Source organism: Actinomyces capricornis (assembly GCF_019974135.1).
Taxonomy (GTDB): Bacteria; Actinomycetota; Actinomycetes; order Actinomycetales; family Actinomycetaceae; genus Actinomyces; species Actinomyces capricornis.
Genome location: NZ_AP025017.1, coordinates 576,469 through 633,436, shown reverse-complemented (window position 1 = coordinate 633,436; position 56,968 = coordinate 576,469). Strand labels below are relative to the sequence as shown.

Below are 56,968 nucleotides of genomic sequence, written 5' to 3'. Positions count from 1 at the left end.
GACGCGGGCCATTCTCGGTTTCTCAGGCTGCTCGGCTGCGGCTCCATCGCTCTTGCCCGACCTCGTTGGGGGCTCGGTTGATGCGCTGGCAGAACCAGGGGGCGGGAGGGTCAGGGGGCGGGAGGGCCAGGTGCTCGGGGAGGGGGTGGGCCTCACGTTGGGCGTCACTTCGCGACTTGGACGACACCTGTGAGTGTCGTCCAAGTCGCTAAGCGATGCGCCTGTCGCGAAGCGACGCCCAATCGCACCCAGCCCATCACCGCCTTGGCCCACCGCGGGTGCCCCGGTCGGCCGGCCCGGGGTACTGCACTGCTGCCAGCCCAGTGGGCCCGGCCGATCTGGCCCTGCGCCCCACCGCGCTCGCCCCGTCTCCCTCGAATGGGGCCCTGAGCGCCCGGACGATCAGCGCCCCCTGCTCAGCCCGTGGCGCGTGGGCCAGCGCTGGCCCACGCGCCCCCGGGCGATCCCCGACGCCGGCAGCAGGCAGAGCGCGAAGGCGGCGGCCAGCACCCCCATGGAGGCGGCGTAGGCGGCGGAGGCCCCCATGAGCCCGCTGCGGGGCACCAGCAGGCGGCACAGGGCCCAGGAGGCGGCGGCGGCCAGCGCATAGCCCAGGAGGACCAGGCGCTGGCGACGCATCGTGGTCAGCGCGTAGTAGAGGATGACGGCCGCCGCATTGAGGGCGCCCCCGGCCACCAGCACCATGAGCTCGGCGCGCAGGGGGCGGACGTCCTGGCCGAGGACCGCCTCCAGGATCCACGGCCCCAGCGGCCAGGCGACCGCGGCCACCACCAGGAAGGCCACGCCCGTGGTGGCCAGACCCCGGTGGATCCGGCCGGTGAAGGCCGCGAGCTCCCCCCGGGCCCAGTGCACCGCCATCGGCGTGAGCAGGGGCCGGAAGACCAGCAGGGAGAGCAGGTTGATGGTCACCGCGGGCATGTAGATGATCGCGAAGCAGCCCTGCGCGCGCAGATCCAGGTGGGCGGCGATCGCGTAGCGCGGCGCATTGACCAGGTACATCGCCAGGAAGGAGGCGACGAACAGCGGCAGGCACTGCACGAGCACCCCGACGATGGCCCGCGCCCGCCACTGGGGCTGGCACGCGAAAAGCCCGCGTGCCGGCGGGAGGAAGGCCAGCAGCATCACCGCCGCCGACACCGGCAGCGCCACGAGGGCGGAGGCGGCCAGGTCCCGGGTAAGCGCGAGGGCCAGGCAGAAGACGCCCACGGTCACCGCCGTGCGCACCGTGGCGGCCCGCCCTCCCAAGTCCAGGCGCCCGGCCCGCTGGAACTCGGCGAGGAAGACGTCCTCCAGGGCATCGAAGACCCGCAGGCAGGCCACCATGATGACCAGCAGGGCGGTGGAGGCGGTGGGCGAGACCCACAGGGCGTTGGCGATGATCCCCAGCACCATGAGCGCCACCGTCACCAGGCGGGTAGCCAGGTAGGTGCCGAAGCTGAAGCGGTGCCCCACATCGGTGACGTGGTAGGCCCGCACCTCGTACATGCCCAGGGTCTGGAACAGCTGGCCGATCCCGATGGCCAGGGAGTACAGCCCCAGGGCCTCGATTCCGGCCGCCCGGTTGACCACCGCGAGCATGACCACCAGGGCGAGGGAGCCCGACACGGAGGCTGCCGCGTTCCACGCGTAGTCGCGCTTGAGCTGCGCTGCCTCCGGTGCCCGGGGTCTGTCGCTGCGCACGGCTGCCGCCTGGGAGGGCCCGGTCAGTGGGTGAGGACCCGGGCTCCCGCTCCGGTACGGCTGCGCGGGGGCCCCGGGCGCAGGTCGCGCCAGTCGGGGGTCGCCGCGAGCACCGTGCCCACGAGGATGACCACGCAGCACACCACCTGCAGGACAGTGGGCACCGTCCCCTGGAGGAGCAGGGCGAAGACCACGGCCCAGGCCGAGTAGGAGATGTTGAGGGCCATGCCCCGCGAGGCGCCGATCTGGCCGATGGCCTTGAAGTAGAACAGGTAGGACACCGCGCCGGCCAGGGAGGCGAGGAAGACCATGCCCATCGAGGGCGACAGGGCGGCCTGCGCCGAGAACCCCACGATCCCGGCCACGGGCGCGACGATGAGGATGTAGGCGAGCCCCGACGTCGTCTGGCGGATGTGCAGGGCCGTCTCGTTGTCCACCTTGTCGTCGCGCATCCCCCAGGCGAGGATGACCGCCTCCCCTCCCCAGCCCAGGACGCAGGCCAGGGCCGCGACGACCCCGATGATGGGGGAGGGGCCGGTCTGCGTCGTCGAGGATGACCAGGCGATGAGGACGATGGCGGCCAGGGCCACCATGAGCGCCACAATCTGGCGGGGCCGCATCCGCTCCTTGAGCAGGAGGAAGGCCAGAAGCGTGCCCACGGCGGGGTAGAAGGTGGAGATGATGGCGGTGTAGCCGGGGCCGATGTTGTTGATGGCGATGAGGTAGCCGCTCATCCCCACCGGCCCGCCCATGATGGCGCCGGCCATGACGGCCTTGCCGCTGCGGGTCCTGAGGGCCTCCAGGGTGTGCCCCAGCCGCCCGCGCATCCGCATGTAGACCAGGAGGATGATGGCGGAGACGGCGTCGTGCAGCAGGGCGCTGGCCAGGGAGGCCTGGCCGGCCCCCAGGAAGGGGGACATCGCCAGGGCGATGCCCAGGACCACAGTATCCAGCCCCCACAGGCAGCCCGAGACGATACCGAACCTCATGATCCGCTCCTCGTGCTCAGTCGGTGGCTGTCCAGGGGGGAGGGCAGCTCGGTGGTGCCGGAGTCGTAGGACGCCAGGAGGGCGTCGACGTAGTTGGCCGCGTGGCGGTAGTAGATGAGGAGCCACTCCCCGGCGTCGTCGCCCTCGGCGGCCTTGACCAGGGCCCACACGTACCAGCACCACCCGGCGAAGACGACGTAGGACCAGAAGTGGCGGCGCTCGACGTCGGTGGGCGTGCGGCCGAAGTAGAAGCCGAGCGCCTCATCGGCGCGCTCCTCGGACAGCTCGGCGCACACCACCATGGTGCCGAAGTCGTTGGCGACGTCGGACATGCCGGCGTACTCCCAGTCGATGAGGTGGATGCCGTCGCGGGGGTCGACCAGGAAGTTCAGGGGGAAGAAGTCGTTGTGGCTGGGGACCAGGGGGAAGCCGTCGGCGTCGGCATGGGTCTTGAGCCGCATGATCTTCTCGCGCAGCTCGGGATAGCCGGGGACGTCGATGGGGCCGTGCTCCTGGAGCAGCCCCTCGTAGCGGGCGGCCTCCTGGATGAAGTCGAAGCTGCGCGACAGGGTCCTCCCGCTCTGGTGGAGGCTGCGCGCCATGGTCATGGCCTGGGAGAGCTCGTGGGTGCTGGAGGCGTCGAGGTTGTGGGCGCCGGGGATGAAGCGGGAGATCTTCCACCCCTTGAGCGGGTCTCCGACGAGGAAGGTGCCGTCCAGGCCCAGATCGCGGGCCAGGTGCAGGGCCTCGATCTCGGCCTGGCGATCCACGATCTTGTCCGTGCCGATGCCCGGGTGGCGGTAGACGTACTCCCGGCCCGCGACCGAGAAGTGGCAGGACAGGTTGGTGATGCCCTGCTTGAGCGGGTAGAAGTCCTGGATCTCGGACTTGGCGCACCCCAGGGAGGCCGCGATGTTGTCGAAGACCTCGGAGTCGAGGTTCTCCATGAACATGGGGTCGAAGCCGCGGATCTCGTCCACCGAGTCGAACTCGTTGATGACCCCCGCCGGGTAGTGGCGGATGACCATGTCGAGTTCCTTGACGTGCTCGATGTAGATCGACTCCCACAGCTTGGGCAGCGTCTCGGGCAGGTGGTAGACCCGCTCCAGGATGCGGCGGAAGGCGGCGGAGAAGGCGCGGTCGAAGTAGACGTGGCCCAGCATCGTCCAGGCATCGGCGCCGCCGACCTGGGCGCCGGTGATGCGCCCGCCGGGGCCGGTGGTCAGGCACCACTCCTGGGTGGGGCCCTCGACGTACTGAGCCGAGTAGTAGGCCTTGTAGACGTGGGAGTCGAAGGGGTTGACGGTGAAGTAGTCGTCCGAGGAGCACACGTAGGTGTTGCCCAGCTCCTCGCGCACCAGCCACAGGGAGCCGTTGTTGTTGCGGGTGACGTAGTCGTCGTTGACGACGATGCGCACCCCCAGCTGCTCGGCCAGGTGGAAGAAGTACTCCTTCTTGTAGCCCACCACCAGGGTGATGTCGGTGATCCCGGCCTCCTGGAGCTGGCGGATCTGGCGCTCGACGAGCACCTCCCCGCGCACGCGCAGCGTGCCCTTGGGGCGCTCGTAGGAGATCGGCGCGAATCGGCGCGAGAGCCCGGCGGCCATGATGACGGCGTTGTCCACCCGGTAGGGCTCCAGGGCCCGCCGGCCGGCGTCGGTGATGGCGCGCTCGGCGATGTGGCCCAGCGCCTCGCACTCGCGCACCGCGGTGTTGACGCTGCCCAGGGACATGCCGGTGGACTCGTGGATCTGGCGCTGAGTCAGGGCGGCCCCGGCGCGCAGGAGGGCGTAGAGGACGTCGAACTGGGGCTGGGTGAGCGTGCCCGCTGGGCTGGTCACGAAAGGCACCATCCGTTCATCATGGAAGGGGTTGTGGGTGCGTTCGAGAATAGTACCCAGGGGGCGGAACCTGAACGTATGGGGGTGTGGCGTCGAGCACCTAGTCCGTGGTGGTGGGTGGGGGGCCTGGTTGCGGGGGGCCCGCGGACTCGGGGCCCGCAGCGGTGCGATGGCTCTCGGCGCAGTGGATGCGGCCTGTGGAGGCGGCTGGGCCTGCGGGACCGGTGGGGGTGGTGTGTGACAGTGGCTCGGTCAGGCCCGCCTCGGTGACGATGAGGTTGAGGATGGCGATGTTCTCCGCCAGGACCCGGGTCTCGTCCTCCAACCGGCTGATCTCCAGGGACAGGTGGAGGGCCACGCCCAGGAGCAGGAAGATCGCCAGGACGAAGAGCAGGTTGGAGGGCACCTCGAAGCCCAGGAGCTGGGACAGGGATTTGAGCAGGCCTGGCACGGTGGCCAGGAGCACGATGGCCAGGCCGACGACGATCCACAGCGCGGCGTACTTCTCCCGCAGCCTCCGGCTGCGCAGCAGGGCCAGGATGAAGAAGACCGTCAGGGCCGCCACCAGGACGTAGAAGAGCTGGAGCATGGTCAGGCCTCCTGGGCCGCGGCACTGGGCGCCGTGGTGGGGCGCCGGGTGCGGTCGATGGGGCGGCGGGTCAGGGAGATGAACAGGGCGAACATGCTGCGGCCCAGGTAGATGGCGGACTTCCACGGGTTGTTCGACGGTGTGCCGGCCTGGCGCGGGCGCATGGAGACCCCCACCTGGCTGACGGTCAGGCCCGAGCGCAGGGCGATGACCAGGGAGTCGATCGTGTCGCCCAGGTATTCGGCGGGGTAGTGCAGGCAGTACTGGTCGATGGCGGTGGCGTCGGCGGCCCTGAATCCACTGGTGACGTCGGTGAGCCGGGTCCTGGCCACGCGCCCCACGATCGCGGCGAGCATGACCATGGCCCAGCGGCGCGGGCCGCGGGCCCTGTAGGTCCCGGCCTCGGCGAAGCGCGCCCCGATGGAGATGTTGGAGCGCTCCAGGCCCTCCAGGACGGCCTCGATGTCGCGCGGGTCGTGCTGGCCGTCGGCGTCGACCTGGATGGCGCGCTCGTAGCCGAAGCGGTGGGCGAACTTGTAGCCCGCGCGCATGGCGCCCCCCACGCCGAGGTTGTAGGGCAGGTCCAGGACGTGGGCCCCGGCCCGCCGGGCGACCTGGGAGGTGCGGTCCTGCGAGCCGTCGTTGACCACGAGGAGGTCGTAGTCGGGGACGGCCCGACGCAGCTCGCGAATGGTCTCGCCGATGGCCGCCTCCTCGTTCCAGGCGGGCATGATGACGAGCGTTCGAGGGACACGTGTGGGCATGGGGCTCCTGACGGCCGGGGCGCAGACAGTGCCCATGCTACGGCGGGCCGGCGAGTGTGCGCCGACCCGCGCCGACCCGCGCCGACTCGTGGCGGGACGGGGCGGCTGGGAGCCACCGGCGGGCGCGGCCCGAGCGCTTGAGCAGGTACCATCGTGGCGCCGCTGCCGCCAGGGCACTGGCCGGTGCGGCGGGCACGGACGTCGTGAAGGGAAGGGCCGCAATGGGTTCGCTCTCCTTGGAGGAGATCAAGAAGGTCGAGCTGGACTGCCTGCGCGAGTTGGACCGCCTGTGCGCGGAGCACGGCCTGACCTACGTCCTGGCCTACGGCACCCTCATCGGGGCCCTGCGCCACGAGGGCTTCATCCCCTGGGATGACGACATCGACGTGCATATGCCCCGGGCCGACTACGAGCGGCTCTACCGCCTCTACCAGGACGGCGCCCTGGACCCCCGCTTCACCATAGCCTCCTACCGGGACCGCTCCTCGATCTACCCCTTCTTCAAGCTGGTGGACACCCGCACCCGCGCTGAGGAGACCTTCATCGACGAGCGCAATGCCCTGGGCCTGTGGGTGGACATCTTCCCCCTGGAGCGCGTCGACCTCACCGACCCCCGCCTGCAGCGGATCAAGAAGCGGGCCTCCCGCCTCGTGTGGTGGCGCCACCTGGCCGCCACCGACCCCCGCTACGCCACCTCCACCGCCGCCCGCCTGGTCAAGCGCCTCATCCACCCCTTCACCCGGCGCATCGACCCCTACGATGTCGCCCGCAAGGCCGACGCCCTGGCCCGCTCGGCCGGTGCCGGTGCGGGGGCGCGCCAGGAGGACCTGCGCTACGTGCTGCTCACCGACGACTCCATGGACCGCAACATCCTGGCCCCCGACGACCTCCTGCCCGCCCGTCGGGCCACCTTCGAGGGGCAGTCCTTCGCGGTGCCTGCCCGGGCCGAGGAGGTCCTCACCTCCTACTACGGCGACTGGAGGCGCGTGCCGCCTCCCGAGGAGCGCCCGCCCTCCCACCTGCGGTCGGTCACCTGGGTCCACCCGGAGCACGACGGCGAGGCCCACCATGACTGAGCACGTGAGCCATCCCTCCGCTGCGCCCACCGGCGGGCCGGGCGCCCGGGCCCAGGAGCAGGACCGTACGCCCCCCACCGTCTGCGTCTTCACCCCCACCTACGAGCGCGCCTACATCCTGCCTGTGCTCTACCAGAGCCTGGTGGCTCAGACCTCCCAGGACTTCGTGTGGATGATCGTCGACGACGGCTCCACCGACTCCACCGAGGAGCTCGTGCGCTCCTGGATCGAGGAGGGCCGCATCGCCATCGACTACGTGCGCACCGAGAACGGCGGCAAGCCCCGGGCCATCAACGTGGGGGTGGAGCGAACCACCAGCCCGCTGTTCTTCGTCGTCGACTCCGATGACTGGCTGGTGCCCACCGCCATCGAGCATGTGCTCTCCGTGTGGAGGACGATCGAGGGCCAGGACCGCTATGCCGGCATCGTGGCCCTGCGCGGCACCGATGAGGCCACCCCCATGGAGACCTGGATGCCCGAGGGCGCCACGGACGTCAAGTACTGGGACCTGTTCGAGACCATGGGATTCCGGGGGGACACCTCCCTCATCCACCGCACCGAGGTGCTGCGGGACCACCCCTACGACGTCGCCCCCGGTGAGATCTTCATCGCCGAGACCTCCGTGTACTACCGCCTCGATGAGCACTACGACATGCTCGCCGACAACACCATCCTCACCATCTGCCACTACCTGCCCGACGGGCTGACCCACAACTTCGCGGCCAACGCCAAGCGCAACCCCATCGGCTACTGGAAGCACAAGCGCTACTGCGCCCAGCGATCCACCACCCTCAAGGGCGTGGCCCGCGAGACACTCCTCTACCTCGTGGGATGCCGCCTGGCGGGCCAGCGCGGAGCGGTCTCCATGGCCCCGAACAAGGCCATGGCCATCGCCTGCTACCTGCCGGCCCTGGTGGCCCGCCACACCATCTTCAGATAGGGGAGACCGACCGTGTCAGCCACCCCCGGGACGCCCGGGACAGCCGAGGAGCCGACGATGCCCCAGCCCCTGGCATCGGACCCGCGTGAGCCGGGGAGGGCCGATGAGGGGGAGCGGGCCGGCGGGCTGTCCCTGCGCACCAACATGCTGTGGAACACCGGCGGGTCCATCACCCGACTGGTGTGCAACTACCTGGTGACCATCGCCGTCGTGCGCCTGTCGCGCGGCTTCGACGCCAACGGCGTGCTCACCCTGGCCACCACTGTCTCCAGCCTGGCGATCCCCTTCGCCGAGTTCCGCCTGCGCACCCTCCAGGTCACCGACGTCACCGGTGAGCGCAGCTCCCGGGAGTATGTGGGGCTGCGGGTGCTGACCTCCCTCATCGCCTTCGCCCTGGGGGTGGCCTACTCCCTGGCGACCAACGGCTGGGCCTCCCTGGGCGTCATCACCCTCTACCTCGTCTACTCCATCATCACCACCTTCATCGAGGGCTTCCACGCCATCGACCAGCGCCACCGGCGCATGGACTACATCGGCCTGTCCTACATCCTCCAGGGCGTGACCACCCTGGCGGTCTTCTGCATCGGGCTGTGGCTGACCAACTCCCTGGAGGTGGCCGTCGGGCTCATGGCGGTGGCGGTGGCCGGCGTGGCCATCCTCTACGACGTTCCCCGCACCATCCGCTTCGAGCCCCTGCGCCCCATCATCGCCCGGCGCCCGGCGCTGGCGGTCCTGGCCTCCCTGCTGCCGCTGGTCCTGGCCCAGGTCGCCAGCTCGGCAGTGCTGGCCATCCCGCGACAACAGCTGGCCCACGACATGGGGGAGGGCGCCCTGGGCATCTACTCCTCCATCGCCGCCCCGGCGGTCATCGTCCAGATGGGCGCGGTCTACGTCTACAGCCCCCTCATGGGCGAGTTCGCCAAGGCCTTCCAGAGCGACAAGCGGGCGGGGCTGCGCCTGCTGGGCAAGACGGTCCTGGCCCTCATCGCGGTCACCGCCCTCATCTCGATCGCCCTGCTCTTCCTGGGCCGCCCCATCCTGTGGCTCATGTTCGGCGACAAGGTCCTGCCCTACATTGGCCTGCTCCAGCCCACGATCCTGTGCACCCTCATGACCGCCTTCGCATGGTTCTTCAACGACCTGCTCCTGGCGCTGCGGGACTTCAAGGCCAGCTTCCTGGGCAACGCGGCCGCCGTCGCCGTCACGCTCGTCTTCTCCAGCATCATGGTGGCCGCCTTCGGCATGAACGGCGTCAGCTGGGTGGGTGTGGCCGCCTACGGGACCGCCGTCGCCGTCCTGGCCGCCTTCTTCACCCGCGACTACCGACGCCTGAGGGCCTGAGGGGCGTCGTCGGCCTGTCGGCAGGCGCGGGCGGGCTCAGGTTCGACGTCGTTTCGCGACGTGTGCGTCACTTCGCGACTCAGGCGACACCTGCAGGGTACGTCCACGTCGCGATGTGACGCCCCCGTCGCCGAGCGGCGCCCCACCGGATCGCCGGGCTCACATGGCGTCGGGGTCGTGGCGGCCGAAGTCCACCCGCACCGGCTTGTGATTGACCCGCTGCTCCGGGGGCGGCAGCTCCATGTAGTCGCCGTAGCCGCGGCGCAGCACGGCGTCGTAGTCGCGGGGCAGCTCGACCATGATGTCCTCGAAGGGCACACGGGAGGTGGGGAGGAGCTCGGCCTCGCTGGCCGACCAGCGCAGCGGCTCCTGGGTGGAGTAGTCCCCCAGGACCCGCGAGCCCCCCGCACTGCGGCCCGAGCCGTCCTCGTACAGGCGCGCCGCCTGCTCCCAGCGCTGGTAGAGGGCCGACGGCGGGACCCGCAGCCCCTTCATCGTCCCGTGCACCGCGTGGAAGACGGCGGAGGCCGCCGCCCCGACCACGCCCGTCAGCCCCGTCTCCGGGGTGGCGCTGCCGTGGAGGAAGAGCAGGCGCCCCCACACCCAGGTGCGGCGGCTCTGACGGCGGAAGGCCCGCCGGTCCCGCGGCACCCGGTCCAGGGGGAAGACATCGACCCCGATGGGCACGGGGAAGGCGCGGTCGGCCGCCGCCGCCGGCACGAACTCCGTGCCCACCAGTCCCATGACCGCGAAGGTCTTGGGGTAGTCGCGGTGGGAGCGCTGGCTCATCACCACGAAGTCCTCGCCGATCACCCCGGGCGCCAGCTCCAGGAAGCGCTCGTAGTCGGCCCGGGGCATGCACACGTCCACGTCGTCGTCCCAGGGGATGAAGCCCCGGTGGCGCACAGCGCCGATGGCGGTGCCCCCGTAGACGGCGTAGGCGATGCCCAGCTCACCGCACACCCGGTCCAGCTCGCGCAGCACATGGGTGGTGGCCCGCTGCACCCGGCGCAGCGTCGCCTCATCGGCGGTGCCGTCGATGGGGCCGGACGGGGCCGGGCCGGTGGGCCCACCGGAGGACTCCCCCGGTGCCCTGGATGCGCCGGGCTCAGTGGAGTTCTCAGTGGAGCTCATGGTGCCTCTTCTCTCCTGCTCATCCCTGGCGACGGCGCCCTCAGGCCACCGATCGCCCCGTGCTCGCTGCCGCCTCAGCGCCCATCGGCCCCGTGGCCGCGCCGGGAGCGGGCCAGGATGTCCAGGAGGTACTGGCCGTAGCCGGACTTCACCAGTGGCTCGGCGCGGGAGCGCAGGCCCTGGTCGTCGATGAAGCCCATGCGCCAGGCCACCTCCTCGGGGCAGCCGATGTTGAGGCCCTGGCGGTGCTGGACGGTGCGGATGAAGCTGGTGGCGTCGGCCAGGGAGTCGAAGGTGCCGGTGTCCAGCCAGGCGGTGCCGCGGGGCAGGACCTCCACGCTCAGGCGGCCCGCCTCCAGGTAGGTGCGGTTGACGTCGGTGATCTCGTACTCCCCGCGCGCCGAGGGCTTGAGGGCCTTGGCGATCTCGACGACGTCGTTGTCGTAGAAGTACAGGCCCGGCACGGCATAGTCGGACTTGGGCTCGGCGGGCTTCTCCTCGATGGAGACGGCCCGGAAGTCGGCGTCGAACTCCACCACGCCGTAGGCGCTGGGGTCGGCGACCTGGTAGGCGTAGACGACACCGCCGGTGGGGCTGGTGTGGCGGCGCAGCTGGGTGCCCATGCCCGGGCCGTAGAAGATGTTGTCGCCCAGGACCAGGGCGGCGCTCTCAGAGCCGATGAACTCCGCGCCCAGGACGAAGGCCTGGGCCAGTCCGTTGGGCACCTCCTGGACGGTGTAGGACAGGTTGACGCCCAGCTGGGAGCCGTCGCCCAGCAGGCGGTGGAAGCTGGGGGCGTCATGGGGAGTGGTGATGATCAGGACATCCTGGATGCCGGCGAGCATGAGGGTGCTCAGCGGGTAGTAGATCATCGGCTTGTCGTAGACCGGCACCAGCTGCTTGGAGGTGCCCAGGGTGATGGGGTTGAGTCGCGTGCCGGAGCCGCCGGCCAGGATGATGCCTCGCATGGCCCTAGTGTGGCCTATATCTGCCCGATCGGGCACTTCTGCGCCCGCCGGGTCGCTCATGCCCCGATGCCGTCCCTGCCCGCCGGCCCCGCGTGGCGCGCCGGCCCCGACCGACGCTGCCCGCCGCCGGCCCCGGGCTCGCGGCCTGATCCGATTGTGATCCTTCCCTTGCGCGGCCCGTGGGGCCGCGGCGGGTATAGTGTGCGCCTATGGAATCCCTTGAGCCCGCACGCCAGCGCTATGACTGGGGATCGAGTACCGCGATCCCCGAGCTGCTGGGCCGCGAGCCCGACTCCGACCCCTGGGCCGAGGCCTGGTACGGCACCCACCCCGCGGGGTGCACCCGGCTGGCCGACGGCACCAGCCTCCGCGAGCACATCGACGCCGACCCCCAGCGGCTCCTGGGGCAGGACGTCGTCCACCGCTTCGGCACCGGGCTGCCCTACCTGTTCAAGATCATCGCCCCCCAGCGGGCGCTGTCCCTCCAGGTCCACCCCAGCCTGGAGCAGGCCGCCGCGGGCTACCAGCGCGAGCAGGAGGCCGGCCTGGCCCTGGAGGACCCCACTCGCAGCTACAAGGACGACAACCACAAGCCGGAGATGGTCCTGGCCCTCACCCGCTTCGAGGCCGTGGCCGGATTCCGGGCGCCGCGCCGCGCCGTGGAGGTCCTGGCCGACCTGGACAGCCCCCTGGCCAAGCGCATGCGCCGCAGCCTGCGGCGCAACCCCACGCGCTTCGGCATCCGCCAGGTCTTCACCGATCTGATCAGCGCCGAGACCCGCCCGGGCCCGGGTGAGATCGAGGAGCTCGTGGCGCAGATCGCCGCCCGCCACGAGGCCGGCGCCTCGCCCTCCAGGAGGGTGGATGCCACCGCGGTGGCCATGGCCCGCACCTTCCCCACCGACCCCGGTGTCGCCGCCTCCCTCCTGCTCAACCCCGTCACCCTCCAGCCGGGGGAGGCGCTGTTCGTGCCCGCGGGCTGCGTGCACGCCTATGTCGGCGGCCTGGGGGTGGAGATCATGGCCTCCTCGGACAATGTGCTGCGCGCGGGGCTGACGACCAAGCACATCGATGTGCCCGAGATGCTGGCCTGTGTGGACTACGTGGCCGCGCCCCCGGTGCGCCCGGCGCCCGAGTACCTCTCGCGCGCCACCCGCGCCTACTACGCCCCGGTGGACGACTTCGAGCTCATGGTCACCACCGTGGTGCCTGCCGACGGCGCCCTGCAGATCCCCGGCCGGGGCCCGCGCATCGTCCTGGCCGTCGAGGGGAGCACCACGCTGACCAGCCCCCGGGGCAGCAAGCGGATGGCCCGTGGCAGCGCCGTCTTCGTCGGTGCCGATGAGCGCGTGCTCAGCGTCGAGGGCGACGGCGTGCTCATCCAGGCCGACATCCCCTAGTTGCCCTTCCTCGGGGAGGAGAGTAGGGCGGGTGCGGTCCCGGTACCCCTTCCGGTTCGGGGCGGCTCGGGGTGTGGGCCCTGGCCTTGCGCTGGCCGGCGCCGTCGGTGCGGGCGGGGCGGGTGGTGGTGCGCCAGGAGGGCCGGAGCGGAGTGCCGCGAGAGCCGTGTGCTTCGGGATGGCCAAGCGGGTTGGGACGGTGGGCCTGCAGGTTGGGCGTCGCTTGGCGGCTTCGGCGTCACTTGGCGGAATGGACGACACCTACAAGCACCGTCCATTCCGCCAAGTGACGCACTTGTCGCCAAGTGAGGCCCCATCGCATCGCAGCGAGCCCCGGCCTGCCGCCATCCCCGGCGCCCTTGCATCCCCGGGCCCTTGGCCACCGATCCGGACAGCCCAGCACTCCGGTCCCCTGCGAGTGCGGTGAGCCCGGTGGGGGCACGATCGTGGGTGCGGCCGTGGCGCCGGGCCCCCTGCCCCGGCGGGCCCGCCGGCTGACCTGCTCATGGCGAGTCCGCCCGACCAGGCCCATCGCCTCTGCGGGCGAGGCGGGCCCAGTGGCCCAGGTCCCGCTGGAGGCCCCTCACGCCCCCGTCCTCCCCGCTGGCAGCCTCCCGAGGAAGGACGTGGACCCAGCCGGCTCATCCCCGTCAGGGGAGGAGTGCGCCCTCCTGGCGGGCCGCGGCCGCCGCCAGGGCGTCGTCGGCCCCGGGGGCCAGTAGGACCGCGGTGGCGTCCCGGCTCCAGGCCCCCAGGACCTCCAGCAGTGCCCGACCCGGATCCGCGGCGCGCACCAGCTGAGCCCTGGGGGCCGGCAGCGATGGGCCCGCCTCACCGCCCGCCGCGGTCGAGGCGATCGCCGCCGTCGCGATCTGCGTGAGGTCGGTGCGCGTGAGGGTGGTGGGGCGGCCGTCCCCCGACCCCGTCAGGAGGGTGAGGGCGGGCGCATCGCCGGGCGTGGGCGCGGCGGTGAAGGCATCGGCGTAGGACATCAGCTCGGCGGCGCCGTCGATGACCAGCGGGGGCAGCTCGCCGGGCCAGCGCACCGCCAGGGACTGCACGGGCAGGAGCACCTGGATCTCGGCCTCCGGATCGAGGTGCCGGGTCTCGAAGGCCACGCTCAGCCCGACGGCCGGGAGGTCGTCCTGGCTCCCTTCTGGGACCTGGCCTGCGCGATGGGGGATGTCAGCACCGTCAGCACCTGCGGCGACGCGAGCACTGCCGGCCGCGGGGCCGGCGGAATCGGGCTCGGCGGAGTCGGGGACGGCGCCCGCCATGACCACCCGCCGCCCGGCCAGCCAGGCGCCGCAGGCCCAGGCGATGGTGCGCCAATGAATGGGGCAGCCCAGGTGAACCGCGGTTCCGGGCTCGGACTCCGCGGTGATGAGGCCCGCGGCCTTGGCCTGCCACATCGACAGCACGTGACCGCTGAGCTCGATGCGCTCGGCCGGGCTGTACCACACGATCCGGGGCTGCTGATCCGCATGGGCGTCCAGGAGGCGCTGAAGGGCGTCTGGGGGCATGGGGGAATTGAACCAGACCTACAGACCGGGGGCGGGTGCGGCCCGCGGTCTCGATGCGGTGTCGATCTCGCCGGGGCGCGTGGGGTGCGCGTCACACCTCAGTAATTAAGCCGGAAAAGCGGGGCGGATACCCTTATCAGGTTCACTGCGGCATCCTCCCAGGGGTTTTGTAGGAAGTCGCCATACTGTGTCCTCCAGATGGGGATCTCCGCGGCATATCAAGGAACGATGTCAATGGTCACGAGAGGGTGAAGTTTCCCTCCCGGGCTTGACTGGCCTCATCTCACACACTTGTAATTCTTCTGGCACGCACGTCGAACTGAAGGGAGGCCGATCATGTGGAACATTCTCGGCGAGGGACCACTGACGCACCCTGAGGAGCCGGACACCGATGCTCTCCTCCTCCTCTTCGGCAGCGGCGAGGAGCTTGACGACGGGCCCCTGGCCTGGCAGGAGCGGGCCCTGTGCGCGCAGACGGACCCCGAGGCCTTCTTCCCGGAGAAGGGCGGGTCCACGCGGGAGGCCAAGCGGGTGTGCGCCACCTGCGAGGTCCGCGAGGAGTGCCTTGAGTACGCTCTGGCCAACGATGAGCGCTTCGGTATCTGGGGCGGCCTGTCGGAGCGCGAGCGCCGCAAGCTCAAGCGTCGCGCCGTATGAGCGCAGTGGACTCCATAGGGGGAGTTGATCGAGTTGGGGCCCTGGCTGTCGTTGTGACAGCCGGGGCTACCCCGTTTCTGGCTCCCGCGCTGCGCGCCGTCGCCGCGCAGAGCCGCGTTCCCGACATCGTCCTCATCGTCGACATCGCCTCGAGGGCCAACGGCCTGGGGGACGGCACTCCCATCGAGGAGATCGTCGAATCCTGCGGCCTGGACGACGTCAGCCCCGTGCGCATCGTGCGCTCCGGTGAGGCCGCCACCTTCGGCGACGCCGTGGCCCGGGGGCTGGAGTCCTACTCCCGGCTCATCGCCTCGGGCAACCGCCGGCGCTCGGGCGCCTCCGAGCGCCGTAAGCACGCCGCCCCGGGGCAGATCACCGGCCCCACCGGCGCCATGTCCCCCATCACCGTCCACGAGTGCGAGCTGGTCTCCGAGATCGTCGAGGGGCAGGAGGCCCCCGGCCAGCAGCTGTGGCTCTGGCTCCTCCACGACGACTGCGCCCCGGAGCCCGGGTGCCTGGAGTCCCTCATGGACACGGCCACCAATGCGCGCTCGGTGGGCATCGTGGGCCCCAAGCAGGTCTCCTGGGACCGCCCCGACCATCTCCTGGAGGTCGGCCTGCGCACCACGGCCTCGGCGCGCCGCGCCAACGACATCGTCCCCGGCGAGGTCGATCAGGGCCAGTACGACGACCGCAGTGACGTCCTGGCGGTGGGCACCGCCGGTGCCCTCATCGACCGCGCCGTGTGGGACGAGCTGGGCGGCACGGCCCCCTGGCTGGGCCCCTTCGGCGACGGCCTGGAGCTCTCCCGCGCCGCGCGGCTGGCCGGGTACCGCGTCGTCGTCGAGCCCCAGGCCGTCATCCGCCACCGGCGCGCCTCCTACCTGGGGCTGCGCCGCAGCCCCGAGGCGGAGGGGGCCGAGCAGGCCGCACCGGTGACGGTACTGCCCGAGCGCGACCCCGAGCGCTCCTACCGCGCGCGCCGCATCGCCCAGCTGACCAACTGGGCCGCCTTCTCCAACCGCCCCCTGCCGCTTCTGCTGGCCTGGTTCCTCATCCTGGGGGCGGGCCGCTTCGCGTGGCGCATGGTCGTCAAGGCCCCCGCCCTGGCCCGCGACGAACTGGCCGCCGCCATGGCGGTGGTCGGGCGCAGCAGCCTCATCCGTGCGGGCCGACGGCGCCTGGCCCGCCACAGCGAGGTGCCGCGCTCCGCCCTGGGCCGCCTCTACGTCGAGCCCGCCCAGATCCGCGCCCACCGGCGGGACCGGGTGCGCCAGGACCGGGAGCGCCGCGCCCGTGAGAAGGCGCCCAGTGAGCTGGAGCTGCGCGAGCTGGCGGCCCTGGCGCGCGCACGGCGCCGCACCCTGGGGGCCGTCACCCTGCTGGCGCTGGTGGTGGCGGGCGCGGGCCTGTCCCATGTGCTGCTCACCCGCTCGATCGCCGGCGGAGCCCTGGCCGGGCTGGACATGACCTGGTCCCAGGCCTGGTCCACGGCCTGGAGCGCCTGGCTGCCCGCCGCCGACGGCTACGCCGGGGGCCCCACGCCGCTGCTGGCCATTCTCGCCCTGCCCCTGGCGCTGGCCGGGGCACTGGGCCTGGGCGGCGCCACCGTCATCCAGATCCTCCTGCTGACCGCCATCCCCCTGGCCGCCCTGGGCGCATGGTTCGCCGCCGGCACCCTGACGCGCCGGGTGGTGCTGCGTGCCGGGGCCGCACTGGCCTGGGCCCTGACCCCCACCGGGCTGCTGGCCGTGGGGCAGGGCCGAGTGGCCGCGATCCTGGTGCACCTGGCCCTGCCCTGGGCGCTGCTGGCCCTGGCCCGCGCCGTGGGGGCTGATCGGCGCGACGTCGTCGTCTCGGGCATGGTGGGCGCCCACCAGCTCACCGAGGAGGAGCGCGCGGAGCTCGACCGCTTCGCCCAGGGCCGTCTGGAGGACCTGGCCCATCTCGATGAGCAGGCCGCTGACACCGATCCTTCCCACGAGGCCGAACCGGCAGATGTCACTGCTGCGGCCGAGCCCGGGGCGGGGGAGGAGCCCGACTCCGCCCCGGGCGGTACCGCTGGCGGCGTGGCCGCTGAGACGGATCCCCTTGAGACCGAGGCTGCGGGGGCCGCCCAGGCCGAGCCCACTGAGGGCGGGCCGACCGGCGCGGAGCCTGAGGAGGAGGCCTCGGCCGCTCCCGACCCCCGCAGGTCCGAGGGCCTGGCGGCCTACGGCCCCGGATCGGCGACGGCGGCCGCCGTGGCGGGACTGCTGCTGTCCGTCGTCGTGGCTGCGGCGCCTGCCACCGCCGTCGTCCTCCTGCCGGTTCTCATCGCACTGATGGTCCTCACCCGGGGCGGGCTGCGCCTGCTCCTGACCATCCTGCCCCTGGTGGCCACCGCCGCCCCCGCCTGGTGGCGGGCCTGGCAGCTGGGCCGGGACGTCGGCTGGGGCGAGGGACTGCGCCTGCTCCTGACAGACCTGGGGGCGCCCCTGGCGGTCTCGGTGCCCAGCAGCACCGACCTCCTCCTGGGATCCCCCATCGATCTCGATGTGCTCCTGCCCGCCTCCTGGCTGGCCGTGCTCGCCCGGATCCTCCTGGTCATCGTGCCGGCGGCAGCGCTGCTCGGCCTGTTCATCCCCGGGGCGGCCGGCGCGCGTAGCCGCACCGGCATCCTGCTGGCCCTGGGCGGGCTGGCGCTGGCGGCCCTGAGCATCCGCGTGGTCACCGCCGTGGGCACGACGGTGCTGGATCCCTCAGCGGTCCTGGTCACCGGCTGGGCCGGCACCGGACTGTCACTGAGCCTGGCCGGCTTCCTCATCGCCGCCCTGGCCGCCGGGGATACCGCCGTGGCGGCGCTTCGCCCCCGGCGCGCGGCCCGGCGGCGCATGATCCTGGCCGCGGCGGGCGTCCTGGTGCTGGCCGGCCCGATCCTCATCGGGGCCGCCTGGAGCTGGCAGTCCCTCAACGCCCCGGGTACCCAGCTCATGGCCCTGCGGCCGGGCAGCCAGCAGGTGCCCATCATCGCGGCCCAGGCGCAGGCCTCACCCGCTGCCGGCCGGGTCCTGCTCCTGGCCTCCACCCCCCAGGGGCTGCGCGCCTCGGTGTGGCGGGGGCCCGGCCTCCAGATCACCGACGCCCTGCCCTCAGTGCTCAACACCGAGCTGAGGCAGCGCGCCGGGGCGAGCCTCGACCAGCTCCTGGCCGACCCGGCGACCAGCAGTGCCCGGCCCCTGGACCTCCAGGACCAGGCGGATCAGGCCCTGGCCCAGCTCGTGGCCCGCGCCACCTCCGGGCAGGATGAGGAGGTCGCCCAGGCCCTGGCCGACCACGGCATCGCGGTCATCGTGCTGCGCAACGCCACCGGTGATGAGATCACCGCCGATGCGCGCTCGGCCATGGCCTCCACCCCCGGCCTGGAGCAGCTGGCCCAGACCGAGTCGGGCACCGCCTGGCGCGTGGCCCCCGACGGCGAGCAGAGCGCCGCACGCCTGCGCGTCGTCGAGACCGCGGCAGCCGCCCGGGGATCGAACGCCCCGACCACCTCGACCGCGCTGCCCTGGAGCGGCGGCGCCTCGGGCACCACTGCGGAGCTGCCCGAGGGCAGGGGGGAGCGCCTCCTGGTCCTGGCCGAGCGCAGGAGCCGCGACTGGAGCGCCACGCTCAACGGCCGGCCGTTGAGCGCCGCCACCGTGCCCGATGGGGAGGGCGGCTGGTCGATGGCCTTCTCCCTGCCCGCCTCCGGGGGCGAGCTCACCCTCACCCACTCCAGCACCGTCGCAGTGCTCCTGACCCGAACGATCTGGGTGGTCTGGGCACTGACACTCATTGCGGCTCTGCCGCTGCGCCGCGGGAAGGAGTCCGCATGAGCCACACGCCCGGGCAGAGCCCCCAGGAGGACTCCCCGCGCCCGCAGGACATGCAGGACGCGGTCGAGCACCGCCAGGCGGAGGGGCCTATGACACAGGAGGCTGCGGCCTCGCCCGCCCACGCCTCCGAGGACCCGTCACAGGAGGCCGCTGCGCCCGCGGAGGATGCTGCGGGCGCCACGCACCCCGAAGGCGCTCAGACCGCGGAGGCGGACGGCGCCGAGGAGGTGCCCGCTCAGGCGCCGGAGGCCGGCCCCAGTGCTGTCGAGGTCAGTGCCGAGGACGGCGCTGACACGACAGCTGGAGATCAGGCCGGTGATGCCCCTGGGGCGGAGCGCAGGCAGGCCGGCCATGGCGAGATCGGCGACGGTGAGGACCGCGGTGAGACCACAGGCGGTGGGCCCAGCGGCTCCGAGCGGGCCGAGACCACGGCTGGGGCGGAGGACGCCGAGGAGGACACGGCGAGCGCCGGGACCCAGGTCCCCGGAACTGCGAACCGCGCGCCCCAGGATCCGGTGACGCAGGATCCGGAGTCCTTCGAGGCCGGCGCGGCCGATGAGGCCATGGCGGAGGCCGGTGCGGACCAGGAGGCCGGGGCGCGCGGCTCATCCCAGACCCCCGCTCCACCTGAGACCCCCACCGCGTCCGAGGGTTCTGCAGCGGCCGCGACCTCCGCCGCACCCACTCGGCCCGCCCGCCGTCGTCTGCGCACCCTGCGGCGCCGGCGCCCCGGTGCGCCGCTGAGCTGGCGCCGTGTGGCGCACCGCTCCGCCGCCGTGGCCAGCGCCCTGGTGCTGGTCGCGGGCGCCGCGGGCCTGACCTGGTGGGGGCGCCACAGCCCCGCGCCGATGACACCATCGAGTGTTGAGGCACTGACCATTGCCGAGCAGGGCGCCCGCACCGTCTACGTCTGCCCCGGCCAGCCCGGCAACACCCTGGCCGTCACCGAGAAGGGCACCACCACCGCCCGCACCCTCATCACCCCCGTGGGTCGGGCTCAGTCCATCGACTACCGCGGCGAGACCCTGGACAGTGAGGGGACCACCTCCCTGGATGCCGGCACCGGAGGGGTGCTGAGCATCGAGCCCGCGGGCTCCCAGGCCGTCAGCGCCGCCACCGTCGTGACCTCCCTGACCAACGACGGGGACCTGCGCGGCCTGACCGCCGCGCCATGCACCCAGCCCAGTGCCGTGTCCTGGATCGTCGGAGGCTCAGCCGACCTGGGAGCCTCGGCCGACCTGCGCCTGGACAACCCCGGCGTCACGGCGGTGACCGCCCGGGTCAGCCTCTACGGCTCCTCGGGGCGCCTGTCCCTGCCCAGCAACGGGGAGGTGACCATTCCGGCCGGCAAGTCCCAGTCGATGCTCCTGGAGACCAGTGGCAGCCAGGACGAGCGCATCGCCGTGTCCATCGAGGCCGACGGCGGCTCCCTGGTCCCCACCCTGGTCACCGAGTCCCTCGACGGGGAGACCGCCGCGGGAGTCGACGTCATCACCCCCGGCTCGGGCCCGGCCACCGACCTGACCATTCCCGCCGTCCAGGTCGTCGATGCCGCCGAGCAGGGCGAGACCCCCCAGGACTCCACCGGCGCGACATCCTCCGAGGCCTCCGCCGTGCGCGTGGTCAACCCCCATGAGGAGCCGGCCTCGGTCAGCATCACCATGCTGGGGCCCGAGGGGCCCACGCCCCTGCCCGGCGCCCAGGAGGTCGAGATCGACCCCGGTGCCGTCTTCGACCTGTCCCTGCGGGGAGTGGCGCCCGGCACCTACGGCGTGCAGGTCACCGCTGACAGGCAGGTCGCCGCCGGCGTCCGCCTCGTGCGCAGTGCGGGGGAGTACCCGGCCCGCTCCGGCTCCCTGGTCCACGACGAGGCCTGGATCCAGCCCGGCGCCGGTGACTCCGGGCCCAGCAGCATCCTGGCCGTCCCCCGGGGCGGGGGGCTGACCCCCGCGGTCGCCCTGGCCAACAGCGGGGATCGGCGCACGGTGACCCTGGCCTCCCTCGACGGCGGATGGAGCCAGGAGGTGAGCCTGCCCGCGGGGGGCGCAAGCACCGTCGAGGTCCCCCAGGACTTCAGCGCGGTGACCGTCACCGACTCCGGCACGGGGGAGGGGCTGGCCGCCGCCACCATCGTCACCGCCCAGGCCACCGGGGATGCCGCCGGCACCCTCATCTCCGTGGTCCCGGCCGTGCCCGATGCCGCCGCCAGCGCCCAGCGCGAGGTCCTCCTCGACTGACGATTCCGCCGCCGTCGCCCACAGGCCCGCCGTCTCCTTCCAGGACGTGCTCGGGGCTGGAGCGGGCTGAGAGGCCACCGCGGTCGCCGCACCAGCGGTATCAGGCCTCTAGTGGTAGGCGCCCGGGTCGATCTCCTCGGGGCGGCGCCCCAGCATGAGGGCCACCTGCTCGACCACCACCAGGCGCACGATCTCAGCGAGCTCCTCATCGCCCGAGACCCGGCTGACCACCGGGCGGCGGTAGATGATGACCCGGCCGGGAAGCCCCGCATGCGGCTCCGCCGCGAAGCCGCGCCCCAGCACCACCGAGTGCTCCCACGGTGCGGGATCGGAGGGGGGGACCTCCTCCACGGCGAACTGGATCGCCTCGACCTGCGGCCAGCGGCGGCCCAGATCCTGGGCGGTGGCCACCACCAGCGCATCGAAGCGCTCGGCCCGAGTGCGCCACGCGGGCAGGCTCGGGGGCATCAGCGGACCGCGCAGGCCCCGGCCGTGGCGATCGCGCCGCCGGCGCGGCCTCCTCGCCGAGGGGCCGCCGGCCCCGGCATGGTACAGGTCGGTCACAGTGGCCAGCCTAGGCGTGAACCGGCTGCCTCCCGAGCAGCGGCACGGTAGCCTGCGGGCGTGAGAAGAGTCCGACGCTGCCGCAGGCCCGGCTGTGAGCAACCAGCCGTGGCCACCCTGACCTCCGTCTACGCGGACTCCACCATCGTCCTGGGCCCCCTGGCCACCGAGGCCCAGCCCGAGGCCTACGACCTGTGCGAGAAGCACGTCGCCTCCTTCACCGCCCCGCGCGGCTGGCAGATCATCCGCCTGGCCACCGAGTTCGCCCCCGCACCCCCCAGCGAGGACGACCTGCTCGCCCTGGCCGACGCCGTGCGCGAGGCCTCCCGGACCCCCCGCCCCGCCCCCCAGCCCGCCGAGCACCGGCCCCGGCCCGGCGGGATCGTGCCCGCCCCCCTCACCGGCCCCGCCAGCGGCCCGGGGCAGGGAGGCCTTCCTCAGCCCCCGGAGGTCCTGGCCAGCGAGATCACCCGCCGTGGTCACCTGCGCGTCCTGCGCGGGGACCGGGCGGTGGAGGAGGAGTGAGCATGCCCCAGGACGCCACCGACCACTTCGCAGCCGGCGGGTCCGGCAGCCCCGCACCGCAGTCCGCGGGCCTCATCGACCCGGGACTGCGCGGCATCCTGCGCTGCCCCATCACCGGCGAGGAGCTGGAGGAGGGCAGCATCGGCGCCGCCCCCGTACTCATCTCCCGGGGCGCCGCACTGGCCTACCCGGTGCGCGAGGGCGTGCCGATCCTCCTGCCCCACGAGGGCCTGCCCCTGCCCGCCTGAGGCGGCCCGCGCAGGTGGAGCCCGGCCCTCAGGCGCTCCGCCCGCTGCTCAGGAGCGCGGGGCTCCAGGCACTCCGGTGACCGCACCCACCCCGAGCACGGGGCGCTCCATCTCCTGGCGCGCGGAGTCCTCCAGCGCCCGGTCGCGCAGCTCCAGGATGAACTCGCGGTTGCGCCGCTCCACCATGACGGCGGCCAGGAAGCGCTCCGGATGGGTGCCGGCGGGGGGCGGTGGGGAGACGAAGCCCTGGATGTGCTGGGCCAGCTCCATGCCCAGCCGGTGACGGTGCTCGGGGCGCATCGCACTGGCCCGGTGAAGGAAGGTGCGCACCGACAGCGACAGCCCTCCCGGGATGCGTCGGATGTCCGTCTCCGCCGCCCAGGAGCTCAGCTCGGGAGGCATGAGGAAGGGGATGCCGTTGCCCATGTCGTGGCGCTCGCGCACCACATAGGTGCCCGCCAGCAGGTCGCCCAGGCGCTTGCCCCGCTTGGTGACCAGGCTGGTGCCCACCGCCAGTAGCGTCTGGGACAGCCAGATCTCCACCACGCCCACCAGGACCCGCACCAGGCAGTGGCGCCAGCGCACGGCGCCGCCGTCGTCGCGCACCACCCGGGTCCCCATGACCAGGCGGCCCGCGCTGCGGCCATTGCTGAGCACCTCCACCGCCAGGGGGACGGCCACGACCCACAGGAAGATGAGGCCGCTGAAGAGCGCGGCGAGCTGGGCGTCATTGGGCTGGCCGATGCCCAGCGCGTCCTCCTCGATGACCAGGCTGACGGTGATGATGGTCATCAGCAGGCCAAGCGCGTAGATGCCGTAGTCGATGAGCCCCGACAGCAGGCGGGAGGCGACCGTGGCGGGCGTGACCTCCAGGGCCACGGCCTCGCCGGTGACCATGAGGTCGGGCTCCATCATCCGCTCGGATGAGGGCGGTGCTTGAGTCGTCATGACAGACTTCCTGTGTGGATGTTGATGCTTTCTCCGCGGCGCACCGCGACCAGTGGGACCGTCTCGACCATCTCGTGGCCATGCGGCGCCTCACCGGCCAGGAGGTCGATGAGCTGGTGGCGCTCTACCGCTCCTGCGCCCGCCACCTGTCGCGGGTGCGCACCACGGCGCCCGACCCGCAGCTGGCAGCTGATCTCTCCCGGCGCCTGGCGGCGGCACGCGGACGCCTGACCGGCACCCGTGAGCTGAGCCTGGGCGATGCGCGGCGCTTCCTGAGCAGCACGATGCCCGCGGCGCTCTACCGCATCCGCTGGTGGACCGTGGGGGTGATGGTGGCGGAGATCGCGATCGCCGTCATCGTCGGCGTCTGGACACTGCGCACCCCCGAGGCGATGAGCGCCGTGGGAACCCCCCAGGAGCTGGAGGAGTATGCCACGAAGTCCTTCGAGGCCTACTACTCCACCTACGAGGCCCCGGACTTCGCCGCCCAGGTGTGGACCAACAACGCCCGCATCGCCGCGCTGTGCGTGGCCAGCGGCATCACCGGCGTGCTGCCGCTCTACGTCCTGTTCCAGAACGCGGCCTCCCTGGGTGTTGCCGGTGCCGTCATGGCCGACCACGGGATCTTCGGCCAGTTCCTGGCGCTTATCAGCCCCCACGGCCTGCTGGAGCTGACCTGCGTGTTCGTCGCCGGCGCCGCCGGGCTGCGATTGTTCTGGACCCTGCTCGTGCCCGGCCCCCGCTCCCGGGGCGCAGCCCTGGCCGCCGAGGGCCGCGCCCTGATCACCGTGGCCATCTTCCTCACCGGTGCCCTGGCCGTGGCCGGCCTCATCGAGGCCTTCGTGACCCCCGCGCCCATGCCCTGGGCTGTGAAGATCACGATCGGGGCCCTGGCCCTGGCGGCCCTGTGGGCCTATACCCTCCTGCTGGGCAGGCGCGCCGTCGCCCTGGGCGATACCGGCGACCTGGGCCAGGACGAGGCCGGCTACGTCCTGCCCGAGGCCGGCTGAGCCGGTGCGGGCGGTGCTCATAGGCGCCCCGCAGCCTTGAGATCCAGGTAGGCGTCGGCCAGAGCCGGCGCCAGGAGGTGGTCGGGGGCCTCGACCACCTCCACCCCACTGCGCCGCAGCCGCCGGCCCACCGCCGCGATATCGGCCAGCTCCTTGTCCGCCGCGGCGGCCACGTACACCGTCTCGGCATCCCGCTCCTGGGTGCGCAGCTCCTCCAGCGCGGGATCCGTGGCCGAGGCCAGGACCACCGTGTGCCGCTGCGCCAGGGCCGACATGCTGCGCAGCATCACCGGGTCGATGCCTGCGGCACCGTCCAGGGCGGTGAGGATGACCACCAGGGCGCGCTGGGAGAGCTGGGACTGGGCCAGGGAGGCCATGAGCGTCCAGTCCGACTCGATGAGCCGGGCCTCCACCCCGGCCAGCGAGTCGGCCAGGGCGCTCATGAGCGCCGGCCCCGACTGCCCGCGGACCTGGGTCCGCAGGATGCTGTCCAGGGCCACGACGTCGACCCGGTCCCCGGCATGGGAGGCCAGGGCACTGAGCAGGAGCGCCGCCTCGATCTGGGAGTCCAGGCGGGGGGCGTCGGCCAGGCGCGCGGCCGCCAGGCGGCCGGTGTCGATGAGGATGAGCACCCGCCGGTCGCGCTCGGGGCGCCAGGTGCGCACCACGACCTCACCGCGGCGGGCCGTGGAGCGCCAGTCGATGGAGCGTACGTCGTCGCCCACGACGTACTCGCGCAGGGAGTCGAACTCGGTGCCCGCCCCCCGGACCATGACCGCGCTGCGCCCATCCATCTCGCGCAGGCGCGCCAGTCTGGAGGGCAGGTGGCGCCGGGAGCGGAAGGCCGGCAGGACCCGCAGGACCGCCGGGGTCCACAGCGAGGCCTGCCTGCCCGCGATGCCCAGGGGGCCGGCCGAGCGCACGGTCACCGCTCCGGCCTCGCGGTCCCCCCGGCGCCAGGGGGTCAGCCGGGTCCTGTGCCGACGGCGCTGCCCCGCCGGGATGGTCATGCGGCCGCGGTCGGAGGCGGCGCCGGCGCTGGGCGGCCAGCCGTCGCGGAGCACCAGGCGCACGGTGCGGGAGCCGGTGTTGGTCACGCTCAGCGTGCAGAGCGCCGTTTCCCCCAGACGCACCGACTGCGAGACCGCCCGCTCGATCCTCAGCGACCGGGGGGAGGGTGCGGCCACGACGTCGATGAGGATGAGGATCGCCAGGACCAGGACCCAGAGCAGCACCGTCAGCGGGCGTGGCACGAGCAGGACCAGGGGGATGCCGGCCAGCATCACCCACAGGGCGCGCATGGTCAGGAACATGCCGCTCCTTTCACAACGACCTTGGGCGCCTCAGCGCGGCACCGGCACCGAGCGCAGCACGGACTCGATGACCGCCTGGGTGGTCATGCCCTCCATCTCGGCCTCGGGCCGCATCTGGATGCGGTGGCGCAGCGCCGGCAGGGCCAGGGCCTTGATGTCGTCGGGGGTGACGAAGGAGCGCCCCGACAGCCAGGCCCAGGCGCGGGCGGCCCCCAGCAGGGCGGTGGCTCCGCGGGGGGAGACCCCCAGGGCCACCGAGGGCATGGCGCGCGTGGCGCGCACCAGGTCCACGGTGTAGGCCAGCACCTCGGGGGAGGCCCCCACCGTGCGCACCTGGGCGCGGGCGGTGGCCAGCTCCTGGGCGCCGGCCACCGCCCGCAGCCCGGCGCCGGCCAGGTCCCGGGGGTCGAAGCCGCTGGAGTGGCGGGAGAGCACCTCGATCTCCTGGCCGCGCTCGGGCAGGGGGAGGACGAGTTTGAGCAGGAATCGGTCCAGCTGGGCCTCGGGCAGCGGGTAGGTGCCCTCGTACTCCACCGGGTTCTGGGTGGCGATGACCATGAAGGGGTCGGGCAGGGGCCGGGGCTCGCCGTCGACCGAGACCTGGCGCTCCTCCATGGCCTCCAGCAGGGCGGCCTGGGTCTTGGGGGGAGTGCGGTTGATCTCGTCGGCCAGGAGCAGGTTGGTGAAGACCGGGCCGGGGCGGAAGGAGAACTGCGCTGAGCGCGAGTCGTAGATGAGTGAGCCGGTGACATCCCCGGGCATGAGGTCGGGGGTGAACTGGACGCGCTTGGTCTCCACGCTCATGGCGGTGGCCAGGGAGCGCACCAGGAGTGTCTTGGCCACCCCGGGCACGCCCTCGAGCAGGACGTGCCCGCCGGCGAGCATGGCGATGACCAGTCCCGTGACCGCGGCCTCCTGGCCGACGACGGACTTGCCGACCTCGCTGCGCACCGCCACCAGGCTCTCGCGGGGGTCGGGGACGGTGCGGCCGTGGCCCTGCTGAGGGCCCTGCTGCTCGGGCGGGGTCTGCCGGCTGTGCTGAGCCTGCTGCGGCGCCGGGGAGGAGCCCGGTGCGGCAGCGGGTCCGCTCGGCTCAGGAGTGGGGATACCGGTCGTATCAGTCATAGGAGAGAACCTTGCTTTCGAGTCGGTCAAGATCGGTGGCCAGGCTGGCCAGGGACTGGTCGTTGGCGGGGGCGGGACCGTACAGGAGCTCGTCGAGGACGGGGCGCGGCAGATCGGTGGCTCTGGTGAGGACCTCCAACAGCTCGTCCCTACTGGCCACGGCGCCCAGGCCCAGGGCACGGCTCAGGCGCCCGGCGGTGCCGGTGCGCAGGGCGGTGGCCGCGCGCAGGCGGTCCCCGCCACGGCGGTAGAGCCGTCCGCGCGCGATGGTGGTCTCCGTGGAGCGCACGACGGCGGGCAGACTCTCGGGGATGATCGCCCCCAGGCGGCGTCCCTGGATGACGGCCAGGACGAGGGCCGCGATCATCAGGTGGAGGAGCAGCGCCGGCAGCCACGGAGGAAGCAGGGAGGCCGAGTCGTCGTCGGCAGAGGCCTCTTCGACCTGGGAGGCATTGAGCCACATGAGGGTGTCGTGGTGCCCCAGCGCCCTGATGCCCAGGGCCGCATGGCCCTCCTGGGTCAGCCGCGCATTGGTCAGGATGCTGGGATCGGAGATGACCCTGAGGGTGCCGCCTCCCACCGTGGGCTCGGTGATGTAGGAGAAGTGGGTCCCATCGACAGTGAAGCAGCCCTGGGCCTGCGGGGCCTGCTCAAGGCTCACCGAGCCCTGGGCCGCACCGATGGAGTGGGCGGCCCGCGCATCGGGGTCCTCGCAGTCCGCCTCCAGCGCCTCGGGGGAGGACACGCCGGTGGTCCGGGCCCGGGTCAGCCCGCTGAGATCCTCGTAGAGGGCTCCCACGACGACGATATCGCCTCCGGACTCGGCCAGGGCCCGGCGCTGGTCGATGGAGAGCGCCGAGGGCGAGATGACCGCCACGGTGCCCCCGTGGCGGGCTGTGGTGAGCGCGTCCTCGACAGTGGTGGCCTGGGAGACCCTGACGCCCTCATGGCGCAGCAGCTCGGCCAGCGCCATCGTGCCGTTGGCCTTGGGGTTGTCGATGGCCAGGGGGATCGAGGAGGTCATCGGGCGCGACCACATCGTGGCCAGCGTGACGGCCAGGAGGAGCAGCAGGGCCAGGGCCGGGGGCCGCCAGCGCCGCAGCCTGGCGCCCCAGGACTCGCCGGTGACCTGATCGGCCTGGGCCTCGGCGCCGGGGCGCTGTGAGCCGGTGCCTGCCGGTGCCGCCTGCCGGGAGGCGGGCAGGGCGACTGCACTGGGGCCGCTCATGGGGTGGCCTCCGCCAGCGCGGGGGCCTTGGTGCGCGGGCGCCGTGCGCCGGCGACATCCCGGGCCAGGCGCCGCATCCACTCGTCCTGCTGCGGTGAGGAGGCCACCCGGCCGTAGCGCACGGCGTCGAACAGCTCGGCGCCCTGGCCCAGGCGCGTGACGATCTCGCAGTTCCCCAGGGATCGGGCGGCCAGGGCCACCGACTCGTTCGCGGTCATGCCCGGGTACTCCTCGATGAGGCCGCGCTCATCCAGGGACCGGATGATGGCGCGGAAGCGCTCGATGACCGCGGTGGCGTAGTCGGCCCGGGAGGCGGCGGCATCCGCGGCCCGGGTCAGGTCCGCGGAGTCCCGCTCATCGCCGAAGAGCGCGTCGTCGGCCGTGCCGGCCCGCGCGGGCAGCGTGATCCGGCGTGCCCTGATGGCGATGAGAATGAGCGCGGTGATGAGTGCCGCTGCGCACAGGGCGACGATGAGCGTCGAGACCCAGGGCGGGGCCCCGGGAACGAGCTGGTCGTCCTCCAGGAGGCTGCGCAGCCAGGCCCACAGGCGCGAGAGCAGGTCGTCCTGCTGGTGGTAGATGGGGCGGGACAGCTCGGTCTCGGCGGACCGGCGGGCCTCATCGGCCTGCGGCGTGGCGGGCACCTCGATGCGGGGCAGGAGGGGGGCCAGCACGATCAGACCCCGGCCGCCCGGCGCAGCTCGATGTCCAGGCCCTCGGAGCGCATGCGCAGATCGGTGTACAGCAGGGCCGTCACCGCGGCGATGAAGGGCAGGGTGATGGCGCTGACGAGCGAGGACAGGAAGTAGGTGAGCGGCAGGAGGTAGAAGAGACTGCTGGGGCTCTGCGCGAGGAGGCCGGAGGCGAAGCTGACGGGTGAGTTGAGGATCTGGGTGACCGCGGCGACGATGAGCCCGGCCACGATGTTGATGCCGGCCACCCGCCAGAAGTGCCCGCGGGTCAGGGCCCAGGAGCGGCGCAGTCCCTCCACGACGCCCACATGCTCCAGGATGAGAGCCGCGGGGGCCAGGCAGAGCTTGAAGGACAGGGCCGCGGACACGAGTATTCCCACAACGATGGCGATGAAGCTCGCGATCAACGCGGCGGCAGCCCCGCCGGGGCCGGTGCCGTCGTTGGCGACCAGGAGGATCATGGGGATCGTCACGATCGCCCCGATGACCAGGAGGACCCCGCCGGTGATGAGCGAGCTGAGCAGGGCCTGGCCGATGAGTGCCCACACACGGCCCTTGGTGCGCCGCCACACCTCTCCGGGGCTGGCCACTCGGCCCAGGATGGTGCGTGAGACGGTGACGATGAGGAGCCCGGTGAGCACTGTCGTGGCCAGGGTCGAGAGGACGGCGGTGGTCAGTATGAGGCCGCCGTAGCCGAGGAGCAGCTCGGAGAGCATGGCGTTGACCTGATCGTCAGTCAGGGTCGCCGGGGCGTTGGCCAGGGCATAGATCTCGGACTGCGTGCCGAGAAGGACGGAGGCCAGGGCGGTCAGGGCGCCGACGAAGGCCATGACGACGAGGGCGGGGACGAACATGGCGCGGGGATTGGCGCGCAGCGACTCGAAGGCGCCGGCGAGGATCTCGCCGAAGGCCAGGGGGCGCAGTGGGATGATGCCGGGCCGCGGAGCGCCGAGCGCGGTGGCGCCCCCGTAGTAGTTGGGGACGCCGCCCCCATAGGGGGCGGCACCGCCGTAGTAGTCGGGGGCGGCGGTGGGGGCTCCTCCGTAAGGGGCGGGTCCAGCCGGCGAGCCGCCATTGCTGTAGGCCTGGTAGGCGCCGTGGCCGCTGTAGCCCTGCGGGCCCGCCTGGGGGTAGCCGGGCTGCCCGGCAGGGGCGGCGCCGTAGTCGCCGTAGCGGGGCTCGCCGCCCGGCTGTCCGCTGGGCTGCTGGGGGAAGGCGGCATCGGAGCTGGGCGGCTCCCAGTCGGGGCTGTGCGTGCTGCTCATGCCACCATCGTGGCATGAGGGTCGGGGCTCCACCCTCCCTCTGGGGGAGGAGATGCGGCATGGGGCACCCCGGGGGCTGCCAGCGTGATCATTCCCACTATTCAGATGTTTTTCAGGTTATCTGAGGGCAGTGTTGAGGGGGCTGCGGGATGGTTTCAACGGTTCTGTGAAATATCGCAGCGCCACCCCGGGTGTGCGCCTCGCCCGCAACGGCCGCTGCTCGTGTCAGGATAAGCCCATGAGCACGCGCATTCTGGTAGTTGACGACGATGCTTCCCTTGCCGAGATGATCGGCATCATGCTGGAGTCGGAAAACTACACCCCTACGCTTTGTCACGATGGAGCCCAGGCTCTCGACACCTTCCACGAGGTCACCCCCGACCTGGTCCTGCTGGACCTCATGCTCCCGGGCATGGACGGCGTCGAGATCTGCAAGCTGATCAGGGCGGAGTCGGATGTCCCCATCATCATGCTGACCGCCCGCACCGACACCCAGGACGTCGTGGCGGGCCTGGAGGCCGGCGCCGACGACTACGTCACCAAGCCCTTCAAGTCCAAGGAGCTCCTGGCCCGCGTCTCGACCCGCCTGCGCCGCACCAACCCCGGCGCCGCCGAGCACGTGCGGGCCGGTGATCTGGATATCGACGTGGCCGGGCACCAGGTCAAGCGCGAGGAGACCGCCATCGCCCTGACGCCCCTGGAGTTCGAGCTGCTGGTGACCCTGGCCCGCTCCCCCTGGAAGGTCTTCACCCGTGAGGAGCTGCTCAGCCAGGTCTGGGGCTACCAGCACCCCGCCGACACCCGTCTGGTCAACGTCCACGTCCAGCGCCTGCGCGCCAAGATCGAGAAGGACCCCGAGCGCCCGACCATCGTGGTCACCGTGCGCGGTGTGGGGTACCGGGTCGGCGAGACCTCGTGAGACCGGGCGCTGAGCGCGCCTTGTCCCGGTCGTGATGAGTCCGACGCGAAACCCGGTGGGGGCCACGCAGGAGCGCCTGGCACGAGTGATGCCAGGCTTCCTGCGTCGCAGCCTGGAGCTGCGCATGGTCTTCGCCGCCACCGCGATCGGACTGCTGCTCATCGCCCTGCTGCTCACCTTCGTCACCGACCGCATCCGCTCCGAGGTCTTCGAGGACCAGAAGGACGCGATCCTGGTCGACGCCCGCCAGCGCGTGTCCGTGGCCCAGGCCGAGTTCGACTCCACCACCGGCGTGGCCACGGTCGATGAGGTCAACGCCGAGGTTCAGGACCAGGTCAACTCCATCAAGGACTCCATCTCCGCCTCCGGCGGCATCGGCGTCATCATGGAGCGCAGCCGCAATGAGACCTCGGCGACGGTGGCCAACGACCTGAAGTCGGACACCAACCTCACCTACCTCATCTCCGATGAGCTGCGCCAGCGGGTCGGCGCGGGGGAGTCGGGCCGCCAGTACTGGCAGTCCGCCCAGGTGCCCAACAAGGACGGCGGAGTCGACCCGGGCCTCATCGTGGGATCGCGCGTCAGCCTGCCCATGGCCGGGGAGTACGAGCTCTACCTGGTCTACAGCCTGGCGGCCGAGCAGCGCATCGTCTCCCTGGCCTCGCGCAACATCACCATCGGCGGCCTGGGATTCCTGGCCATGCTCATCCTCATGGTCTGGGCCATCACCCGCTGGGTGCTCAGCCCCGTGCGGCACACCGCCCGGGCCGCCGAGCGCCTGGCCTCCGGGGAGCTGGCCGAGCGGCTCAACGCCCAGGGCGAGGATGAGATCTCCACCCTGGCCCAGTCCTTCAACCATATGGCCGCCTCCCTGGAGGACCAGATCGAGCGCCTGGAATCGCTGTCGAAGGTCCAGCGGCTCTTCGTCTCCGACGTCTCCCATGAGCTGCGCACCCCCCTGGCCTCCATCCGCCTGGCCACCGAGCAGATCCAGGACGCCCGCGAGGAGATCTCCGACCCCTTCGCCCTGCGCAGTATCGAGGTGCTGTCCAACTCCGTGGACCGCTTCGAGAAGATGCTCACCGACCTGCTCGACATCTCCCGCATCGACTCCGGCAATGTCAAGCTGCGTCTGGAGGAGGTCGATCTGGCCGAGGTCGTCGACACGGTCATCGAGACCACCATGTTCCACTTCAAGGCCACCGGCACGCAGCTGCGCCTGCACCTGCCACAGGAGCCGGCCACCGCCGAGGTCGACGTCACCAGGGTCGAGCGCATCATCCGCAACCTGGTGGTCAACGCCCTGGAGCACGGCGAGGGCAAGCCCCTGGACCTGACCCTGGCGGTCGATGCCGACGCCGTGGCGGTGCGCGTGCGCGACCACGGCATCGGCATGAGCCCCGATGTGGTCACCAAGGTCTTCGACCGCTTCTACCGCGCCGACCCCTCGCGTCAGCGCAGCCTGGGCGGCACCGGTCTGGGCCTGTCGATCTCCATGGAGGACGCCACCCTCCACGGCGGCAGGCTCGCCGCCTGGGGGTGGCCGGCCGACGGCGCCGCCTTCCTCCTGGTCCTGCCGCGCCGTCAGGGGCCCGACGGCTCGCCCGGGCGCCTGAGCGGCACCGGGCCGCTGAACCTGGTGCCCGACGACGCCCCGCCGGTCGCGCGGGCCGGGGCCGCGGGCTCGCGCGACGAGCACGACACCGGCTCCCTGGTCAGCCCGCTGGGCCCGGCCCCGGCCACGCGCCGGGCCCGTCAGAGCATCGTGCTGGGCGACATCCCCATGGCCGGGGAGGTCGTCACCCCCGTGACCACCACCGAGGAGGGGCGCGTCGTCGTCGTCCTTCCCGGCCAGGAGCCCTCCGCGCGGACCCCCGCGGAGGCCGATGAGGAGGAGGCGCGTCGATGAGCCGGTCGAGTGATCCGTGCGGCTCGCGCACCCGCGGGGCCGCTGCGGGAGCAGGCCTGCGAACCGGCCCGGGCGCCGGTGGCATGTCGCGGCGCGGGCTGCTGGGCCTGGCCGGCTCGGCGGCCGCCGCGCTGTCGGGCTGCACCGCTCTGCCCTCCTCCGGTGAGGTCCAGGAGTCCAATGTGGTGGTCACCGACACCAATGCGCTCATCGAGACCGCTCCCGGACCGGTGGTCGACGCCAGCCCCGAGGAGATCGTGCGGGGCTTCCTGCGGGCGGTCAACGCCGGGTTCTCCGACGGATTCGACACCGCGCGCCAGTTCCTCACCGGTGAGGCCGCCCAGCAGTGGAAGCCCCTGGAGGCGGTCCAGGTCTACTCCAGCTCCACCGAGCCGCAGATCTCCGTGGCCGCCGACGGCTCCATCATGGTCTCCTTCGGCACCCTGGGGCGTCTGAGCACCGACGGCGTCTTCGCCCCCGCTCTCCAGGACGCCATCTACGAGACCTCCTTCTCCCTGGTGGCCCTGACCGCCGGCCAGTGGCGGATCGCCGGGCTGGAGGCCGGCATCCTGCTGCCCTTCAACCGGATGAGCAAGAACTTCGCGGTCCACGCCCTGCACTTCCTGACCAAGGACCACGCCCGCTTCATCCCCGAGCTGCGCTGGTACCCGCGCGAGCCGGTGGGGCTGGCGCGCTCCCTGGTGGCCGGGCTGATCGCCGGGCCGTCGGCCTGGCTGGCCCAGGGCACCGACACCCTCCTTCCCAGTGGCGCCGCTCTCAGCGGCGAGGGCGTGGTCCTGGAGGAGGACCGTGCCCTGGTCCTGCTCAACAGCCAGGCCAACCCGGGCGATGGGGACAGCCGTGCCCTGGTGGCCGCCCAGATCCAGCAGACGCTCAGCCAGATCAGCGGCATCACCCGCGTCGAGATCCGCGCTGGCTCGGTGGAGCTGGGGCCGGCCGCGAACCTGCCCTCGCTGTCCCCCGATATCGGGGGCGTGGTGGGCATGGTCGAGGGCGGAGTCGTGCAGGGCACGGGAACCACCCGCTCGACCCTGGCCACCGCCCAGGCCCTGGGAACCACCGAGGCCAGCTCCCCGGCCCTGGGGGCCGATGGGAGCGTGTACGTGCTGTCGGCCTCCAGCCTCCTGCGCCTGCCCCAGGGCAGCACGGCGGCCAGTGTCATCCTGTCAGTGGGGGACCCGGCCGCCGGGGCCGGCGGCCTGAAGGCGCCGATCGCCGACCGCCACGGCTGGGTCTGGCTCCTGGCCGAGGGGCAGCTGGCCGCGGTCAACGCCTCGGGTCAGCGCGTGGACCCGCGGGCCTCATGGTTCGAGGGCGACGCCGTGGAGGCCTTCGACCTGTCGGTGGAGTCCGAGCGCCTGGCCGTGCGCCTGGCCTCCGGCGCGGTCGTGCTGGCCGTGGTGCTGCGCGACTCCAACGGCCAGCCCACTGGGATCGGTGCCGGCCACGACCTGCCGCGGGCCGGGGGGCCGGGCGCCTCGGGGATCTCCTGGTGCACGGCCACCTCCGTGGGGGCCCTGGTCCAGCCCGAGGAGGTCGACGGGCTGCCCGAGGTGCGCATGGTGCAGGTCGGGGGGCCGGTGACGACCATGATCGGGGTGCGCTCGGCTCACAGTGTCATCGCCGACCGCTCCGAGGAGATGATCCTGCTCAATGATGACAAGGGGCAGACCTGGCAGCGCCGGGGCGCCACCTGGCGGGTGCTGACCGACGAGGTCACCGATCTGTCCTTCCCCCTGCCCTGAGCATGCCGGTGCGCCCTGTGGGCGGTGCGCTGCACCGCCCACAGGGCGCACCGCCACGGCCTGCTACATGACGGTGGCGTCCAGGCGGATGACGCCGTAGGTCCAGCCGTGGCGGTGGTAGACCGCGCAGGGCTGCTTGGTGGACTTCTCGATGAACAGGTAGAAGGGGTGGCCCACCAGCTCCATCTGGTAGAGGGCCTCATCCACTGTCATCTCATGGGCGGCGTGCAGCTTCTGGCGCACGATGACGGGGGAGTCGCCGAGCTGGGCCTCCACGGCCACACCCGGCTCGGTGGGCGCGGTGGGGGAGTCCTCGATGGGCGCGTCGTCGGTCTCGGGCACGGGGATGTCGGACAGGCCAGGAGCCTGCTCGGTGCTGCCGGGCTCCTGGGGGACCTCGGGGACGACCGGGTAGCGGCGGTGGTGGTCCTTCTTCCGGTCGCGGGCCCGGCGCAGCCGCTCGGTGAGCTTGCCCATGGCGATGTCGAAGGCCGCGAAGCGGTCGGAGGAGGAGGCCTCTGCGCGGATGATCGGGCCCTTGGAGACAACGGTGATCTCCACGCGCTCGGCGGTGTCGGCCTGGCGCGGGTTGCGCTCGTGGGTGACCTCGACCTCGACGCGCTGCACCCGCGGATCGAACTGCTCGACCTTGACCGCCTTGTCCTCGACATAGTCGCGCAGGCGGGGGCTGATCTCTGCGTTGCGGCCGACGACGGTGATGTCCATGGTGGAACCTCATTTCTGGTGCTGTGGGTTGAGCCCGGTGGGCTCCGCAGTACATGGGTGGCGCCCGCCGCGCATCGCGACGGGATGTGGAAGACGGGGGGTCACCTCCTGTCGCTGTCGCGTGAGCATGCGCGGAACGGTCTGAGCGGCATCTGAGCGGCATGGGAGGGCGTCCTTGGCCCCCGGGACCGCTCCGGCAGTCGCTGTGCTCTGTGCCACAGAATCTACACCATCCGGGCTGGTCATGCCTGCTTTGTTATGGAACTGATCGCCTGTGGCGGACGTGGCGGACGTCACCCGCCCGGCCCCTCGTCTGCGCGGGCGCCGGGTGAGCGCACCCACCGCCGTCGATCCGCCGAGCGCCACCGCCGCCAGGCGGCGGGGTGGCGGCCAGGACCACCGCGGCCAGGACGTGGGCGCCGGCCTCCTCCAGGGCCCTGACGCAGGACTCCAGCGTCGCCCCGGTGGTGACGACGTCGTCGACCAGGACCACGGGCAGGCCGCGGACCTCGGCCAGGACCCGGGGCGCCGCGGCCCGATTGGCCCGGCGCTGGTGGGCCGAGCGCCCGGCCTGATGCGCGCCCGCACCCCCGCGGCGTCGGAGCACATCGGCGCTGAGTACGCGCAGCACCGGCCCACCGGCCAGTGACCCGTGCTCGGCGATGCCGCGGGCCACGGCGTCGGCCAGGCCGGCTGCGACCAGGCGCCCCCGCAGGCGGCGGCCCGCGCCCGAGGGTGCTGGGATGACCAGCAGTGCCGAAGCCGCCGCGCTCCCGTCCCGGCCGGCGCCCCCGTGCTCGGCTGGAGAGAGGTCCGGATGGGAGGCCAGGTGGGAGGCGCAGGCCCGGCCGAGCTCGCGGCCCACCTCGGACATCACCCCATCGAGATCCTCCCGGGCCCCGTTCTTCCAGCCCAGGACCAGGCTGCGCACCGGGCCCGCGTAGGTCGCCGCCGCCAGGATCTCCAGGTCGCCGGCGGCCTCGGCATGCTCGACCAGGAGCGTGCCGGCCCCCAGCAGGCTCCGGCACTGCGGGCACAGCCTCGTCTCCCAGCACCCGCATCCCGCGCAGGACACCGGCAGGCCCAGCCCCAGCAGGTCCCGCGCCCGCCGCGCCACCAGGCCGGGCAGGCGGCGCAGGGCGCCCACCGCTCCCAGACCGCCGTCGCCCCGCCGCTCCGCACGCCGGTGCCTGGTGTGCCCGCCGGATGCGGGCCCCTGGGTGGTCCTTGTGCCCGGGTGCTCATCCATCGGCCCAGGGTGCCTCCTGGGGGCGGTGCCCGCACGGCCGGGGGCGGCGCCGTCCACAGGCGCCCCGGCGCCGTCCTGCCGCGGCCGCCATGTGGATCCGACTCGGCGCGCCCGGACGGCCGTCGGGCTCCGGGGGGAGGGAGACGCGGTGGGTTGCGAGTGGATCTCGGCGGGGCGGCGTCGTCCACGGTGGGAGGAATCTCCTGGGGAGGCGGGCGTCGGTCCACTAGAGTGGGGGCGCCTGTGCTCGGCAGGAGCCGGGCCCACCATGACGGATGTCCCAAGGGAGTAAGCAGCGTGTCGATCGTCGACAGGATCCTTCGCATCGGCGAGGGGCGCACCCTCAAGAGGCTCGAAGCCATCGCCACCCAGGTCGAGGGCCTGGCCGAGACCTACAGCGAGTTCAGCGATGACGAGCTCCGGGAGATGACCGACGAGCTCAAGGAGCGCTACGAGGAGGGCGAGACCCTCGACCAGCTCCTGCCCGAGGCCTTCGCCACCGTCGTCGAGGCCGCCGACCGCGTGCTGGGCATGCGGCCCTACCACGTTCAGATCATGGGCGGGGCGGCGCTGCACCGCGGCAACATCGCCGAGATGCGCACCGGTGAGGGCAAGACCCTCGTGGCCACCATGCCCTCCTACCTGCGGGCCCTGACCGGCAAGGGCGTGCACGTCGTGACCGTCAACGACTACCTGGCCGAGTACCAGTCCGACCTCATGGGCCGCGTCCACCGCTTCCTGGGGCTGACCACCGGCTGCATCCTGGCCGGCCAGACCCCCGTCGAGCGCCGCAAGCAGTATGCCTGCGACATCACCTATGGCACCAACAACGAGTTCGGCTTCGACTACCTGCGCGACAACATGGCCCAGCGCCCCGAGGACCTGGTCCAGCGCGGGCACGCCTTCGTCATTGTCGACGAGGTCGACTCCATCCTCATCGATGAGGCTCGCACCCCCCTCATCATCTCCGGCCCCGCCGGGGGGGATGTCAACAAGTGGTACAAGGAGTTCGCCTCCATCGCCGAGCGCCTGCGCTCGGGGCGGGACTACGAGGTCGATGAGAAGAAGCGCACCGTGGGCGTCCTGGCCCCCGGCATCGAGCGGGTCGAGGACTACCTGGGCATCGACAACCTCTACGAGTCGGAGAACACCCCGCTCATCGGCTTCCTCAACAACGCCATCAAGGCCAAGGAGCTCTTCCACCTGGACAAGGACTACATCGTGCGCGACGGGGAGGTGCTCATCGTCGATGAGCACACCGGCCGCGTGCTGCCGGGCCGGCGCTACAACGAGGGCATGCACCAGGCCATCGAGGCCAAGGAGAGGGTGGAGATCAAGGCCGAGAACCAGACCCTGGCCACCATCACCCTGCAGAACTACTTCCGCCTCTACCCCGAGGGCTCGCGCTCGGGCATGACCGGAACCGCCGAGACCGAGGCCGCCGAGTTCGCCGGCACCTACAAGATCGGCGTCGTGCCGATCCCCACCAACCGGCCCATGATCCGCGTGGACCAGCCCGACCTGGTCTACACCACGGAGGCCTCCAAGCTGGAGGCCGTCGTCGACGACATCTCCGAGCGCCACGAGGCCGGCCAGCCAGTGCTGGTGGGCACCACCAGCGTGGAGAAGTCCGAGGCCCTCTCGGGGCTGCTGCGCGAGCGCGGCATCCCCCATGAGGTCCTCAACGCCAAGCAGCACGCCCGCGAGGCCGCCGTCGTGGCCCTGGCCGGGCGCAAGGGCGCGGTGACCGTGGCCACGAACATGGCGGGCCGCGGCACCGACATCATGCTGGGCGGCAACGCCGAGCACATCGCGGTCACCGCCCTGAAGGAGGCGGGGCTGGACCCCGAGGAGGACGCCGAGGCCTATGAGAGGGCCTGGCCCCAGGCGCTGGCCTCGGCCAAGGAGTCCTGCCGCGCGGAGCACGATGAGGTCGTCGAGCTCGGCGGCCTCTACGTGCTGGGCACCGAGCGCCACGAGTCGCGCCGCATCGACAATCAGCTGCGCGGGCGCTCGGGGCGCCAGGGCGACCCGGGGGAGTCGCGCTTCTACCTGTCCATGGAGGACGACCTCATGCGCATGTTCGCCTCCGGGCTGGCCCAGCGCATCATGGCCTCGGGGGCCTACCCCGACGACGTCCCCCTGGAGTCCAAGATCGTCACCCGCGGCATCGCCAACGCCCAGCGCCAGGTGGAGTCGCGCAACTACGAGATCCGCAAGAACGTCCTGAAGTACGACGACGTCATGACCGAGCAGCGCGAGAAGGTCTACTCCGAGCGCCGCCGGGTGCTCGACGGGGAGGACCTGGAGCCGCAGGTCGAGGCCTTCCGCACCCAGGCGGTGTCCTCCATCGTCTCGGCCCGCACCGCCGAGGGCCGCCCCGACCAGTGGGACCTGGAGGCCATGTGGGACGATCTGGGTCACCTCTACCCCGTGGGCCTGGAGCGCGAGGAGGTCATCGAGGCCCTGGGCGGGATCGACTCCCTGAGCGCGGGCGGCCTCACCGCGGAGTTGAGCGAGGACGCCGCCGTGGCCTATGAGGAGGCCGAGGCCCGCATGGAGTCCAATGCCCTGGCGCGCGCCCAGCTCGGCGAGGAGCCCATGCGCACCCTGGAGCGGCGCATCCTGCTGGCCGTGGTGGACAAGCGCTGGCGTGAGCACCTCTACGAGATGGACTACCTCAAGGAGGGCATCGGCCTGCGCGCCATGGCCCAGCGCGATCCGCTCGTGGAGTACGCCAATGAGGGCGCCCACATGTTCAAGGCGATGATGGAGGGCATCCGCGAGGAGACCATCGAGCAGATCTTCGCCAATGTCTCGCGATTCGACGCCGCCGCCAAGCGCGCCGCGCAGGACGGCACCCAGGAGGCCGCCCAGGCGGTCAGCGGCCGGGCCAACGGCACCGCCGCGGCCGGTATCCGGGTGGGCGGGGCGGGAGACGCCTCCGGCTCGGTGCTGGGCGACACCGGCCAGGCCTCCCTGAGCCGCAGCAGCGGGCAGATGCGCTACTCCGGCCCCGATGAGGACGGGCAGGCCGCCGTCTCCGCCGGCGGGGCGGGATCCTCCCCGGCCGTGGGCCGCCTGGGCGGCTCCAAGCTGGCCGAGGCCGCCGGGGGCAATCGGGCCGAGCGGCGCCGGGCCAAGCGGCGCAAGCGCTGAGACCGGCCAGATGCTCTCTGCTGGGTCACTCGCATCCCGCCCGCTGACATGCCGTCATCTGGCCCAGCGGGATGCGGGTCACCCAGCGGGATGCGGGTCACCCAGCGGGATGCGGGTCACCCAGCGGGATGCGGGTCGGGCCCTGGGTGGGCCGCCTCCTCGAGGGCGCCGCTGGTGACCACCGCACCGAGTCTGCCCGCACTCATCGCCCGGGCGTATCCCGGAAGATCGATAAGGCGGCTGACCTGGTCGTGGTGGCATACCAGGACGTCATGGAGCTGGTCCCCACTCAGGGCATCCAGCAGTGCTGGGGAGTGCGTGGTGATGAGGGCGTTGACGCTTGTCCTCTCCGTAGCCTCATTGATGAGGTGCAGGAGTCTGCCGGCCTGTGAGGGGTGCAGTCCGTTCTCGATCTCCTCGATCGCCAGCAGTACGCCCGCCGAGGGGGCGGAGATGTCACTGGAGTAGGCCGGTGCGAGGGCGTCGACATCAAGATCGGATACTGGGCTTGACAGGGCGGTGGCGATCGCCAGGAATCGCAGAAGACCATCGCTCATCGAGCGCGCGGTTGTCACGGAGACCTTCGTGCCTCGCCGCTCTCGAATGGCCAGCATGATCTCACCGGTATCGGTGGAGCTGAAATCCAGGGCGTCGATGTCGCAATCGGCGATCTGCTGTGCCAGTTGCTCCAGCCTTGAGAATGTGCCGGGCTCCTGGTCCTTCAGGTGCTTGAGGATGGGTGCGAGGTTCTCCCCGCTGCGCCGCAGTCGGGCACCTCTGCGGGGGACCCAGTCCCGCATGAGGCCCGGGGCGGGATCGAAGTGGAAGCTCCTGTGCAATGATGCAGAGATGTCCCTCTGAGCATCGAGGATGTCGCGCTCGGCGTGGTTGGATTCAGGGATCACCGTCGGCAGCTGGCTAAGAACCGATCGGTCGTCGCGGAGGTGGATGCGACGGTTCGGCCCTTTTTCCACTTGAGACTGCCGCCTCCAGGCCCACTCCGCCGCTATCGGGGCGAGCATCGATAAGGACCTGCTGATTCCAGAGCCCACTCTTCGCTGCTCGTTGCGGTCCGCGAAGCGTCTCCTGGATGATACGGGGAAATGGAGAGGGGGCTACCTCCACATCGTAGTCGTAGGAGTACTCGCCGTGGGGGTGCGTGACGGTCACGGTGCACCCGAGGGTGAAGGAATCGCCCCTGTGCGGCACACATCCAGAAGCACCCCCACGGACGGGACCGCCCTCGCGCCTGCGTCCATCAAGCGCATCGGAGAGGGGCTCGGCGTTCGTGAGTCGGTGCAGGACGTCGAGGGCGTCCAGGATATTGGACTTCCCACTGGAGTTGCGCCCGGTGAGAATGGATGTCCTTCCCAGGGGGATGGTCGCATTCTCGAAGTTCTTGAATCTGGTGAGTCGAAGCTCCGAGATATGGGATGCCGCGTCGTCGTCGGGCCCGTGCTTGCTCATGGGGAGAAGTATGCCCGGCAGCCCGCTGCTATTGAGTGCTCCTGCGTGAGGGCCGGGGCGGCTCAGGCGATCTCCAGGCCCGCCAGGATCCAGCGGCCGCGCTGGGCGATGAGGCGCGCCGCCGCGGCACGCACCCGGCCACTGTCCTCCAGCAGGATCGTGGCCTCGCAGGCCCCCGAGACGGTCAACTGGGTATGCACCGAGCGCATCCGTGGCCGGTGCGAGCGCCGCCTGGCCCCCAGGACCCGGGTGGCCAGGCCGGCGCGCCGGGCGATCGCCTCGAACATCGCCGGCGTGGTCCAGCGCGTCAGATGGTCCACCGGGCGCTGGCCCGCCAGGACCTCCGCCGCGGCGACGACGATGACCGCGGCGCTGCGAGCAGGGTGCGGAGGCGTGGAGCGCTCCTGCTCCCCGCCCTCCCGACTCCTCGCGCCCGCGGGCTCACGGCCCGCAGACCGGTCGGGCGCGCCGGTGCTGGTGGCCGGGGCCGCGCGGCGGCCGGCCGCTTGGGCATCCTCCGATAGATCGAGCGCGCCCCGACGGCGTCGAGGCCCTGCGCCGCCGGTGCCGATGAGCAGCTCCGGCTCGATCACCTGCCCGGCATCGGCCTCCAGTGCTCCCATGCTCGGCGCCAGGGAGATCCGGGACTCGGGCGCCAAGGCCTCCTTCCCCGCCACTTCCGGGTCTCCGGCTCCCGCGGTGTATCCCCTGATGGTGTCCTTCACCGGCTCCTTCACGGACTCCTCCACGGCCGGGGTGCCGGTGGTCGCCGGTCCCGGGCGCGAGGGCGCCGGGCCACTGGGCTGTGGACGGGTGCGGCGGGCGGGGCGTCCGGCTCCCGCAGCCGCCGGTGGCCTGACAGGGCCGGCGGATGCCGCGGCACTGCAGCCGGTGCGCTGGCCGGCAGTCGGGGTCATCGTCGTCGTGGTCATGGCGGGCTCCTCAACGTCACTGGATGATGGCTGGGTTTCAGTACGGGGGCGCTCAGCCCGGCTGCGCGCCCGCGGCCGGCTCGAGTCCTGGAAGATCCGCGGGGATGGTCAGGACAGTGCCCGGAGTGATGAGGGAGGGGTCGGGCCCGATGGTCTGGGCATTGGCCCGATACAGCACGGGCCAGGCCCGGGCGATACCGGCGTTGCCGGCGTCCCGGGGCAGAAGCCCGGCGGTGATCGACCACAGGGACTCTCCCCGAACGACGACGTGCCGGCCCGTCGCGCTGCCATCCGGGGCCCGGTCCGCAGGTGAGCCCGTCCCGGAATCACCGGGCTCCAGGCCCTGGGGGGCGGGCGGCTGCGGATCCGAGGGGGAGGGAGTGACTGGGGGTGCGGGCGTGGTCGCACCTGCGCGCTGCTGCGGCGAGGCCGGGCCCGCGGTGCCAGGGCTATCGGGAGCCTGACCCTCCGGTGCGGGGGGCTCGGGGGCCGGTGCCTGCGGGCTCTGCGGCTGTGGTGCCTGTGGCTGTGGGGACGGTAATCCTGGGGGTCCGGGCGGCGCCTCCTGGGGGCCGCTGCGCCCGCCGTCGGCTGAGGGGTCCTGCGTGGCCGAGGCCGTGGGCTGCCATCCCAGGTCGTCACCGGCCTGCGGGTCTGCTGCGGCCATCGCCGGCGAGGAGCCGAGCCCCACGATGAGGGCGCCGGCGGCGATGCGGCGCACCATCGGCGCTCCCCACCGATCCAGCAGCGCCAGTGCCGCTCCGCGGGCCCCGGACGCCCCTGTTCGTGCCTGCCGCCCATGGGGCAGGAGGGCCGCGGCCACGGCGGCGGAGACCATGTGCCACAGGGCGCCCAGCGCTCCGGCTCCACTGGCCAGGCACACCACTGCGCTGCCCAACTGGCTCATCCCCCACCAGGCGGCCGGGGTCTGCGCCAGCGCATGCGCCGCCCGCACGGCGGTCAGGCCCAGCACCGCGCACAGCGCCCCGGAGGCCAGGGCCACCGCGAGCAGGTGGAGCCACGTCCCGGCAGGCGCGTCATGCCCGTGGCGCCTCAGCCCTGCCACTGCCGTGCTCTTGTCCCAGTGCCGGATCATGCCCGTCACCACCCTCATCGTCGTTGATGATGTTTGATGTTATTAGGTGTACATCAAGGAGGGTTGCCTGTCAACTGTTCGATGAGACTTCTCCCGGGGGCGCAGGGGCCGGGGTGCGGCCGGCGGTGGCCTGTGGTTGGCGTCATGCCATGCTCGAGCCGCGCCGAGGCCCTCCGGCGCCGGTTTGGAGCGCCACGGCGCCTGTGGTGGGCTTGGGCGGTGGATTGGGATGCGCTACTGGCCGACCTTGAGAGCCGCTTCGAGGCCGAGCGGCGGGCGGAGCTGGCGGCGCACAGCGCCGAGATGGCCGAGGCCGAGGTCGCCTCGGTGGCCCTCATCGACCGCCTCCGCGGCGCCATCGGCAGGCCGCTGCACCTGTGGACCCGCAGCGGTCTGCCCGTCCAGGGGACGGTGGTGCGGGTCCACCCCTCCTACCTGCTCATCGACGAGGGCTCGGGGATACAGGCCATCGTGCCCACCGCAGCCATCGCCACCCTCCTGCCCCTGCCCGGCCCCGTACCCTCCTCCTCCCGCCATCGCCCCGCCCTGGGATCCCTGCTCCGGGAGATCGCGCGGCGCGGGGCGCGGGTCCGCCTCGTCCTGGCCTCGGGAGACGTGGTGGGAAGGATCGTGCGCGTGGGGGCCGACCATCTCGATGTGGTGCTCGACGCCGAGGGCGGCCCGCGCGCGGCCCGCGCGCCCCTGGGTGGGCCCGCCCACCGTCCGGCCGGCGCGGTGACCAGTGTCGTCCTGGGCGCCGTCGAGGTCCTGCGCAGCCGCTGAGGAGCCCCGGCGCCCGCCGACCCACGTGCTGGCCGACCTCGCCCCAGCCCCTCCCTCAGCACGCGGGCCCCGCCGCAGCGGGTCGCGCTGCGTCATGTGCTTCTGGTCGGACCGCTGGCAGCGCCCGCCCGCAGGCGGGTGCCGGAGGCGTCAGTCCTCGTCGTCCAGGTGCCCTGCGGCCACCATGGCGCGAGTCGAGGCCAGTTGGCGCTGGATGTACTCCTCCAGGGCCTGGTCCTCGATCCGCCACAGCTTGCGCGCCCCCACCTGGATAGCGGGAAGATCCCCGGAGCGGATGAGGGCGCGCACGGCCTGGGCTGAGAGCTGGAGCTGCTCGGAGACGTCGGCGATGGTAAGAAATCGTGAGGCCATAGCACGATGATCCCATCCCGGCCACGGATGCGCCATTGCTAAAAGCATGTGTGGATAACCTTGTTTCCCCAAGACATATGGAGCATGATCTGTGGTGATCAAGGAGGATCCCCGTGACAGCATCCCGCAGCGCCTCTCCCACGCGCACCGCCCCCGCCCGCTGGCGCCGGCCCACCTGGAAGGACCCCCGCCTGGCCGGGGGCATCGCACTGGTGGGGGCCGCCGTCGCCCTGGGCTCCTGGGCCGTCGACGCCGCCGCCGAGACCACCCAGGTCTACGTCCTGACCCAGGACGTCGCCCCGGGCGCCGACCTCAGGGCGGAGGGGGTGCTCACCCTGGTCGACTCCCACCCGGGCACCGGCGCCTACCTCGAGGCCGGCAGCCTGCCCCAGGACGCCGTGGCCACCAGGTCCCTGTCCGCCGGGGAGTTGCTGCCCAGCGCCGCCGTCGGCAGCGCCCAGGACCTCACCTCGCGCACCGTGGTGCTCGACCTCTCCTCCGGCCTGCCGGCAGCCACCGCCCCGGGGGACTATGTGGACCTGTGGCTCCTGCCCGACCAGCAGGTGGTCGCCACACAGCAGCAGGGCGCCACTCTGGTGGCCCAGGGCCTCATCGTGGCCAGGATCGGCGAGGCCGGGGCGGGCCTGCTGGGCGGTTCGGGCACCAGCGTGGAGGTGCGCGTGCCCGAGGGCGAGGTGGGCTCGGTCCTCAGCGCCGTCGCCCGTGAGGGCTCCCTGGTCCTGGTGCCCACCGGCCAGGAGACCCCCTGATGGCCACCTCCAGCGTCGGGGTGCTGCTGGCCCTCAGCGGCGACGACGCCGAGATCCTGCGCAGTGTCAACCAACCCGGCAGTGGCATGAGCGTGGTCCGGCGCTGCGCCGACCTGCCCGAGCTGCTCTCGGCCGGGCTGGCCGGCCTGGCCTCCATCGCGATCCTGGACACCGGCTTCGATGAGATCGACCGCACGGTCCTGGAGCGCCTGACCCGCGCGGGCCTCAGCGGACTGCTGCTCGTGGAGGACGGGACGCAGGAGCGGTGGCGCTCCTGCGGCTGGCCGGTCGAGAGCCGGCAGGTCGAGGCGGGCCGCGTCCGCCGAGCCCTGCAGGAGATCATCCGCAGCGCCCACCGGGGGAGTCCCGCCTCACCCAGCACGGGCGGCCTGGGCGGCGCAGGCGGACCGGGAGCGGCGGGCGGGCCTGATGCGGGTGGGCCCGGGAGGCCGGGCGATGCCGCGCTCGCGGGAGGCCCCCGGGACGGCGCGGATCCCGGGCCGGGGGTGGACTCATGGCGCGACTGGCCGCAGGCGGCCCCCGAGGCGATGAGCCCCGCCCAGCAGACCGCATGGCTGGAGGACCTGTGGAGCCGATCCCCCGGGGATGAGCGCACGGATTGGTCGGGGGCCGGAGCCGGGGAGCCGGGTGCGCCCACCGGATGGAGCACCGGGACCGGGCCGGCCCGGATACGCGAGCCGCGGGAGGGCAGGGCGGTTCCCGGGCGTGATCCCGGGGCCCCGGCTGGTGCCGGGAGGCAGGCGCACCCGGGGCGCCTGGCCGTGGTGTGGGGCCCGCACGGCGCCCCGGGCCGCTCCACCGTGGCCGCCTCCCTGGCCCAGGCGCTGGGACGGGGAGGCGGCTCGATCCTCGTGGACGCCGACGTCGAGGCCCCCTGCCTGGTCCAGCTCCTGGGCCTGCCCGACGACTCCTCCGCCCTGGCGGGGGCCACACGCCTGGCCACGCACGGCCGACTGGATGCCGAGGCCTTCAGCCGGTTCCTCACCCCCGTCGGCGAGGGCGTCCGCCTCCTGGGCGGGCTGGGCCGCTCGGGGCGGTGGCGCGAACTGCCCCCCGCCTCCATGACGGAGGTGTGGCTGCAGTGCCGGGCCGCGGCGGCCTGGACGGTGGTGGATGTGGCCGGTGGGCCCATCGACGACGGCGTGGACGACTTCACGCTGGAGCCGGGGCGAGGCGCGGTGGCCTTCGACCTGGTCCGGCATGCCGATGTGGTGGTCATTGTCGGGGCGGGCGACCCGGTCGGGGTGCGCCGTCTTCTCCAGCTCCTGGGGGATCTCGACGCCGAGGCCGCCCCGGCCGGGCGCATCCAGGTGGTGGTCAACCGGGTGCGGGCCTCGGCGGCCGGCCCCTCGCCCCAGCAGGCGATCCTGGAGGCCCTGGGCCGTTTCGGCGGACTGACCGATGTGGCCCTGCTGCCCGAGGACGGGGCCTGCGCCGACCGCTGCCTGCTTCAGGGCCGCAGTATTGTCGATGGCGCCCCGGGCAGTGCCCTGGGCAAGGCGCTGGTCAGCCTGGCCGAGCGCCTCGACCCGCGGGCCGCTGCCGCCGGCCCCCGGGGGTCGAGGAGGCGACGGCGGGCCGCGGAATCAGGGCGTCCGGGCCGCTCAGGGCGCCCCGGTCCTGAGCCGTCCCCGAGGCGCGGCACGACGCCGGCCAGGCGTCAGGGCTGGCTGCGAGGAGGCGGGCCTGGCCGGGCATCCGGCGGCGAGGGACTGCGCCGATCGGGGCGTGAGCGGCCGGAGGAGCATGCAGGCCCACCCGGTCCGCAGGACGGGCGGGCCCTGCCGCCGGGGCCGCACGGCACGGCACCGACGGCGCCGGCACCCGGGCCGCTGGCGGTCCCCCACGCCTGCGACGCGGCCTCGAGCATGCCGGTGGGCGCGATACCCGGACCGACGCTGGAGGGGCCGGCAGCCCATTGGCCGGCCGCACCGGCGGGGGAGCCGGGACGAGCCCCGTCCGATAGCGCTGGTGCCGGGGCCGCGCGGACGGGAGAGGGCGGTGCTCCGGGCGTCCCCGGGGCCGATGGCCGTGGTGACCTTCGGGCCTGGGGCAGTGCCGCCGGCGTGGCCGTGCCCGGCGATGCGGCGTCCAGCGAGTCAGCACCGGGTTCAGTGCCCGGTCCGGGTACCGGTTCAGTGCCCGGTGGCGGGGCTGCGGCGCCGGAGGGGAGATCAGGCCGGCGCCCTTCCCCGTGGCTGCGCCCTGCCCGAGGGTCGGGGGCCGATGCGCCGGATCCGGGTGCTGCGTCAGGCGCGAGCGGTTTCTAGGCGCTGGTGCCCGCGACGTCGTCGACGGTGCTCCCGGTGCCCTTTCTGGTTCGGGGCGGCCCGGGGCGTGGGTGCTGGCTCTGTGCCGTCCGGGCGCCGTTGGTGGGGGTGGGGCTGGTGGTGGTGCACCAGGAGCGCCAGGGGCTTGGAAGGGTCGGGGGAGCCGGGAGAGTCGTGTGCTTCGGGAGGCCCGAGGGGGTCGGGACGGTGGTGGGTCTGCATGGTGGGCGTCACTTGGCGGAATGGGCGTCACTTGGCGGAATGGGCGACATCTACAAGGTACGTCCATTCCGCGAAGTGACGCCTCTGTCGCGAAGTGACGCCCTATCGCGCCGCCCCGGGCCGGTCCGGTGCTCCTGGCCGCCCCGGATCCTCGGGCGGTGGGCTCGGGGCGCGTGGGGGAGCCTGGCGCGGGCAGGATCGGGCAGACTGGTCCCATGCGCATCTACCTGCCCGCCACGGCCGCCGATCTGAGGGCCGAAGTCATCTCTGCCAGGGCCGCTCACGCCGCGACCCCCGCCTTGGCGCAGGCGCTGCCGGATGAGGATGAGGAGGGCCTGGAGGTCTCCGCCTCCCTGTGCGCCGCCGACGCCTCGGTGCTGCTGCTGGCCGAGCCCGGGGCCCAGGGCCTGCCCGATCGCCGCGTGGTCATTGCGGCGGATGTGGACCCCCAGGTGGTGCGCGAGCTGGCCGTCACCGAGGAGGTCCTGCCGGGCAGTGTCATGGTGGAGGCCCCGGTGCCCTGGGAGGATGTGGCGGCGGTCCTGGTCGACGAGGCCGGGGCGCAGGCGGATGTCGCCCTGGCCCGGGTGGGTGACGAGGAGGCCTTCGAGCGCGCCGCCGACGCCGATCTGCTGTGGTACGACGTGGTGGAGTGCGATTCGCTGGCCGACGAGCTCGGGGTCTGAGCACCGACCCGATGGGCGGTGCCTGCGCCGGGATCTCAGGTGGTGACCGCCAGGGTGGAGCCTCCGGCGGGTGAGCGTCGGATGCGGATCTGGTCGAGGATCTGGTTCTTGAGCTCCTCGACGTGGGAGACGATGCCGACGCTGCGGCCCCCGGCCCGCAGGCGCTCGATCTCGGTCATGACGACTTGGAGGGTCTCGGGGTCCAGGCTGCCGAAGCCCTCGTCGATGAACAGCGTGTCCAGGCTGACGCCCCCCGACTCTGCGGAGACGACGTCGGCCAGGGCCAGGGCGAGGGACAGGGAGACGTAGAAGGTCTCCCCGCCCGAGAGGGTCTTGGGGTCGCGCCGGTGCTCGGCCCCCAGGTGGTCGATGACCGCCAGCCCCAGGCCCTTGCGGCGGGACCGCGAACCGGATTCATCGTCGGTGCGGATGAGCTCGTAGCGCCCGGAGGACATCTGGGACAGGCGCTCATTGGCGAAGACGAGCACCTCCTCGAAGCGGGCCTGGAGCACCCAGGTGGCCAGGGTGGTGCCCGCACTGTTGTCCCCGCGGGCCAGGGCCGCGACCCGCAGCAGTGGCGCGCTGGCCCCGACCGCCTCCTCGTAGGCCGAGGCGGCCTCCTCCACCCCGGCGCAGGTCCGCTCCAGGTGGGCGTGGGCCTCGGCGGCGCGGGCCTGCTGCGCGGCCGCGGCCTCATGCGCGGCCTCGGCTCCGGCCAGGGCCTGGTCGGCCTGCTCCAGGGCATCCTCCTCCTGCCCGCTCAAGGAGGCGATCTGCGGGTCCGCCAGCGCCTGAGCCACCCTGAGCCGGGTGGTGCGCGCCTCCTGGACCCGCTGGGACAGAACCTCGCGCGAGGCGGCGTCCATGGCGCACTCCTGGGCCTGCACGGCGCTGGTGAAGCCCTCCTCCGCCAGGGTGCGGGCCAGGTTCTCCCGGGCCTCCTGGAGGGCGTCGAGCGCGGTGGCGGCGGCACTGATGGCCCGCGAGGCCTCCTCGGCCTGGCGGGCCTGGTCCAGCAGTGCGCCGGCCCGGGCGGCGACGGTGGGCCATGGGCCCCGGGCCTGCTCGCAGCGCCGGCGGTCCTCGGCCAGCCGGTCGCGCTCGGCCTCCAGGCGGCTGTGCGAGACGGCCAGTGCGGAGCGCGCCCGCTCGTGGTCCTGGCGCAGTTGCTCGGTGGCGGTGTCGAAGTCCTCCAGGCGCTGGGTCAGGGCCGGGACCTGCTGGGCCTCGTCCCGTGCGGCGCGCAGGGCGGTGGCCGCCTGCTGGAGGGCCAGGGCGCTGTGCTCGACGGCGAGGCCCCCACTGGAGCGCAGGGCCTCCTGGTATCGGCTGCGGCAGGAGTCGCGCTCCTGGCGGGCGCTGCTGAGCGCCTCATCGGCCTGGTGCTGTGCGCGCTCGGCCGCCTCCACCTGCGTCCGGCTGGCACCCTGGGCGGGCTGGGCCGCGGGCTCGGGGTGGTCGGTGGAGCCGCAGACGGGGCAGGGCTCGCCCTCCAGCAGCTCCCCGGCCAGGGCCCCGGCCTGCGAGGAGATCCAGCGCATCCGGGTGCGGGTGACCTCCTCGGCGGCCCGGGTCGCGGTGGCCACCGCCTGGGCCAGTCGATCCTCATGCTCGGTGAGCTCGACGGTGAGCTCCTGGGCGGTGGTGGCGGCCCGGTGCTGCTCGTCGGCCCGGTGGTGCTCAGCCTCCAGGCCGGGCAGGCGCTCCTGGGCGGCACGCGCGGCCTCCAGGCTGCCGGCCAGCGTGGCGCGCTCCTCGGGTCGCCGGGCCAGGGCCTCATCCTGGGCCTCCTGCTCCTGTGCGGTGCGCTCCAACTCCTCCTTCCGGGCCTCCAGCTGCCGAGCCCGCCCCTCCAGCCCGGACTCCTGGGCCAGGACCTCCTCCAGCCCGCCGTGCTGGGCCCGCAGCCGATGGGCGCGCTCATCGAGGCCCCGGGTGCTCACCGTGGTGCCCGGCATCCTGCCCGGCGCAGCGGCTCCAGGGGCCGTCTGCGCGGCGGCCTGCTCATCGGCCCCGTCTCGACCGCTTTCCCGCTGGGCGTCGTCGTGCTGGGCGTTGTTGCGGGGGCCGACGTCGGGCCCCGTGGCGGCGTCCTGTGGGGCGTCCGGCCCGTCGGTGCCCGCCGCGGTGGCCTCCATCGCCTCCAGTCGGCGCTGGAGCTGCTCTGCGGGCGGGGTGGCGAGCCTCAGGAGCTCCTCATGCGCCTCCTGCTGCGCCTGCCACTGCGCCTGCCACTGCGCCTCCAGTGATGCCTCCGGCCGGGTCTGGGCGTGGGCCGGGTCCGCAGTCCTGGGGCCTGGGGCGTCGGTGGCCTGCGGGCTGCCCGGGGCGGCGGTGGTCAGGCCCGCCAGGCCGTCGACGGCGCTCAGGGCACGGTCTCGTGCGGCCTCAGAGGCGCGCAGGGAGGGTGCCAGGCGCGCGGCCCGCTCGGCGTCGCGCAGGCGCTCGGCCTCCCGGGCGTGTTCCTGGGCGTGCTCCTCCAGGGCCTGCTGCTCGGCCAGGAGCTGGTGGCGCCGCTCCAGGCGCTCGTGCAGGCTGCGGGCCCCCTCCCGGGCCAGGCGCGCCTGTGCCACACCTGCGGCGGCCTGCACCGCCCGATCCTCGGCCTGCTTGACCTTCTGGGTCGAGAGCCGGCGGGCCCGCCCGGTGATCGCCCGCAGGGCCTGGAGGTCGGGGGCCCCGGGCGCGGTGGCCGCCTCCAGGCGCTGGCCCAGGCACTCTGATGGGCCCAGCACCACCTGCGGATCGGGCTCGGTCAGTGGATCCTGCTCGGGATCCTGCTCCGACTGTGGTCCCGATGCGGGCTGTGGGGCCAGGAGGGGCTCGTGGGCCAGGGATCGCGCCTGGGAGCGCAGGGTGCCGGCGGCCTGCTCCACGGCTGCCGATCCCGCCCGGGAGGATTGGGCGAGCTGGTCCTGGATGGCGTCGTAGATGCCGGTGCCGAAGACGTCCTTGAGCAGGCCCTGGCGCTGGGTGGAGTCGGCCCGCAGGAAGCGGGCGAACTTGCCCTGGGGCAGGACTACGGTCTGGGTGAACTGCTCGCGGCTGAGCCCGATGAGGCGCGCGATCTCGGCGTCGGCCTCACCCACCCGGATGATGGGCTCGCCCAGCGCCTCCCCGCCGACGGCGGACAGGCGCCAGAGCTTGACGCTCCCGTGCTGGATGGTGGTGCCCTGCCCGCGCCGCTTGGCCCGCTCATAGGTGGGGGTGCGCCGCACCCGGTGGATGCCCGCAGTGGTGGAGAAGACCAGCTCGACGCAGCTGTCCGCCTCGGGGCCCACCAGGGTCGAGCGCATCCGGTCCTTCGAGGAGTCCGAGGAGTCGGCGACGTCCCCGTAGAGGGCGAAGACGATGGCGTCGATGATGGTGGTCTTGCCCGAGCCGGTGGGGCCGGTCAGCAGGAAGCGTCCGCAGTCGCCGAAGGCATCGAAGTCGATGGTCTCGGTCCCCGCGTAGGGCCCGATACCGCTCATGGTCAGGGAGTGGATCCTCACTGCCGGCTCCTTCCCGCCGCCAGGGCGGACTCGTAGGCCTCCCGCAGGACCTCCCGCTCGGCCCGGCTGGGGGCGCGCTGGCCGACGTCGTCCAGGAAGCCCGCACTGATCTCCAGGGGGTCGGCGGCCGCGGTGACCGCCACCCGCTCGCCCCGGGGCCGCTCGGGCGCCTGGTGGCTGAAGGCCAGCAGTCCGGGGAAGTGGGCCTTGAGCTGGGCCAGTGCCCCCGGCGGGCGCTCGCCGCTGAGGATGATCCTGACCCAGGAGCCGTCGTCCGGGGTGGCCAGCAGTTGGTCCATGCCACCCTCCAGGGTGCGCACCCGATGCCGCACGGGTACGGCGATGCGCTCCAGGCCGGTGACGCCCTCAGGCCCGATATCCACCAGCACCGAGGACTTGGCGGCATCGGCCTCATCGAAGGACAAGGCGATGGGGGAGCCGGAGTAGACCAGGCGCGGCGCCCGCCCGCAGGTGGCAGGAGCCGCCTGATCGGTGGCTGCCCCCGGCTCGGCGCGGGGCGGGCGCAGCTCCTGGGGGCGGTGGAGGTGGCCCAGGGCGACATAGTCCAGGCCTCCGCTGGCCTGCGCCGCGGGGGAGCCGCCCATGGTGGTGAAGACCTGGGAGGGCACGGCGTCGACCCCGCCGACCCGGATGTCCCGCTCGGACTGGCTGGCGGTGCCCCCGACGACGAAGGCGTGGGCCATGAGCACGCTGGGCAGGCGCTCGCCGCGGCCGGCGCGCCGGCGCTCCAGATCCGCGGCCACCAGCCGCAGAGCGGCACTGACCACCGCCTCATGGGAGCGGGGAAGGCGCTCCGGCCGGCGGGGGCCGGCATCGCCGTCTCCGGACTCCTCCCCGGCCCCGGGAGCCTGGCCGCCCGCGGCGTCGTCGGGCGGGCCGGTGCGCTCCCCGAGGCGCTGGGCCAGCAGCGGGGGCAGGGCCTCACGGGCGGCGTCGGGATCCAGGTAGGGCAGGGCGTGGACGATGGCGGCCTCGCGGCCGGAGGCATCGGGCAGGACGATGCCGCGGTCCAGGCCGGCGGTGCGGGCGCGGATGAGGAGGCGCTCGCGCATGAGGTCGGCGGCGAAGCCCAGGCGGTGGGCGGAGTCGTGGTTGCCGGGGGTCATCACCACCCGGGTGCGCTCGGTCAGGCGCCGCAGGGTCTCATCGAGCAGGGTGACGCAGGCCGCCGGGGGCACGGCGCGGTCGTAGACATCCCCGGAGACCAGGACGGCGTCGACCGACTCGGCGGCGACCAGCTCGACGAGGTGGTCGGCGAAGGCCGCGTGGGCGTCGTCGAGCACCTGGCCGTGGAAGGTGCGCCCCAGGTGCCAGTCCGAGGTGTGGAGGATCCGCATGCCCGAACCCTCTCACAGGGGTACGACACGTATCGCAGCACTTGAGCCGCAGGCGCACCGGCGCGGCGGAGGCCCGGCTCAGCCCTCCAGGGCCCCGGGGTCGACCCGGGCGGCCCGCAGCCGCTCCCAGGTGTCCTCGGGCCAGTGCCACAGGCGCCACCGGGTGGGGCAGTAGGCGGTGTCCTCGAGCAGGGCCATGTGCTCCAGGGCCGCCCGCCAGGGCACGACGAGCCGCTCCCGCTCTCCGTGCAGGTCCAGGTATTCCACCTCGGGCACCAGGGCGCCGTCGAGGCCGGGCAGGAGGACCGCGTGGGTGGGGCCGGCGCCCTGGCCCGCCACCGGGATCATGCGCAGGCCCTGCTCGGCCAGGGAGCACGCATGCTCCTCATCGCCGGTGAGGTAGAGGGCCTGGGAGTGGTACTGGTCGCGCACGAAGCAGCGCCACTGCCTCCAGGACCGCTCGGCCAGCGGGTGGCCCGGGCGCCGCCAGGGCACCAGGGCGCCGTCGTGGTGGACCAGCGGGGCCGGGAGCATGGAGCGCGGGTCATCGGTGTAGACCTCGGCGGCGTAGGCCAGCGCCGCCTCGAGGGCGGCCTCATCGGCCTCGGGCACGATGAAGGCCTCGTTGCGGCTGGGGGCGAAGACCAGGGGGCGCGAGGGGCCCTCGAGCGGGTTGGCGACCGCGCCGATCGGGCCGGCGAACAGGTCGGGGAAGGCCAGGCAGGAGGCCTGGTACCCGTAGGGCTCGACGACGAAGGCCGCGCCCTGGCCGGTGGCCCCGATCGGCATGATGTCGGTGAAGAACCCCTCCCGCTTGATATTGGCGCGCGCCGCCCGCAGCAGATCCGCGGGCCGGGCCTCCCACCGGTCCAGGTCCCGGTGGTGGACCAGATTGGTGATCTGGGGGTGGTCCTCCCCGACCACCTGGACGAGGTGGGTGCCCAGGGGGAAGTGGAGGAGGGTCGCTATGCCCCCGACGCGCTGGTGGGTGAAGACCGCCGGGCGCACCAGGGGCATGAGCCCGTCCCACCGGGGCGAGTCGGTGGCCCTGTTCTCCTTGAACAGGGTGAGGTAGTCCGAGGTGTGGCGCACGCGCTCCTGGAAGGGCATGCCCCGGCTGTTGCGCTCCGGCTCGGAGCACATGACCTGCAGGAGGCGGCCGTCGGGCTCGACGACGCGCAGGTAGAGGTGGTCCTCGAAGGTGAGTTCGGCACCGGGGAAGACCTCGCGCGCCGCCGCGGCCAGGACCTCGTCGAAGGACTCCATGCCCCCAGGCTACGCGGGCAGACCCCTGCGCCGCACAGGATCGGGCCGATCCTGTGCCGCGCAGGGGCCGGGGCCCGGGGGGAGGGGGCGCCGTGGGCCGCGCCGCCGTCAGGCGGCGATGGTGCCGGTGGCGACCAGGGCGATGATGATCAGGCCCAGGACCACGCGGTAGATGAGGAAGGAGGTGAACTTGTTGGAGGAGACGAAGCGCAGCAGCCAGGCGATGGTGGCGTAGGCCACCAGGCCGGAGGTGATGGTGGCGATGATCGTGGCCGGCCAGCCCACCGTCGCGCCGATCTCGTCGGCGGAGGTGACCGCCTGCATGAGGCCCGCCGCCACCAGGGCGGGGATGCCCATGAAGAAGGACAGGCGCGTGGCCGTCACCCGGTCGAAGCGCAGGAACAGGCCCGCCGAGATCGTCGCCCCGGAGCGGGAGATGCCCGGCAGCACCGGGGCCAGGGCCTGGAAGGCGCCGATGATGAGCGCGTCCTTGATGGTCACGTCCCGCATGCCCTTGGTCAGGTTCTGCTGGCGGTCGGCCAGCCACATCACCGCCGACCACACGATGAGCGCCCCGGCGATGATCCACAGGGAGCGGGCGGTGACCTCGATGAAGTCCTCCAGCACCAGGCCCACCACGGCCACCGGGATCGAGCCCAGGATCACCCCCCAGCCCAGGGTGTAGTCCGGGTCCTGGCGGGCCTCCTTATCCACCAGGCCCTTGCACCAGGCGGTCACGATGCGCACGATGTCACCCCAGAAGTACACCACCGCCGCCAGGATCGCCCCGATCTGGATGACCGCGGTGAAGGCGGTCATGCCGGCGTTGTCGATGTCGTAGCCCAGCAGCTTCTCGACGATGTTGAGGTGCCCGGTCGACGAGATGGGCAGGAACTCGGTGATGCCCTCGACGATGCCGAGAATGACGGCGTGCAGCCAGTTCAATGGAACTCCCAGGTGGTTGGGGGCGGGTGGAGCGGGTCGGCCATGCGTCTCGCAGGCCCACGCGGAAGGCTACCGGTCCCGCCCGGCCCACCGCCTCCCGCAGCGGCGCGAGCGGCTGTGGCACCGCCCTCAGGCCGGTGCCCGGTGGGCCCGGTGGCGTCAGTCGGTCTCGTTGCCCAGCCGCTCCATGATCTCGCCGTGCAGCAGGGTGTTGGAGGCCACCGCGCTGCCGCCGAAGGGCCCGGGCTCCCAGGACAGCGAGGTGAAGGTGCCGCCGGCCTCGGTGACCACCGGCACCAGGGCGGCCATGTCGTAGAGCTCCAGCTCGGGCTCGGCCGCCAGGTCCACCGCGCCCTCGGCCAGGAGCATGTAGGACCAGAAGTCCCCGTAGGCGCGGGTGCGCCAGCACGACTGCATCAGCCCCAGCATCCCGCGCAGGCGGCGCGCCGCGGCCCAGCCCGACAGGGAGGAGTAGGACAGGGAGGCGTCGGAGAGCCGTGCCACCCTGGACACCGACAGGCGCCGCGCCGAGCTCAGCGAGCGCCCGCTCCAGGCCCCGCCGCCCTTGACCGCCCACCACCGCCGTCCCAGCGCGGGCGCCGAGACCAGCCCGACGACGGCCTGGCCGTCCTCGACCAGGGCGATGAGGGTGGCCCATACCGGCACCCCCCGCACGAAGTTCTTCGTGCCGTCGATGGGGTCGATGACCCACTGGCGCGGGGAGTGCCCGGTCGTGGGCATCTCCTCGCCCAGCACCGAGTCGCGCACCCGGGCCCTGCCCAGGCGCTCGCGGATGGCCCGCTCGGCCTCCCGGTCCGCCTCGGTGACGGGCGTGAGGTCCGGCTTGGTCTCCACGGTGAAGCTCCCGGCGTCGAAGCGCGCCTGGGTCAGGCGGTCCACCTGGTCGGCGATCGTGTGCGCCAGGTGCAGGTCGTCGCGCCACCGGCGCTCGGGGGAGGAGGGCTTGGGACTCATGGCACCACGGTAACGGTGACGCTGGGCCTCTGTGGGAGGAGCACGGGTGGCGGGCGGGGCGCGGGCCGCCACGGCCGGCGATGGGCCCGGCCCGACGGCGGTGCGCCGCCCGGTGGGTTGCGCGGTGGGTCGCCGCCGTCGGGCCGGGGCGCCGTCACCGGTTGACGGCCGTCTAATAGAGAACTATCGTCACGATTAACTAAGGACCACCTCAAGCCAGGACGGCTCTCATGGCTGACTCCACCTCTCCCACCCTGTCCCGCAGCGCCGATCCAGCGGCCACGACGACCGCCGAGACTCCCACCGGCCAGGATGGCGGAGCCCCTCCCGAGGCCCGCGCCGGGAAGGCCGCCCTCAAGGACCTGCTGCGCCCGGTGCGCGGCTACCTCATGGTGGGCATGCTCCTGTCGGCCCTGTCAGCGGTCTGCGCCCTCGCCCCCTATGCGGGGCTCCTGCACCTGGGCCGGATCCTGCTCGACGCCCACGCCGCGGGGCAGGACCCGCATGCCGGCAGGGTGCAGGACGCTGTGGCCCTCATCCTGGGAGGTCTGGCAGCCAGGCTCGTCCTGTACTTCCTGGCCCTGAGCGTCACCCACGTGGGCGACCTGAGGCTCGCGGCCCAGCTGCGCACCCGCATCGTGGAGGTCATGG

Annotated in this window: 46 protein-coding genes (1 of these 46 cut by a window edge); 19 read left to right on the top strand and 27 right to left on the bottom strand. The window is 72.8% G+C overall.

The features are described 5' to 3' along the window. Window positions 1–402: 402 nt before the first annotated feature. From MANAM107_RS02550 to MANAM107_RS02530, 5 genes are all read right to left on the bottom strand, one after another. Window positions 403–1,701 (bottom strand): lipopolysaccharide biosynthesis protein, encoded by a 1,299-nt coding sequence (locus MANAM107_RS02550; RefSeq protein ID WP_223910724.1) that lies wholly within the window; start codon window positions 1,699–1,701, stop codon window positions 403–405. Window positions 1,702–1,724: 23 nt separating this feature from the next. Continuing rightward, entirely contained in the window at window positions 1,725–2,690 is a 966-nt protein-coding gene (locus MANAM107_RS02545) for a DMT family transporter (protein ID WP_223910722.1), read from the bottom strand. Continuing rightward, entirely contained in the window at window positions 2,687–4,543 is a 1,857-nt protein-coding gene (locus tag MANAM107_RS02540) for a phosphotransferase (RefSeq protein WP_223910719.1), read from the bottom strand. Before MANAM107_RS02540 ends, MANAM107_RS02545 begins: the two co-directional genes overlap by 4 nt. An 88-nt stretch (window positions 4,544–4,631) precedes the next feature. Next, the gene (locus MANAM107_RS02535) at window positions 4,632–5,120 is read right to left on the bottom strand and encodes a DUF2304 domain-containing protein (protein ID WP_223910716.1); all 489 of its coding nucleotides are present in this window, start codon (window positions 5,118–5,120) and stop codon (window positions 4,632–4,634) included. 2 nt (window positions 5,121–5,122) lie between these two features. Further along, window positions 5,123–5,884, bottom strand: coding sequence for a glycosyltransferase family 2 protein (locus MANAM107_RS02530; protein ID WP_223910712.1), 762 nt, complete (start codon window positions 5,882–5,884; stop codon window positions 5,123–5,125). A gap of 221 nt (window positions 5,885–6,105) precedes the next feature. Here MANAM107_RS02530 and MANAM107_RS02525 point away from each other — a divergent pair, with 221 nt between their 5' ends. From MANAM107_RS02525 to MANAM107_RS02515, 3 genes are read left to right on the top strand one after another with little or no spacing between them, the layout of a single operon-like run. Beyond that, window positions 6,106–6,960, top strand: coding sequence for a LicD family protein (locus MANAM107_RS02525; RefSeq protein WP_223910709.1), 855 nt, complete (start codon window positions 6,106–6,108; stop codon window positions 6,958–6,960). Continuing rightward, window positions 6,953–7,900 (top strand): glycosyltransferase family 2 protein, encoded by a 948-nt coding sequence (locus tag MANAM107_RS02520; protein ID WP_223910706.1) that lies wholly within the window; start codon window positions 6,953–6,955, stop codon window positions 7,898–7,900. The genes MANAM107_RS02525 and MANAM107_RS02520 overlap by 8 nt, the downstream gene beginning before the upstream one ends. Before the next feature lie 57 nt (window positions 7,901–7,957). After that, window positions 7,958–9,241 carry an MATE family efflux transporter gene (locus tag MANAM107_RS02515; protein WP_223910704.1) on the top strand — a complete coding sequence of 428 codons (1,284 nt, stop codon included), beginning with the start codon at window positions 7,958–7,960 and terminating at the stop codon, window positions 9,239–9,241. A gap of 159 nt (window positions 9,242–9,400) precedes the next feature. Here MANAM107_RS02515 and MANAM107_RS02510 read toward each other — a convergent pair whose 3' ends face one another. Beyond that, on the bottom strand, window positions 9,401–10,375 hold the full coding sequence (locus MANAM107_RS02510; RefSeq protein ID WP_223910701.1) for a LicD family protein: 975 nt from the start codon (window positions 10,373–10,375) through the stop codon (window positions 9,401–9,403). 74 nt (window positions 10,376–10,449) lie between these two features. Then, the gene (rfbA, locus tag MANAM107_RS02505) at window positions 10,450–11,343 is read right to left on the bottom strand and encodes a glucose-1-phosphate thymidylyltransferase RfbA (protein ID WP_223910697.1); all 894 of its coding nucleotides are present in this window, start codon (window positions 11,341–11,343) and stop codon (window positions 10,450–10,452) included. Window positions 11,344–11,552: 209 nt separating this feature from the next. Between rfbA and manA the strand changes: the two genes are divergently transcribed. Further along, window positions 11,553–12,743 carry a mannose-6-phosphate isomerase, class I gene (gene manA, locus MANAM107_RS02500; protein WP_223910694.1) on the top strand — a complete coding sequence of 397 codons (1,191 nt, stop codon included), beginning with the start codon at window positions 11,553–11,555 and terminating at the stop codon, window positions 12,741–12,743. A gap of 650 nt (window positions 12,744–13,393) precedes the next feature. Here the strand turns inward: manA and MANAM107_RS02495 are convergent. Then, window positions 13,394–14,266 carry a TIGR03089 family protein gene (locus MANAM107_RS02495; protein WP_223910691.1) on the bottom strand — a complete coding sequence of 291 codons (873 nt, stop codon included), beginning with the start codon at window positions 14,264–14,266 and terminating at the stop codon, window positions 13,394–13,396. Between the two features lie 336 nt (window positions 14,267–14,602). On the opposite strand from MANAM107_RS02495, the gene MANAM107_RS02490 reads away from it, so the two are divergent. Genes MANAM107_RS02490 through MANAM107_RS02480 form a run of 3 tightly spaced genes read left to right on the top strand, consistent with a single transcriptional unit; the run spans window position 14,603 to window position 21,014 of the window. Then, window positions 14,603–14,923, top strand: coding sequence for a WhiB family transcriptional regulator (locus MANAM107_RS02490; RefSeq protein WP_303134909.1), 321 nt, complete (start codon window positions 14,603–14,605; stop codon window positions 14,921–14,923). A 53-nt stretch (window positions 14,924–14,976) separates the two neighbouring features. After that, window positions 14,977–18,777 carry a glycosyltransferase gene (locus MANAM107_RS02485; RefSeq protein WP_308443634.1) on the top strand — a complete coding sequence of 1,267 codons (3,801 nt, stop codon included), beginning with the start codon at window positions 14,977–14,979 and terminating at the stop codon, window positions 18,775–18,777. Next, window positions 18,774–21,014 carry a DUF5719 family protein gene (locus MANAM107_RS02480; RefSeq protein WP_223910685.1) on the top strand — a complete coding sequence of 747 codons (2,241 nt, stop codon included), beginning with the start codon at window positions 18,774–18,776 and terminating at the stop codon, window positions 21,012–21,014. The genes MANAM107_RS02485 and MANAM107_RS02480 overlap by 4 nt, the downstream gene beginning before the upstream one ends. Before the next feature lie 108 nt (window positions 21,015–21,122). Here MANAM107_RS02480 and MANAM107_RS02475 read toward each other — a convergent pair whose 3' ends face one another. Then, window positions 21,123–21,578: a metallopeptidase family protein gene (locus MANAM107_RS02475; RefSeq protein WP_223910682.1), complete on the bottom strand. Its 456-nt coding sequence runs from the start codon at window positions 21,576–21,578 to the stop codon at window positions 21,123–21,125. A gap of 108 nt (window positions 21,579–21,686) precedes the next feature. Here MANAM107_RS02475 and MANAM107_RS02470 point away from each other — a divergent pair, with 108 nt between their 5' ends. Next, on the top strand, window positions 21,687–22,103 hold the full coding sequence (locus MANAM107_RS02470) for a DUF3499 domain-containing protein (protein WP_263421915.1): 417 nt from the start codon (window positions 21,687–21,689) through the stop codon (window positions 22,101–22,103). Between the two features lie 2 nt (window positions 22,104–22,105). Beyond that, on the top strand, window positions 22,106–22,351 hold the full coding sequence (locus tag MANAM107_RS02465) for a Trm112 family protein (RefSeq protein ID WP_223910676.1): 246 nt from the start codon (window positions 22,106–22,108) through the stop codon (window positions 22,349–22,351). 48 nt (window positions 22,352–22,399) lie between these two features. Here MANAM107_RS02465 and MANAM107_RS02460 read toward each other — a convergent pair whose 3' ends face one another. Further along, window positions 22,400–23,299, bottom strand: a complete 900-nt coding sequence (locus MANAM107_RS02460; protein WP_223910673.1) for an RDD family protein — start codon at window positions 23,297–23,299, stop codon at window positions 22,400–22,402. A gap of 14 nt (window positions 23,300–23,313) precedes the next feature. On the opposite strand from MANAM107_RS02460, the gene MANAM107_RS02455 reads away from it, so the two are divergent. Next, window positions 23,314–24,309: a stage II sporulation protein M gene (locus tag MANAM107_RS02455; RefSeq protein WP_223910669.1), complete on the top strand. Its 996-nt coding sequence runs from the start codon at window positions 23,314–23,316 to the stop codon at window positions 24,307–24,309. 17 nt (window positions 24,310–24,326) lie between these two features. On the opposite strand, the gene MANAM107_RS02450 is transcribed toward MANAM107_RS02455, so the two are convergent. The 5 genes from MANAM107_RS02450 to MANAM107_RS02430 are packed head-to-tail and all read right to left on the bottom strand — an operon-like array spanning window position 24,327 to window position 29,932. After that, window positions 24,327–25,622 carry a DUF58 domain-containing protein gene (locus MANAM107_RS02450; protein WP_223910666.1) on the bottom strand — a complete coding sequence of 432 codons (1,296 nt, stop codon included), beginning with the start codon at window positions 25,620–25,622 and terminating at the stop codon, window positions 24,327–24,329. A 30-nt stretch (window positions 25,623–25,652) separates the two neighbouring features. Next, window positions 25,653–26,747: an AAA family ATPase gene (locus tag MANAM107_RS02445; protein WP_223910663.1), complete on the bottom strand. Its 1,095-nt coding sequence runs from the start codon at window positions 26,745–26,747 to the stop codon at window positions 25,653–25,655. Next, window positions 26,740–27,975 (bottom strand): DUF4350 domain-containing protein, encoded by a 1,236-nt coding sequence (locus tag MANAM107_RS02440; protein ID WP_223910660.1) that lies wholly within the window; start codon window positions 27,973–27,975, stop codon window positions 26,740–26,742. Before MANAM107_RS02440 ends, MANAM107_RS02445 begins: the two co-directional genes overlap by 8 nt. Next, window positions 27,972–28,649: a DUF4129 domain-containing protein gene (locus MANAM107_RS02435; RefSeq protein WP_223910657.1), complete on the bottom strand. Its 678-nt coding sequence runs from the start codon at window positions 28,647–28,649 to the stop codon at window positions 27,972–27,974. The genes MANAM107_RS02440 and MANAM107_RS02435 overlap by 4 nt, the downstream gene beginning before the upstream one ends. A 2-nt stretch (window positions 28,650–28,651) precedes the next feature. Next, entirely contained in the window at window positions 28,652–29,932 is a 1,281-nt protein-coding gene (locus tag MANAM107_RS02430; RefSeq protein WP_223910654.1) for a DUF7847 domain-containing protein, read from the bottom strand. A 238-nt stretch (window positions 29,933–30,170) separates the two neighbouring features. Here MANAM107_RS02430 and mtrA point away from each other — a divergent pair, with 238 nt between their 5' ends. The 3 genes from mtrA to MANAM107_RS02415 are packed head-to-tail and all read left to right on the top strand — an operon-like array spanning window position 30,171 to window position 34,526. Then, window positions 30,171–30,851 (top strand): MtrAB system response regulator MtrA, encoded by a 681-nt coding sequence (gene mtrA / locus MANAM107_RS02425; protein ID WP_179900396.1) that lies wholly within the window; start codon window positions 30,171–30,173, stop codon window positions 30,849–30,851. A 34-nt stretch (window positions 30,852–30,885) separates the two neighbouring features. Then, window positions 30,886–32,760 (top strand): MtrAB system histidine kinase MtrB, encoded by a 1,875-nt coding sequence (gene mtrB, locus MANAM107_RS02420; RefSeq protein WP_223910651.1) that lies wholly within the window; start codon window positions 30,886–30,888, stop codon window positions 32,758–32,760. Further along, window positions 32,757–34,526 carry an LpqB family beta-propeller domain-containing protein gene (locus tag MANAM107_RS02415; RefSeq protein WP_223910648.1) on the top strand — a complete coding sequence of 590 codons (1,770 nt, stop codon included), beginning with the start codon at window positions 32,757–32,759 and terminating at the stop codon, window positions 34,524–34,526. Before mtrB ends, MANAM107_RS02415 begins: the two co-directional genes overlap by 4 nt. 63 nt (window positions 34,527–34,589) lie before the next feature. On the opposite strand, the gene hpf is transcribed toward MANAM107_RS02415, so the two are convergent. Together hpf and MANAM107_RS02405 are read right to left on the bottom strand one after the other, a co-directional pair. Then, entirely contained in the window at window positions 34,590–35,252 is a 663-nt protein-coding gene (gene hpf, locus MANAM107_RS02410) for a ribosome hibernation-promoting factor, HPF/YfiA family (RefSeq protein WP_223910645.1), read from the bottom strand. A gap of 256 nt (window positions 35,253–35,508) precedes the next feature. Further along, a complete protein-coding gene (locus MANAM107_RS02405; RefSeq protein WP_223910642.1) occupies window positions 35,509–36,501 on the bottom strand; it encodes a ComF family protein in 993 nt (330 codons plus the stop codon). A gap of 297 nt (window positions 36,502–36,798) precedes the next feature. Between MANAM107_RS02405 and secA the strand changes: the two genes are divergently transcribed. Then, window positions 36,799–39,660: a preprotein translocase subunit SecA gene (secA, locus tag MANAM107_RS02400; RefSeq protein ID WP_223910639.1), complete on the top strand. Its 2,862-nt coding sequence runs from the start codon at window positions 36,799–36,801 to the stop codon at window positions 39,658–39,660. A gap of 116 nt (window positions 39,661–39,776) precedes the next feature. Here the strand turns inward: secA and MANAM107_RS02395 are convergent, their stop codons facing one another. From MANAM107_RS02395 to MANAM107_RS02380, 4 genes are all read right to left on the bottom strand, one after another. Further along, window positions 39,777–40,565: an AAA family ATPase gene (locus tag MANAM107_RS02395; protein WP_223910636.1), complete on the bottom strand. Its 789-nt coding sequence runs from the start codon at window positions 40,563–40,565 to the stop codon at window positions 39,777–39,779. 13 nt (window positions 40,566–40,578) lie between these two features. Beyond that, the gene (locus MANAM107_RS02390; RefSeq protein WP_223910633.1) at window positions 40,579–41,127 is read right to left on the bottom strand and encodes an AAA family ATPase; all 549 of its coding nucleotides are present in this window, start codon (window positions 41,125–41,127) and stop codon (window positions 40,579–40,581) included. Between the two features lie 62 nt (window positions 41,128–41,189). Continuing rightward, window positions 41,190–42,059: an Rv3235 family protein gene (locus tag MANAM107_RS02385; RefSeq protein WP_223910629.1), complete on the bottom strand. Its 870-nt coding sequence runs from the start codon at window positions 42,057–42,059 to the stop codon at window positions 41,190–41,192. Window positions 42,060–42,111: 52 nt separating this feature from the next. Then, window positions 42,112–43,173, bottom strand: a complete 1,062-nt coding sequence (locus tag MANAM107_RS02380; protein ID WP_223910626.1) for a LysM peptidoglycan-binding domain-containing protein — start codon at window positions 43,171–43,173, stop codon at window positions 42,112–42,114. A 126-nt stretch (window positions 43,174–43,299) separates the two neighbouring features. Here MANAM107_RS02380 and MANAM107_RS02375 point away from each other — a divergent pair, with 126 nt between their 5' ends. Beyond that, complete coding sequence (locus tag MANAM107_RS02375; protein ID WP_223910623.1) at window positions 43,300–43,938, top strand: Fis family transcriptional regulator; 639 nt, start codon at window positions 43,300–43,302, stop codon at window positions 43,936–43,938. 150 nt (window positions 43,939–44,088) lie between these two features. Here the strand turns inward: MANAM107_RS02375 and MANAM107_RS02370 are convergent, their stop codons facing one another. Continuing rightward, window positions 44,089–44,310 carry a helix-turn-helix domain-containing protein gene (locus tag MANAM107_RS02370; protein ID WP_223910620.1) on the bottom strand — a complete coding sequence of 74 codons (222 nt, stop codon included), beginning with the start codon at window positions 44,308–44,310 and terminating at the stop codon, window positions 44,089–44,091. A gap of 113 nt (window positions 44,311–44,423) precedes the next feature. Between MANAM107_RS02370 and MANAM107_RS02365 the strand changes: the two genes are divergently transcribed. The 3 genes from MANAM107_RS02365 (at window position 44,424) to MANAM107_RS02355 (ending at window position 48,279) form a co-directional block, all read left to right on the top strand. Next, a complete protein-coding gene (locus MANAM107_RS02365; RefSeq protein ID WP_308443633.1) occupies window positions 44,424–45,080 on the top strand; it encodes a hypothetical protein in 657 nt (218 codons plus the stop codon). Then, the gene (locus MANAM107_RS13025) at window positions 45,080–47,371 is read left to right on the top strand and encodes a hypothetical protein (protein ID WP_263421914.1); all 2,292 of its coding nucleotides are present in this window, start codon (window positions 45,080–45,082) and stop codon (window positions 47,369–47,371) included. The genes MANAM107_RS02365 and MANAM107_RS13025 overlap by 1 nt, the downstream gene beginning before the upstream one ends. A 437-nt stretch (window positions 47,372–47,808) precedes the next feature. Then, complete coding sequence (locus tag MANAM107_RS02355; protein WP_223910617.1) at window positions 47,809–48,279, top strand: DUF6912 family protein; 471 nt, start codon at window positions 47,809–47,811, stop codon at window positions 48,277–48,279. Between the two features lie 35 nt (window positions 48,280–48,314). Here MANAM107_RS02355 and MANAM107_RS02350 read toward each other — a convergent pair whose 3' ends face one another. The 5 genes from MANAM107_RS02350 to hisN all read right to left on the bottom strand — a co-directional run bounded on the left by MANAM107_RS02350 (window position 48,315) and on the right by hisN (window position 56,317). Then, on the bottom strand, window positions 48,315–51,773 hold the full coding sequence (locus MANAM107_RS02350; RefSeq protein ID WP_223910614.1) for an AAA family ATPase: 3,459 nt from the start codon (window positions 51,771–51,773) through the stop codon (window positions 48,315–48,317). Continuing rightward, a complete protein-coding gene (locus MANAM107_RS02345; RefSeq protein ID WP_223910611.1) occupies window positions 51,770–53,131 on the bottom strand; it encodes a metallophosphoesterase family protein in 1,362 nt (453 codons plus the stop codon). The genes MANAM107_RS02350 and MANAM107_RS02345 overlap by 4 nt, the downstream gene beginning before the upstream one ends. A 78-nt stretch (window positions 53,132–53,209) precedes the next feature. Continuing rightward, entirely contained in the window at window positions 53,210–54,397 is a 1,188-nt protein-coding gene (locus MANAM107_RS02340) for a hypothetical protein (RefSeq protein WP_223910609.1), read from the bottom strand. Between the two features lie 108 nt (window positions 54,398–54,505). After that, complete coding sequence (locus MANAM107_RS02335; protein ID WP_223910606.1) at window positions 54,506–55,342, bottom strand: undecaprenyl-diphosphate phosphatase; 837 nt, start codon at window positions 55,340–55,342, stop codon at window positions 54,506–54,508. Window positions 55,343–55,501: 159 nt separating this feature from the next. Beyond that, entirely contained in the window at window positions 55,502–56,317 is an 816-nt protein-coding gene (hisN, locus tag MANAM107_RS02330) for a histidinol-phosphatase (protein WP_223910604.1), read from the bottom strand. Window positions 56,318–56,547: 230 nt separating this feature from the next. Here hisN and MANAM107_RS02325 point away from each other — a divergent pair, with 230 nt between their 5' ends. After that, window positions 56,548–56,968 carry the beginning of an ABC transporter ATP-binding protein gene (locus MANAM107_RS02325; protein ID WP_223910601.1) on the top strand. The gene runs 1,532 nt beyond the window's last position, so the window shows 421 of its 1,953 coding nt (coding positions 1–421); it begins with the start codon at window positions 56,548–56,550; the stop codon falls past the right edge of the window.

Excerpts from the sequence above, each read along its gene's own strand:
- MANAM107_RS02545 (WP_223910722.1), bottom strand. The coding sequence starts at position 2,690 with ATGAGGTTCGGTATCGTCTCGGGCTGCCTGTGGGGGCTGGATACTGTG.
- MANAM107_RS02540 (WP_223910719.1), bottom strand. The coding sequence starts at position 4,543 with ATGGTGCCTTTCGTGACCAGCCCAGCGGGCACGCTCACCCAGCCCCAG.
- MANAM107_RS02535 (WP_223910716.1), bottom strand. The coding sequence starts at position 5,120 with ATGCTCCAGCTCTTCTACGTCCTGGTGGCGGCCCTGACGGTCTTCTTC.
- MANAM107_RS02530 (WP_223910712.1), bottom strand. The coding sequence starts at position 5,884 with ATGCCCACACGTGTCCCTCGAACGCTCGTCATCATGCCCGCCTGGAAC.
- MANAM107_RS02525 (WP_223910709.1), top strand. The coding sequence starts at position 6,106 with ATGGGTTCGCTCTCCTTGGAGGAGATCAAGAAGGTCGAGCTGGACTGC.
- MANAM107_RS02520 (WP_223910706.1), top strand. The coding sequence starts at position 6,953 with ATGACTGAGCACGTGAGCCATCCCTCCGCTGCGCCCACCGGCGGGCCG.
- MANAM107_RS02515 (WP_223910704.1), top strand. The coding sequence starts at position 7,958 with ATGCCCCAGCCCCTGGCATCGGACCCGCGTGAGCCGGGGAGGGCCGAT.
- MANAM107_RS02510 (WP_223910701.1), bottom strand. The coding sequence starts at position 10,375 with ATGAGCTCCACTGAGAACTCCACTGAGCCCGGCGCATCCAGGGCACCG.
- rfbA (WP_223910697.1), bottom strand. The coding sequence starts at position 11,343 with ATGCGAGGCATCATCCTGGCCGGCGGCTCCGGCACGCGACTCAACCCC.
- manA (WP_223910694.1), top strand. The coding sequence starts at position 11,553 with ATGGAATCCCTTGAGCCCGCACGCCAGCGCTATGACTGGGGATCGAGT.
- MANAM107_RS02495 (WP_223910691.1), bottom strand. The coding sequence starts at position 14,266 with ATGCCCCCAGACGCCCTTCAGCGCCTCCTGGACGCCCATGCGGATCAG.
- MANAM107_RS02490 (WP_303134909.1), top strand. The coding sequence starts at position 14,603 with ATGTGGAACATTCTCGGCGAGGGACCACTGACGCACCCTGAGGAGCCG.
- MANAM107_RS02480 (WP_223910685.1), top strand. The coding sequence starts at position 18,774 with ATGAGCCACACGCCCGGGCAGAGCCCCCAGGAGGACTCCCCGCGCCCG.
- MANAM107_RS02465 (WP_223910676.1), top strand. The coding sequence starts at position 22,106 with ATGCCCCAGGACGCCACCGACCACTTCGCAGCCGGCGGGTCCGGCAGC.
- MANAM107_RS02460 (WP_223910673.1), bottom strand. The coding sequence starts at position 23,299 with ATGACGACTCAAGCACCGCCCTCATCCGAGCGGATGATGGAGCCCGAC.
- MANAM107_RS02450 (WP_223910666.1), bottom strand. The coding sequence starts at position 25,622 with ATGTTCCTGACCATGCGCGCCCTGTGGGTGATGCTGGCCGGCATCCCC.
- MANAM107_RS02445 (WP_223910663.1), bottom strand. The coding sequence starts at position 26,747 with ATGACTGATACGACCGGTATCCCCACTCCTGAGCCGAGCGGACCCGCT.
- MANAM107_RS02440 (WP_223910660.1), bottom strand. The coding sequence starts at position 27,975 with ATGAGCGGCCCCAGTGCAGTCGCCCTGCCCGCCTCCCGGCAGGCGGCA.
- MANAM107_RS02430 (WP_223910654.1), bottom strand. The coding sequence starts at position 29,932 with ATGAGCAGCACGCACAGCCCCGACTGGGAGCCGCCCAGCTCCGATGCC.
- mtrA (WP_179900396.1), top strand. The coding sequence starts at position 30,171 with ATGAGCACGCGCATTCTGGTAGTTGACGACGATGCTTCCCTTGCCGAG.
- mtrB (WP_223910651.1), top strand. The coding sequence starts at position 30,886 with ATGAGTCCGACGCGAAACCCGGTGGGGGCCACGCAGGAGCGCCTGGCA.
- MANAM107_RS02415 (WP_223910648.1), top strand. The coding sequence starts at position 32,757 with ATGAGCCGGTCGAGTGATCCGTGCGGCTCGCGCACCCGCGGGGCCGCT.
- hpf (WP_223910645.1), bottom strand. The coding sequence starts at position 35,252 with ATGGACATCACCGTCGTCGGCCGCAACGCAGAGATCAGCCCCCGCCTG.
- MANAM107_RS02405 (WP_223910642.1), bottom strand. The coding sequence starts at position 36,501 with ATGGATGAGCACCCGGGCACAAGGACCACCCAGGGGCCCGCATCCGGC.
- MANAM107_RS02390 (WP_223910633.1), bottom strand. The coding sequence starts at position 41,127 with ATGAGCAAGCACGGGCCCGACGACGACGCGGCATCCCATATCTCGGAG.
- MANAM107_RS02385 (WP_223910629.1), bottom strand. The coding sequence starts at position 42,059 with ATGACCACGACGACGATGACCCCGACTGCCGGCCAGCGCACCGGCTGC.
- MANAM107_RS02380 (WP_223910626.1), bottom strand. The coding sequence starts at position 43,173 with ATGAGGGTGGTGACGGGCATGATCCGGCACTGGGACAAGAGCACGGCA.
- MANAM107_RS02375 (WP_223910623.1), top strand. The coding sequence starts at position 43,300 with ATGCCATGCTCGAGCCGCGCCGAGGCCCTCCGGCGCCGGTTTGGAGCG.
- MANAM107_RS02370 (WP_223910620.1), bottom strand. The coding sequence starts at position 44,310 with ATGGCCTCACGATTTCTTACCATCGCCGACGTCTCCGAGCAGCTCCAG.
- MANAM107_RS13025 (WP_263421914.1), top strand. The coding sequence starts at position 45,080 with ATGGCCACCTCCAGCGTCGGGGTGCTGCTGGCCCTCAGCGGCGACGAC.
- MANAM107_RS02355 (WP_223910617.1), top strand. The coding sequence starts at position 47,809 with ATGCGCATCTACCTGCCCGCCACGGCCGCCGATCTGAGGGCCGAAGTC.
- MANAM107_RS02345 (WP_223910611.1), bottom strand. The coding sequence starts at position 53,131 with ATGCGGATCCTCCACACCTCGGACTGGCACCTGGGGCGCACCTTCCAC.
- MANAM107_RS02340 (WP_223910609.1), bottom strand. The coding sequence starts at position 54,397 with ATGGAGTCCTTCGACGAGGTCCTGGCCGCGGCGGCGCGCGAGGTCTTC.
- hisN (WP_223910604.1), bottom strand. The coding sequence starts at position 56,317 with ATGAGTCCCAAGCCCTCCTCCCCCGAGCGCCGGTGGCGCGACGACCTG.